This window comes from Streptomyces sp. NBC_00016, from assembly GCF_045040885.1.
GTDB lineage: Bacteria > Actinomycetota > Actinomycetes > Streptomycetales > Streptomycetaceae > Streptomyces > Streptomyces coriariae.
Window position 1 is genome coordinate 2808027 of record NZ_CP108304.1, and the last position, 57671, is coordinate 2865697.

Genomic DNA, 57671 nt, shown 5'->3' on the forward strand with positions numbered 1-57671 from the left:
CCTGGCTCCCGGAGGACTGGGCGAGCGTCTCGTGGAACCAGCCCCCCAGAGAGCGCAGATCCTCGCTGTTGCCCCGCCTGGCCCGCTCCTGGCCCAGCCGGACGAGGCCGCGCAGCACCTTCAGATGGGCCTCGGTGCGCCGCTGGGCGGCCCGGGAGGCACCGAGCGGCTCCAGGAGCATGCGCATCTCCAGCAGGTCCGCGGCCTCCTGCTCGGTCGGCTCCGCGACGCACGCGCCCGCGTGCCGCCGTGTGACGACGAAACCCTCGGCCTCCAGCGTGCGCAGCGCCTCTCGGACGGGGACGCGGGAAACGCCGTAGCGGCGAGCGAGAAGTTCCTCGGTGAGGCGGCTGCCGCGCTCGTAGACACCCGCGACGATGTCGTCCCGAATGGCCGTGCACACCGAGTGCGCCGGAATACGCATGACGGACCTCCGCCTTAATCCCCGTGAAACGTCGACGATTGACGTGTGTTCCGTGACTCTATTGCAATGGGCGGGGATTTCCGATGGCGGGCCGGAATCCAGGGATATTTTTTGGACAGCAGGACCTCGAAAACGGCGAAAGCCCCGGCCGGGAGGGCCGGGGCAAGACGATCTGTCGCCGTGGGTCGTCAGACGTTCACGCCGTGCGTGCGGAGGTAGGCGACCGGATCGATGTCCGAGCCGTACTCCGCGGTGGTACGGGCCTCGAAGTGCAGATGCGCGCCGGTGACGTTGCCGGTGGCGCCGGACAGGGCGATCCGCTGGCCCGGGGTGACCTGCTGGCCCACCGACACCTCGATGGACGACAGGTGACCGTACTGGGTGTACGTCCCGTCGTTCATCTTGATGACGATCTGGTTGCCGTACGACCCGCCCCAGCCGGCCTCGACGACGGTGCCCAGGCCGACCGCGTGCACGGTGGTGCCGCTGGCCGCGTGGAAGTCGATGCCGGTGTGGCTGCCGGAGGACCACAGGGAGCTGCTGGCCTGGTAGCTGGTCGACACGTAGGAGCCGGTGATCGGCGAGACGAAGGTGTTGAGGCGCTTGCGCTCGGCCTCGCGGGCGGCACGCACGCGTGCCTCGCGCTCCTCCACGGCCTTCTTGGCTGCGGCCTGCCGGGCGGCCTCCTCGAAGGCCGCGTGCTTCTGCACGGCGACCTGGTCGTCGATCTGCTCGACGACGGACTCGCCGGCGGTGACCACGGGGATCAGCCCGGTCTGCTCGGGGGTGGGCTCGGCGGCGAAGGCCGGGGTGGAAGCGACGGTGGCCATGACACCGGTGGTGGTGAGCGCCGCGATGCCCGCCGCGCGGACGCTGGTGCGCTGCATCCGGCTGGGCCGACGGTGCTTCCCGGTGGCGCAGGTGAACGCCATGAAGTTGGGGGTGTCCTTTCCTTCCCTCTCGCCTACCGGGTTAGCTGACGGGTTCGGAGCAGGAAGGTCTCCTACGGACCCCCTCGCGTTCACGCGCGGGCGTCCGATTCACCCCAGGGACTTCACAAGTGGGTCCCCGGCTCCCCTGGCTCGCGCCGTACGGGGACTCGGCGATGACTGTCCGGTGCCGCGGCTGCGGCGCACTGCCTGACGAACAGCCCGGATGACGCTAAGCGGCGCGGGTTTCAATCCTCAAACGGATCCCGGTTTTTGTAGCGCATCCCACAGGGCAGACGGGCAACCTCCGCCTCAATTCGGACATACGGAGGCCCTGGTGACGCTTTCGTCGACCAGGGCCCCCACACGCGCGTGCCGTTGCCGGGAACTACTCCGCGGACACGACCTTCACCTCGCCGATGCCGAGGGCCTCGACCGGCTCCTTGATCTGGGCCGCGTCACCGACGAGGACGGTCACCAGCCGGTCCACCGGGAAGGCGTTCACGGCCGCCGCGGTGGCCTCCACCGTGCCGGTCGCGGCGAGCTGCTGGTACAGCGTGGCCTGGAAGTCGTCGGGCAGGTGCTGCTCGACCTGGTCCGCCAGCGTGCCGGCGACGGCCGCGGCGGTCTCGAACTTCAGCGGCGCCACACCGACCAGGTTCTGCACGGCGACGTCGCGCTCGGCGTCGGTCAGCCCCTCGGCGGCGAGGGTGCGCAGCACCTTCCACAGGTCGTCCAGAGCGGGGCCGGTGTTCGGGGTGTCGACGGAGCCGCTGATGGCGAGCATCGCGGCGCCCGAGCCGTCCGGGGCGGACCGCAGGACCTGACCGAACGCGCGGACACCGTAGGTGTAGCCCTTCTCCTCGCGCAGGACACGGTCCAGCCGGGAGGTGAGGGTGCCACCGAGGCAGTACGTGCCGAGCACCTGCGCGGGCCACACACGGTCGTGCCGGTCGGCGCCGATCCGGCCGATCAGCAACTGCGTCTGGACGGCGCCCGGACGGTCCACGATGACGACCCGGCCGGCGTCGTCGGCGGTCACCGGCGGCACGGGCCGCGGCTCGGCCGAGGAGCCCGTCCAGGCACCCAGGGTGTCGCCGAGGAGCGCCGCCAGGTCGACACCGGTGAGGTCGCCGACGACCACCGCGGTGGCCGTGGCGGGACGGACGTGCTTGTCGTAGAAGGCGCGTACGGCGGCGGAGTCGATCTTCTCGACCGTCTCCGCGGTGCCCTGGCGCGGCCGCGACATCCGCGCGGTGGCCGGGAACAGCTCCTTGGAGAGCTCCTTGGCGGCGCGCCGGGAGGGGTTGGCCAGCTCGTGCGGGATCTCGTCCAGGCGGTTGCGGACGAGGCGCTCGACCTCGCTGTCGGCGAACGCGGGGGCCCTGAGGGCGTCGGCGAGCAGACCGAGGCCCTTGGGCAGGCGCGAGGCCGGCACTTCGAGGCTCAGCCGGACGCCGGGGTGATCCGCGTGCGCGTCCAGGGTGGCGCCGCAGCGCTCCAGCTCGGCGGCGAACTCCTCGGCGGAGTGCTTGTCGGTGCCCTCGGAGAAGGCCCGCGCCATGATCGTGCCGACGCCGTCGAGGCCGGCCGGTTCGGCGTCCAGGGGTGCGTCGAGGAGGATCTCCACGGCGACGACCTGCTGGCCGGGACGGTGGCAGTGCAGCACGGTCAGGCCGTTGGCCAGCGCGGTGCGCTCGGGCGCCGGGAACGCCCACGGCTTGGCCTCGCCCGCCCGGGGCTGGGGGTGGAAGTCCATCGTGGCGAGCTCGGTCACCGGGCCGCCTCCTCGTTCTCGTCGTTCTCGTCCTGGTCGGCGGGGGCTTCGGCGGCGGTCGGCTCGTAGACGAGCACCGCGCGGTTGTCGGGGCGCAGGCGGGCCTTGGCGATCTCCTGCACCTCCTCCGGCGTCACCTCCAGCACGCGCTGGACGGCGTTGAGGGCGAGCTGCGGGTCGCCGAACAGGACGGCGAACCGGCACAGTTCGTCGGCGCGGCCGGCGACCGTGCTGAGCCGGTCCAGCCACTCGCGCTCCAACTGCGCCTGAGCGCGCTCCATTTCCTCGGCCGTGGGGCCCTCCTCGGCGAACCGGGCGAGCTCCTCGTCGATGGCGGCCTCGATGACGGGCACCTCGACGTCACCGGACGTCTTCACGTCCAGCCAGCCCAGGGAGGGTGCTCCGGCGAGCCGCAGCAGGCCGAAGCCGGCCGCGACGGCCGTACGGTCGCGGCGCACCAGCCGGTTGTAGAGGCGGGAGGACTCGCCGCCGCCGAGGACGGTGAGCGCCAGGTCGACGGCGTCGCACGCACGCGTGCCGTCCTCGGGCAGCCGGTAGGCGGCCATCAGCGCGCGGGCCGGCACCTCCTCCTCGACGATCTCGCGCAGCTGCTCGCCGATGACGTCGGGCAGCCCGCCGTCACGGGGCGCGGGCTTGCCGTCGTGGCCGGGGATGGAGCCGAAGTACTTCTCGACCCAGGCGAGGGTCTGCTCCGGGTCGATGTCACCGACCACGGAAAGGACCGCGTTGTTGGGCGCGTAGTACGTGCGGAAGAACGCGCGTGCGTCCTCCAGGGTCGCCGCGTCCAGGTCGGCCATCGAGCCGATCGGCGTGTGGTGGTACGGGTGGCCGTCCGGGTAGGCGAGAGCGGTCAGCTTCTCGAAGGCCGTGCCGTAGGGGACGTTGTCGTAGCGCTGACGGCGCTCGTTCTTGACGACGTCGCGCTGGTTCTCCATCGACTCGTCGTCCAGCGCGGTGAGCAGCGAGCCCATGCGGTCGGCCTCCAGCCAGAGGGCGAGCTCCAGCTGGTGGGTGGGCATGGTCTCGAAGTAGTTCGTGCGCTCGAAGCTGGTGGTGCCGTTGAGCGAGCCGCCGGCCCCCTGGACCAGCTCGAAGTGTCCGTTGCCCTTGACCTGGCCGGAACCCTGGAACATCAGGTGCTCGAAAAGGTGAGCAAGACCCGTACGCCCCTTGACTTCGTGGCGTGAACCGACGTCGTACCAGAGGCACACCGCCGCGACGGGGGTCAGGTGGTCCTCCGAGAGCACCACGCGCAGGCCGTTGGCCAGACGGTGCTCGGTCGCTGTCAGGCCCCCGGAGCCTGCCTGGGCTGTGGCCGTGTGACCCATGGGCATGTACGTCCCTTCCGATCGCGGACGCGGTCGTCGAAACCGCGGTTTTCCTGCCGGTCCTGCCACTGTATGCAAGCGTGCGGACGGTCCGCGAAGTTCCCGGACGACATACGCCGAGAGCGAGATCGCGTAGCCTGCGGGCAGCCGTGGAGGAGATGCCTCTGCGTTCGGGCCGGACGGCCGACGCCGGGTCCTCGCCCGCGCTGTCAGTGCCACGGTCCACAATGGTCCGCGTCAGATCCCGTATCACGCCCCAGCAAGGAGCCGGCAGCGATGGCCCGCCGCAGCACGAAGACCCCGCCGCCCGACGAGTCGTTCGAGGAGCGGATCCTCGACATCGACGTCGTCGACGAGATGCAGGGCTCCTTCCTCGAGTACGCGTACTCGGTCATCTACTCCCGCGCCCTGCCGGACGCCCGTGACGGCCTCAAGCCGGTGCACCGCCGCATCGTCTACCAGATGAACGAGATGGGCCTGCGCCCGGAGCGCGGCTATGTGAAGTGCGCCCGGGTCGTCGGCGAGGTCATGGGCAAGCTGCACCCGCACGGCGACGCGTCGATCTACGACGCCCTGGTGCGGATGGCCCAGCCCTTCTCCATGCGGGTGCCGCTGATCGACGGCCACGGCAACTTCGGCTCGCTGGGCAACGACGACCCGCCGGCCGCCATGCGGTACACCGAGTGCCGCCAGGCCCAGGCGACGAGCCTGATGACCGAGTCGATCGACGAGGACACGGTCGACTTCTCGCCCAACTACGACGGCCAGGAGCAGGAGCCGGTGGCGCTGCCCGCCGCCTTCCCGAACCTGCTGGTCAACGGCGCGTCCGGGATCGCGGTCGGCATGGCCACCAACATGCCGCCGCACAACCTGGGCGAGGTCATCGCGGCCGCCCGCCATCTGATCCGCTATCCCGGCGCGGATCTGGACGCCCTGATGAAGTACGTTCCGGGCCCCGACCTGCCCACCGGCGGCCGGATCGTCGGCCTCTCCGGCATCCGGGACGCCTACGAGAACGGCCGCGGCACGTTCAAGATCCGTGCCACGGTGTCGGTGGAGACCGTCACGGCCCGCCGCAAGGGCCTGGTCATCACCGAACTGCCCTTCACCGTCGGGCCCGAGAAGGTCATCGCCAAGATCAAGGACCTGGTCGGCTCGAAGAAGATCCAGGGCATCGCCGACGTCAAGGACCTCACCGACCGCGCGCACGGTCTGCGCCTGGTCATCGAGATCAAGAACGGCTTCGTGCCGGAGGCCGTCCTGGAGCAGCTGTACAAGCTGACCCCGATGGAGGAGTCCTTCGGCATCAACAACGTGGCGCTGGTCGACGGCCAGCCGCTCACGCTGGGCCTCAAGGAGCTGCTGGAGGTCTACCTCGACCACCGCTTCACCGTGGTGCGCCGCCGCAGCGAGTTCCGCCGCAGCAAGCGGCGCGACCGGCTGCACCTGGTGGAGGGCCTGCTGACGGCGCTCGTCGACATCGACGAGGTCATCCGGCTGATCCGCTCCAGCGACAACAGCGCGGAGGCGAAGCAGCGCCTGATGGAGCGCTTCTCGCTGTCGGAGATCCAGACCCAGTACATCCTGGACACCCCGCTGCGCCGGCTCACCAAGTACGACCGCATCGAGCTGGAGGCGGAGAAGGAGAAGCTCAACGAGGAGATCGCCGAGCTGACCCGGATCCTGGACTCGGACGCGGAGCTGCGCAAGCTGGTCTCGGCCGAACTGGCCTCGGTGGCGAAGAAGTTCGGCACCGAGCGCCGTACGGTCCTGCTGGAGTCGTCGGGTACCACGGCCACCGCCGTGCCCCTCCAGGTCGCGGACGACCCGTGCCGTGTCCTGCTGTCCTCCACCGGCCTGCTGGCCCGCACGGCGAACGGCGAGCCCTTCACGGAGAACGCCGAGGACGCCGAGGACGGGGACGGGGACGGCAAGCGCACCAAGCACGATGTGATCATCTCGGCGGTGTCGGCCACCGCGCGCGGGGAGATCGGCGCCGTCACCTCCTCGGGCCGCCTGCTGCGGATCAACGTCGTCGACCTGCCACAGCTCCCGGACACGGCCTCGGCGCCGAACCTCTCGGGCGGCGCCCCGCTGGCGGAGTTCGTCTCCCTGGAGGGCGACGAGACGGTGATCTGTCTGACCACGCTCGACGAGTCGTCCCCGGGGCTGGCCATCGGCACGGAACAGGGCGTCGTCAAGCGGGTCGTGCCCGACTACCCGACCAACAAGGACGAGCTGGAGGTCATCACCCTGCGGGACGGCGACCGGATCGTCGGTGCCGTCGAACTGCGTACCGGCGAGGAGGACCTGGTCTTCATCGCCGACGACGCCCAGCTGCTGCGCTACCAGGCCTCGCAGGTGCGTCCGCAGGGCCGCGCGGCGGGCGGTATGGCGGGCATCAAGCTCACCGAGGGCGCGAAGGTCATCTCGTTCACGGCCGTGGACCCCGCGGTGGACGCGGTGGTCTTCACGATCGCGGGCTCGCGCGGAACCCTGGACGACTCCGTCCAGACGACCGCCAAGCTCACCCCGTTCGACCAGTACCCGCGCAAGGGCCGTGCCACGGGCGGTGTGCGCTGCCAGCGGTTCCTGAAGGGCGAGGACTGCCTGTCCCTGGCCTGGGCGGGTCCCGTCCCTGCCAAGGCGGCGCAGAAGAACGGCCTGCCGGCCGAGTTGCCGGAGATGGACCCGCGCCGTGACGGCTCGGGCGTGTCGCTGACGAAGACGGTCTCGGTGGTGGCCGGGCCGGTCTAGGCCTCGGCCTCCTGGAAGGCCTCGTCGTCAGGGGCCTGTACGTAGCGCAGGACGCCCCACATGCCGTGCTCGTCGGCGTGTGGGGCGTCGTCCTTGCACGCCTCGAGTTCCTTGCCGAGGGCGGAGGCGTCGATGCCGGATCCGATGAGGACGAGCTGGGTCAGGCGGGCGTCGGCGGCCGGCCAGGGCTCCGGGTAGAAGCGGAGGAAGCGCCCGACGGCGTGCACGGCGTACCGGTTGACCGGGTCGTGCGGACCGAAGTCGACATACCCCTTGATGCGGTACAGCCCCTCGGGCCTGCTGTCGAGGAACTCCATCAACCGGCGGGGGCCGAGGGGTACTTCGGAGGTGAAGGAGAGGCTGTCGTAGGAGCCGTGGAGGTGGTCGGCGTGATCGTCCCCGGAGTGGTCGTGCAGGTCGTCGAAGGAGAGCTGCCCGACACGCTCCCCGCCCGGCCGGCAGTCGAAGAGGAACTCGGGGTCGACACGGCCGTAGGTGGCGGGGACGACGGCGGCCCGGTCGGTGAGCGAGCGGACGAGCCCGAGGACCCGGTCGGCGTCGGGCGCGCGGTCGAGCTTGTTCACCACGACGAGGTCGGCGAGGGCGAGATGCCGGTCGATCCCGGGATGCTTCGTCCGGGTCTCGTCGAACTCGGCGGCGTCGACGACTTCGACGAGCCCGCCGTAGACGATGCCGGGATGCTCACTGGCCAGCACCATCCGCACGAGTTCCTCGGGCTCGGCGAGACCGCTGGCCTCGATGACGATGACATCGATGCCGGCGGCCGGCCCGGCGAGCCGTTCGAGGTACACGTCGAGTTCGCCGGCGTCGACGGCGCAGCACAGACAGCCGTTGCCGAGGGAGACGGTGGAGTCGCCGAGCGCACCGGCCACGGCCATGGCGTCGATCTCGATGGCGCCGAAGTCGTTCACGATCGCACCGATGCGGCTGCCGCCGCTGCGGTGCAGGAGATGGTTGAGCAGGGTCGTCTTGCCGGAACCGAGGAATCCGGCGAGTACGACGACCGGGATCTGCTGCGGACTGCGGCTCTGCGACACGTGCGACCTTTCCGAAACCTACGCGTGCACCGGCGCGCGGCCCGGGCGCGCGTACGAGGATTGAATGCCGACCCAGGATACGAGCCGTGGGAATCACCGCGAAGTGAACGATTGTTAGCAGCGCCCGCGGGGCAGACCCTGGGCAAGGCGCCCTGGCGTGCGACCCTCGCTTCCCTCCGTGCGCCTCCCCTCCGCCTCCCCCGCCGATCAGAGCCGCTCGGCACTCTGGGAGACGGCAAGCGCCGCCCACCGCTCGCCGGTCCCCGTCACGTCCACCCGCACCCCGACGACCGGCGCACGGCCGCTCGATCGGGGGTTTTTGACATGACCACACAGAGGTTTGGGGTCCGCGGACTCGGTGCAGTCGCAGCGGCGGCGGCCGGCATGGCCGCAGGTGCCCTCGTCACCATGGCGGCACAACGCCATGCGCTGGAGACACTGCGGGTACGGCTGGAACACCTGGAACGCACCGCCCACTCCCAGCAGCACACCAATCTGGCCAACCAGCAGCGCCTGCACTGGGAATTGCTGAGCAAAGCCATCGACGACCCCGAACTGGCGGAAGTGCTCGACCTCTTCGAGGCACCCGTTTCCACCAAGCAGCGGCGCCAGTACCTCTACGCCAACGCTCTCTACACGAACGTGCTGTTTTATTACCGGATAGGCAACATCTCCCGCGAGGAGTTCTTCGGGTACATTCGAGGCATTCTTCAGAACCCTGTGGTACGGGAGTACTGGTACGCGACGAGACACCAGCGGGCGACCATTGCCGACGGTTCGGACGAAGCAGAACTCGGCCGTATGGTGGACGAACTCCTGACGCAACTCGAGGAGTCGGACGCCGACGAATGGTGGGTGGTGGGCGAGCCGCCGAGCCCGTGAACTTCCACCGGCCCTCGGCGCACTCCGGCAGCCGAGGGCTCACGCCCCGGGGCTCGCACCCCCTCCTGCGGAATCACACCCTCGGCCCATTACGAAAAGGTCAAGTCGAAAGTTAGGTGGGGCGTCAGGGAGTTGACTCACGCTTGATCGCGTAGAGGACCCCACCAGATCGTCGCCTACGCCGCCGGATGACGAGCGACCCCACAGGGCCCGTCTTGCACCGCGCAGTCGTCGTGCGCAAACCAACGGACCCAAGGAAGCAACAGTGAGTCAGATCATCCGTCGGATCGGTGCATCTCCGCGCGCTCGGGGAAGCGCGAGCGGAGCCAATTGCCCCGATATTTTCGAACTTGCCGATGGTAATTTCGCCGTTATCGGCACGGATGCCACGGATTCACTGGACCCGGATCTCCCGTCCGATGCCTCACGCGGCGACCACGAGAGAATTGTCGTCATCACCCGCGAGACCCTGATGCGCGCGAAGGCCGATATTCCGGACCTTTAGGCTCTTTCGAGAGTTCGAGAGGATGGCCCGGCCGGCCCGCCCGCGATGCCGGGCCTTCCTCGCGTACGGGTGCCCTCGGGGCGCGTTCAGGCCACCGCGGGCACCTCGACCGGCGCCCCCGGGCCCACATACCGCGCGACCGGACGGATGATCTTCGAGTCCGCCGCCTGCTCCAGGATGTTGGCGCTCCAGCCCACCACCCGCGCCGCCGCGAACGTCGGGGTGAACATCTCGCGGGGCAGCCCGCAGAGCTCCATGACCACGCCTGCATAGAACTCCACGTTCGTGTGCAGCTCCCGGCCGGGCTTCAGCTCGGCGAGGATCGCCTCGACGTGCCGCTCCACCTCGACGGCGAACTCGACGCGCTGGCCTCCGAATCGCCGGGCGATCTCGCGGAGCATGCGCGAACGCGGGTCCTCCGTGCGGTAGACGGCGTGGCCGAAGCCCATGATGCGCTCGCCCGCGAGGACCCGCTCGCGGATCCAGGGATCGATGCGATCGGGAGTGCCGATCGCGTCCAGAGTGTCCAGGGCCCGGCTGGGCGCGCCGCCGTGCAGCGGCCCCGACAGGGCGCCCACCGCCCCCACGAGGCACGCCGCCACATCCGCGCCGGTCGAGGCGATGACCCTGGCCGTGAAGGTTGATGCGTTGAAGCCGTGATCAATGGTCGAGATCAAGTATTGCTCGATCGCCCGGGCCCGCTCCGGATCGGGCTCGACTCCGGTCACCATGTAGAGGTAGTTCGCCGCGTACGGCAGGTCCTCGCGCGGCTCGACGGGAGCGAGGCCGCGCCCCAGCCGGTACAGCGCGGTGAGCAGCGTGGGTACGGCCGCGGCCGCGACGATCGTGTCCTCCCGGCGCCGGTCCGCGTCGACGTCGTACACGGGCCAAAAGCCCTTCGCCGCGCCCAGCAACGACAGGGCCGTCCGCATCCCGGCCAGCGGATTCGCATCCGCACCGGCCGCTGCCGCCAGGGCGGGCAGGGCGGCGGCCACCCCCTCGGGGAGGCCCCGCAGTGCCGCGGTCTCGGCGGCGAAGGCGGCGCTCCGTCGCGCGTCCGGCAGTTCGCCGTGGACCAGGAGGTGCCAGACGTCCTCGAAGCGACGGGTGCGCGCGAGGTCCACGGCCGAGTACTGGCGGTAGTGGTAGAAGCCTTCGCGACCTCTGACGTCGCCGACCTCCGTGTCGGCGACGACGACACCCGCGAGTCCTCGCGGCACGTCCATGGTTGAGGCTGATGACAGGTTGACGGACATGTTTCCTCCCTGAACTTGATTCGACTGTCCATGCTTGACTCGATCTCTGTCAATATTGATTGAATCAATGCATGTGTCTTGTGGATACGGTGACCCCCATGCGCGATCACGAACCCGGACCCGGCCACCCCGAACGACGGCTGAGCACCAAGGAGGCCGCCGAACTGCTCGGCGTGAAACCCGAGACCGTGTACGCGTACGTCAGTCGTGGCCAGCTGAGCAGCCGGCGCACGCCCGGGGGCCGCGGCAGCACCTTCGACGCCAAGGAGGTCGAGGCGCTCGCGCGGCGCAACAAGCGGGAGAGCAGCGGGAGTCCGGGCTCCGGGGCGGAACTGTCCGTACGTACGCGCGTCACCTTCATCGACCAGGACCGCTACTACTTCCGGGGCGTCGACGCGGTCGAACTGGCCTCCCGGCACTCCTACGAAGAGGTCGCGGAGTGGCTGTGGACCGGTCGGCTGCGGCCCGGCGTCACCTTCACCGCACCCGAGGCATCCGTCGAGGCCGCCCGACGCGTCGTCGAGGCGCTGCCCGAACACACCGGGCCCACCGACCGGTTGCGGGTCGCCGCCGTCGCCGCCGCGGCCGCGGACCCGCTGCGGTTCGACCTGTCCGAGGACGCCGTGCTCGGCACCGCCCGCATCCTGATCCCCACCCTCGTCGCCGCCCTGCCCCCGAAGCTGCCCACGCGCCGTGACGAAGGCCCGCTCGCCCTGCGCCTGTGGTGCCGACTCAGCGGACGGCCCGCCGAGAAGGCGCAGCTGCACGTCCTCGACACGGCGCTCGGCCTGCTCGTCGACCACGACCTGGCCGCCTCGACGCTCGCGGTGCGCGTCGCCGCCTCGGCCCGTGCGCACGCCTACGCGGCCGTCTCCGCCGGGCTCGGAGTGCTCGAGGGGCCCCTGCACGGCGCGGCCGGGGGCCTGGCGCACCGCATGCTGCTCGAGGTGCTGGACGTCGGCAGTGCCGCCCCGGTGATCGCCGAGGAGCTGCGCGCGGGCCGCCGCATTCCGGGTCTCGGTCACCGGCTCTACCCCGGCGAGGACCCCCGCGCGCGTGCCCTGTTCGCGCTCCTGGAGGAGATTCCCGCTGCCGGGCCGGCTCTCGCCGCGGCCCGGGACATCGTGGCCACGACCGCGCGCCACGCGCCGCTGCACGCCAACGTGGACCTGGCGCTCGCCGTGCTCACCGCGTCCTGCGGAATGGAGTCCTCGGCCAGCGAGACGATCTTCGCCGTCGCCCGGACGGCGGGCTGGATCGCCCACGCCCTGGAGGAGTACGGCGAACGTCCCCTGCGGATGCGCCCGAGCGGACACTACGTGGGGCCGAAGCCGCCCCAGCCTCTGCCCCAGCCGCTACAGGAGTAGGAAAAGCGCGGAAGCCGTCGCGAGCGGGCCCGCGTCACCGTTCCGGGCGCCACCCCGCTCGGGCGGCCGGTACCGCTGCGACCAGGGACGACGCTCGGGCAGGGCAGGCTGCCCCGTCCCTCGCCGCACGCGCACGCGTATCCGCACGGCCGAGCACATGCCCCGGCCGGAAGTCGCGCTCCGGCAAGTCAGGTTAGGCTCACCTCTGTGAGTACGTGCGCGACCGTCTCGCGGGATCTCGACGAGCCCATTTCCGGAACCGCGGCCACGGCAACGACCTGGCTCCTCCTGGAACAGCCCGGACCCTGGGGTGCCAAAGCGCTGGTGTCGAGCCACCTGGACCCGGCCCTGGGCCGCGCCCTGGATGCCGCCGCGCGGGACACGGGCGTACGCGTCGCGCTCATCCGGCGCCCCGGGCGCCACGCGGACTTCGGCGCACCTCCCCTGCGGCAGGTCTACGCGGCCCACACCGTCCCCGGAAGCGTGTGGCTGCGCAGCGCCACCACCCACGACCCGCGGCAGCTGCTGGACCTCGACTTCGCCGCGCTCGGCAGGGGCGACCACCGCACCTTCGACACCGCGCTGCGGGGCGGGCCCCACACGGGCGACCCGCTCGCCCTCGTCTGCACCAACGGCAAGCGTGACCGCTGCTGCGCGCTCCTCGGCCGTCCGCTGGCCGCCGAGCTCGCCGCTTCGGGCGTGCGGGGCGCCTGGGAGGTCACCCATCTGGGGGGTCATCGCTTCTCCCCCACCCTGCTCGTCCTGCCGTACGGGTACGCGTACGGCCGCGCCGAGGCCCACGCCGTCAAGGAGGTCCTGCACGGCGTCCAGGACGGGCGGATCGTCGTGGACGGGTGCCGCGGGTGTTCGGCCTGGGAGCGGCCCGGCCAGGCGGCGGAACTGGCGGTGCGCTCGGCGACCGGAGAGGACGCGGCGGAGGCGCTCAGTGTCGTCCGGACCACGGGCGGCGCGCCGCGCTGGGAGGTGACCGTCGCGCACCGGGACGGACGCCACTGGCAGGTCGTCGTCGACCAGGGCGCTTCACTGCCGGCCCGGCCGGAGAGCTGCGGCGCCTCGGTCCTCGGTTCACCTGCACGGATGGACGTGGTGGCGGTACGCGAGCTGGCCGGAACGGCCCTGGTGGGCTGACACACCTCCGCAGACCGTGCGGCCGCACCCCGCGCGGGCACGGAGGAATCGTTTCCTCTTGAGTCGGTCAAGAGATCCACACCACCCAGCCCTACGGCTGCGCCGGTCCACCCACGTACCGTCTTGGGTATGAGCCCCACTCCCCCCGCCCGCCGCCTGCGCCTCGGAATGCCGCGGCGCATGTTCTCGCAGGTCCTGCTCATGCAGCTGACGATCGCCGCGGGAGTCGTGGTGCTCGCGACCGGGCTGTTCCTCGCTCCGCTCAGCGATCAGCTGGACGACCAGGCGATGCGCCGTGCCCTCGCCATCGCGCAGACCACCGCGGCCGTGCCGCAGATCGCCGAGGACCTCCGGAGCACGCAGCCGTCGGTCGACGGACCGGTGCAGCGTGAGGCCGAGCGGATCCGCAAGGCCAGCGGCGCGGAGTACGTCGTGGTGATGGACCTGAACGGCACCCGCTGGTCGCACGCCGACCCCAGGCAGGTCGGCGGCCATGTGTCGACGGACCCGAGCCAGGCCCTGGCGGGCCAGGACGTCATGGAGATCGACAGCGGCACCCTGGGCCGCTCGGCCCGGGGCAAGGTGCCCCTGCGCGACGGCGACGACAAGATCATCGGCGCGGTCTCGGTCGGTATCGAGTACGACAGCGTGCGCGCCCGTCTGATCCATGCGATCCCCGGACTGTTCGCCTATGCGGGCGGGGCCCTCGCCGTGGGCGCGCTGGCCGCCTGGCTGATCTCCAGGCGGGTCCAGCGACAGACCCGCGACCTGGCCTTCTCGGACATCTCGGCGCTGCTCGCCGAGCGTGAGGCGATGCTGCACGGCATCCGGGAAGGCGTCGTCGCCCTGGACCGCGCCGGCCGCGTCCGGCTGCTCAACGACGAGGCCCAGCGCCTCCTCGGCATCGGGGAGGAGGTCGTGGGCGCTTCGCCCGACGAGGCGCTCGGCGACGGACGTACGGCCGATGTCCTGGCGGGCCGGGTGACCGGTAAGGACCTGATCGCCGTCCGCGGGCAGCGCGTCCTGGTCGTCAACCGCATGCCCACCGACGACGGCGGGGCCGTTGCCACCCTGCGCGACCGCACCGAGCTGGAGCAGCTCGGGCGCGAACTCGACTCGACGCACGGCCTCATCGACGCGCTGCGCGCCCAGGACCACGAGCACGCCAACCGCATGCACACGCTGCTGGGGCTGCTCGAACTGGAGATGTACGACGACGCGGTGGACTTCGTCGGGGAGGTGGTCGGCGATCACCGGGCGACCGCGGAACAGGTGACCGAGAAGATCGAGGACCCGCTGCTCGCCGCCCTGCTGGTCGGCAAGGCGACCGTCGCGGCCGAGCGCGGTGTCGCCCTGTGGGTCTCCGACCGCACGCGGCTGCCCGACCGCCTGATCGACCCGCGCGGGCTGGTCACGGTCGTGGGCAACCTCGTGGACAACGCGCTCGACGCCGTCGCGGGCAAGCCGCACGCGCGCGTGGAGGTCGAACTGCGCGCGGAGGGCCGTACCGCGGTCCTGCGGGTGCGCGACACCGGCCCCGGCATCCCGGCCGAGCAGCGCGAGTTGATCTTCACCGAGGGCTGGTCCACGAAGAAGCCCCCGGCGCACGGCAAGCGTGGGATCGGGCTCTCCCTGGTGCGCAGGCTCGCCGAGCGGCAGGGCGGCCACGCCTGTGTGGACGAAGCGGACGGTGGGGGCGCCGAGTTCACCGTCGTCCTGCCCGAGGCGCTCACCGAGCCCGGCCTGGAACCCGCGCTGGCGGCACCGGCGAAGAGCACTGCCGAGAAGGAGTCGCGATGATCGAGGTCCTGGTCGTGGACGACGACACCCGGGTCGCCCGGGTCAACGCCGCCTACGTCGAGAAGGTCCCGGGCTTCCACGTCGCCGGCGAGGCCCACAATGCGGCCGACGCGCTCCGTCAGCTGGAGCTGCTGCCCCGTCTGGACCTCGTCCTGCTGGACCACTACCTGCCCGACGAGACGGGTCTCGAGGTCGTCCAGGAGATGCGCCGGCGTGGCCACCAGACCGACGTGATCATGGTGACCGCCGCGCGGGACGTCACGACGGTGCAGGCGGCGATGCGCCAGGGTGCCCTTCAGTACCTGGTGAAGCCGTTCGCCTTCGCGGGTCTGCGCGCCAAGCTGGAGGCGTACGCCGAGCTGCGCCGGACGCTCGACGGCGGCGGGGAGGCCGAACAGGCCGATGTCGACCGCATCTTCGGCGCGCTGTCGGCCTCTTCGGAGCCCGGTCTGCCCAAGGGCCACTCCCCCACCACCGCCGAACTCGTACGCCAGTCCCTGATGAACGCCGAAGGGCCCCTGTCGGCCCAGGAGATCGCCGACCGGACCGGGGTGAGCCGCCAGACCGCCCAGCGCTACCTGAAGCTCCTGGAGCGCACGGGGCGGGCCCGGCTGACCCTGAAGTACGGCGACGCGGGCCGCCCGGAACACCGTTACGTGTGGGCGACCCGCGCCTGAAGGGCACGGTCCTCGGGGGCGGGGGAAGGAACCGTGCCCCTCCTGGGATACGGATCCCGGCCCGCCGCCTGCTCGACCGTCAGCCCACCGCCTTCTCGACGAACTCGGTCGTGTAGGTCTTGCTCAGGTCCACGTCGGCGTTCTGGATGTTGGGGTTGAAGGCCTTGAGGACCTTTTCGACGGTCTCGGGGCCGTTCTTGGGCATCACGCCGTCCTTGGTGAACATCGGCAGCGTGTTCTTGATGGCCACCGAGTACAGCAGTTTGTTCCCCTGGGAGTAGTCCGTCGGCATCTTCTCGGCGATCTCGGCCGCGCTGTGGGTGGACATCCACTTGAGCGTCTTGACGAATGCATTGGCCAACTTCTGGACGGTGTCCTTGTGACTGTTGACCCAGTCCGTCTGCATGTACAGGCTTGACGAGGGATACGGTCCGCCGAGCGCGTCCTCGGAGCCCTGCGGGGTGCGCATGTCGAGCAGGACCTTGCCGGCCTTCTTGTCGAGGATCGTCGCCACGGTCGGGTCGGTCGTCATACCGCCGTCGATGGCGCCCTGCTGGAGCGCGGCGATGAAGGTCGGCCCCGCGCCCACGGCGACCGGGGTGAACTCGCTGACCTTCACGCCGTTCTTGACCGCGAGGTACTTGGTGAGGAAGTCGGTCGAGGAGCCGAGACCCGTGACGCCGAGTTTCTTGCCCTTGAAGTCCTCGGGCGAGGTGATGTCACCCTCTGCCTCGGTGGAGACGATCTCCACCTCACCGGGTGCGTGCGAGAACTGCACGACGGACTCCACCTCCTTGCCCTTCACCTGCAGGTCGAGGGTGTGGTCGTAGAAGCCGACGGCTCCCTGCACCTGGCCCGAGACGAGCGCCGTCTCGGCCTGGACACCGGCCGGCTCGCTCAGCATCTCGACGTCCAGCCCCTCGGCGTCGAAGTAGCCCAGGCGCTGGGTGAGCATGGCGGGCAGGTAGATGACCTTGTCCAGGCCACCGACCATGATCTTGACCTTGGTGCCCTTGCCGTCTCCCTTGCCACCGGAGCCCGTGGACGCGGTGCTCGCCGCGTCGTTGGCACAGGCGGTGAGCGAGGAGAGGGCGAGCAGACCGGCGGCGGCCAGGGCCGTGTATCTGGCGGTTGTGCGCATGGCGGGTTCACGTCCTTGTGAGAGGGCGATGCGGGGGTGGGGCAGCAGTGAGGGAAGGGCGGGGAAGTGTCCGAGGAAGGTCCCGAGGGCCCGTTCGCGGGAACGGCTCATCGGTGGATCGTCGAACGAAGGGTCAGCTGTCGGAGCCCGACGGCTTCCACCGGAAGATGCGGCGCTCGGCGAAGGTCAGCAGCCCCTCCGCGACGAGTGCGACCACGGCGAGGATGACCATCGCGGCGTACACACCCGCCGCGTTGAACGTGCCCTGCGACTGCGCGACGAGCAGTCCGATCCCCTTGGTCGCGCCGATGTACTCACCGACGATGGCGCCGATCAGGGCGAAGCCGAAGCTCACATGGAGGCTGGTGAAGATCCAGGAGGTGGCGGACGGGACGACCACCTGGAGCGTCACCCTGCGGTCGCTCGCGCCGAGGATGCGGGCGTTGGCGACGAGGTTGCGGTCCACCTCGCGGGCGCCCTGGAAGGCGTTGAAGAAGACCGGGAAGAACACCAGGACGACGGCCGAGGCGACCTTGGAGGCCGGGCCGAGGCCGAACCAGATCACGAAGATCGGGGCCAGCACGATCCTGGGTATGGAGTTGAGCACCTTGATGTATGGACCAAGGATGTCGGCGAGGAAGGTGATCCGCCCCAGTGCGATACCGCACACGACACCGGCGACCACACCGATGACCCAGCCGAGCAGGGCCTCGTAGAGCGTGTACCAGATCTGCTCGCCCAGAGAACCGAGCGCGGTCCCGTGCGTCACCCAGGTCCAGATCTGGTCCCAGATCCTGGAAGGCATCGAGAAGTTGAAGGGATCGATGACCTTGGCCCGGGAGAACGCCTCCCACAGGGCGAGCACGGCCACCAGCAGCAGGACACGCGACGCCGTCACCACGGCCTTGCGTCTGCGAGCGGCACGCGCGCGTGAGCGGGCGCGGTCCGGCACCTTGGCCGTGTCGACGACCGGTGTGCTGAGGACTTCAGGCGACATGGGCGGCACCTCTCTCGCGGGTGATGCGGACCTCTTCGCCGAGGGACTCCCAGATCTCGCGGTAGATCTCGATGAACCGCGGCTCCAGCCGCACCGACTCGACCTTGCGCGGCCTCGGCAGGTCGATGTCGAAGACCTGCTTCACCGTGGCGGGGCCGGCGGTCATCACGACGACCTTGTCGGCCAGCGCGATGGACTCCTCCAGGTCGTGGGTGACGAAGACGACGGAAGCGCCCGTGCCCTCCCACAGCTCGAGGAGCTCGTCCGACATCAGTGCCCTGGTCTGCACGTCGAGCGCCGAGAACGGCTCGTCCATGAGGAGGATCTCGGGGTCGTTCACGAAGGTCGCGGCGAGGGCCACGCGCTTGCGCTGACCGCCGGAGAGCTGATGCGGGTAGCGGTCCTCGAAGGCGGAGAGCCCGACCCGGGCCAGCCACTCGCGCGCTTTCCGTTTCGCCTCCGCCTTGGGCACACCGCGAAAACGGGGCCCGGCCATGACGTTGGACAGGACCGTACGCCAGGGAAAGGTGGCGTCCTGCTGGAAGACGAAGCCGACCTTGTCACCGACGCCACGCACGGGCTGCCCGGCGACCATCACCTCGCCCTGGGTGGGCTCTTCCAGACCGCTGACCAGGGTCAGCGTGGTCGACTTGCCGCAGCCGGTCGGGCCGACGACGGCCACGAACTCGCCACGCCCGACCGTGAGGTCGAGTTCCCGCAGGGCGGTGTGCGGGGCCCCCGAGGGGGTCCTGAAGACCTTGCTCGCGCCCCGCAGCTCGATGGCGGGGCTGGTGTGTGCGCTCATGGCCGGGGACCGTAGAGGCGACCCGGGAAGCGGCATCAGCCTTCTGGGCGCATGCGCTTCTTTTGCTTGCAGTAGCCTGTTGTGCTCGTTTTGCTCGCGCTAGAACAGCGAAGCCGAAACACGGGCTCAACGCCCGCCTGGCCTTGACGGAGAGAGGCCCGATGATTGACGTCCTGGTGGTGGACGACGACTTCCGTGTCGCCGAGATCAACGCCAAGTACGTGGGAAAGGTTCCCGGCTTCCGGGTGGCCGCCCGCGCGCACAGTGCCGCCCAGGCGCTGGGAGCCATCGAGCGCGGAACCATCGACCTGGTGCTGCTCGACCACTACCTGCCGGACCAGACCGGCCTCCAGCTCATCCACCGCATGCGTGAGCAGGGTCATGGCACCGACGTCATCATGATCACGGCGGCCGGTGACGTCACGACGGTCCAGACCGCGATGCGCCTGGGCGCCCTGCACTACCTGGTCAAACCGTTCACCTTCGCCGCTCTGCGCACCCGCCTCGACTCGTACGCCGCCCTGCGCCGCACGGTGGACCGGGTCGGTGGGCACGGGATCGCCGGCCAGGAGCAGGTCGACCGGATCTTCGGCGCCCTGCGCACCGGACCGGCGCCGTCCTCGCCCGGCCTGCCGAGCGGCCACTCGGAACCGACCACGGACCTGATCTGCGACGTTCTGCACCGCGCGAACCACCCTCTGTCGGCCCACGAGGTCGCCGCGGAGACCGGCCTGAGCCGCTCCACCGCCCAGCGCTACCTCCGCCACCTGGAGCAGGCCGGACGCCTGCATCTGTCCCTCAAGTACGGCGACACGGGCCGCCCGGAGCACCGGTACGCCTGGGTGGCGCCGTAACGTGCGCCAGGATCCCGAAGCGGTACGGCGGTGAAGCGTCGCCCGTTACGCGGCTCCCGCCCCGGTCAGTGACCGCACCTCGGTCTCCGCGTGCTTGGCCTCGTCCGCGACCTCGGCCGAGGTGACCGTGCCGAGCCAGCCCGCCAGGAAGCCCAGCGGAATCGAGACCAGGCCGGGGTTCTGCAGCGGGAAGTACTGGAAGTCCACGGTCGGGAAGAGCGACTCGGGGCTGCCGGAGACCACCGGGGACAGCACGACGAGCGCCAGGGCCGGCACGAGTCCGCCGTACACCGCCCACACGGCGCCTCGCGTGGTGAAGCCCCGCCAGAACAGCGAGTACATCAGGACCGGCAGATTCGCGGACGCCGCGACGGCGAAGGCGAGCCCGACCAGGAAGGCGACGTTGAGGTCGCGGGCCAGCAGGCCGAGCGCGATCGCGACCACGCCGACGCCCACGGCGGCGACCCGCGCCACCGCGACCTCGCTGCGGGGTTTGGTCTGCCGACGGCGCAGGGAGGCGTACAGGTCGTGCGCCACCGACGCCGAGGAGGCGAGCGTGATTCCGGCGACGACGGCGAGGATCGTGGCGAAGGCGATGGCACCCACGACCGCGAACAGCACCGCTCCGCCGGTGGAGTCGGCGCCGCCGCCCAGGTCGAGTGCCAGAAGCGGAACCGCCGTGTTCCCCGCCGCGTTCGAGCCGCGCACCGCCTCCGGGCCGACGATCGCCGCCGCGCCGAAGCCGAGGACGATCGTCATCAGGTAGAAGCCGCCGATCAGCCCGATCGCCCAGACGACGGAGCGACGGGCGGCCTGCGCGGTCGGCACGGTGTAGAAGCGGGACAGGATGTGCGGCAGTCCCGCCGTGCCCAGCACCAGGGCGAGCCCCAGGCTCATGAAGTCGAAACGCGCGGTCCAGTCCCCGCCGTACTTCAGGCCGGGTGCCAGGAACGCGTCACCGTGCCCGCTGCGCGCGGCCGCCGTGCGCAGCAACTGGTCGAAGTCACCGTGGAAGCGCACCAGGACGAGGGCGGTGAGCGCGACGGTGCCGGCCAGCAGCAGAACCGCCTTGACGATCTGGATCCACGTCGTCGCCCGCATCCCTCCCAACGACACATAGATCACCATGAGCGCACCCACTCCGATGACGGCCCAGGACTGGGCCGCCTCGCCGGTGTTCCCGAGGAGCAGCGCGACCAGGCTGCCGGCGCCCACCATCTGGGCCACCAGATAGAGCACGGACACGGTGACCGAGGAGGTTCCCGCCGCGATCCGCACCGGCCGCTCGCTCATCCGCGCGGCGACCACGTCGGCGAGCGTGAACCGCCCGCAGTTGCGCACCAGTTCGGCGACCAGGAACAGCACCACCAGCCAGGCCACGAGGAAGCCGACCACATACAGCAGCCCGTCGTACCCGAACAGCGCGATGAGCCCGGTGACACCCAGGAAGGAGGCGGCGGACATGTAGTCACCCGCGATGGCAAAACCATTCTCCATCGGGGAGAACAGACGCCCGCCGACGTAGAACTCCTCCTCCGAACCGTGGCGGTTGCGGCTCACCCAGGTCGTGATCCCCAACGTGACCGCGACGAAGGTGCTGAACAGCAACAACGCCAGCGCCTGATGGTTGCCGGTCACGATGCACCGCCCTTTGCTCCCCGGGTCAGCTCCTGTGTGTCCCAGCGCAGTTCGAGCGCGGCACGGTCCCGGCGCAGCCGCGCGTGCCGGGCGTAGGCCCAGGTGAGCAGGAACGTGCTGAGGAACTGCCCCAGCCCGGCGAGCAGTGCCACGTTCACCGCGCCCGCCACCGGCCGCGCCATGAGTCCGGGCGCGGTCGTCGCGGTGACCACGTACGCCACGTACCAGACGAGGAACCCGGCGGCGGCGGGCACCACGAACCGCCGGTACCGGCTGCGTACCTCCTGGAAGGCCGCGCTGTGCTGCACCTCGAGGTAGATCTGAGCCGCCGCCGCGGTTCCGGTCTCCCGCCGACGTGCCGCGGGAACCTCCGGTCCTGGCGTGCTCATGATGGCCGACTCGCCCCAGCCCGAGGCGAGCGCGTCGTACCACGGGTCCTCGTAGCGCACATCCCCTGGCACCTCGGCGTACGCCTGGCCCTGGCTCTGATGATGCTCGTACGCGTGTGGTGTGGGGGCACCGCTATCGGGACCGTCCCCGTCGGCGCGGGCACGACCGTTGCTTGACTGCATGCCCAAGGATGGACAGAACGGGAAGATCCCCGACTATTGTTCCCCGAACACTTCACCCCATCAGGTGACCAACGAGCCGTTCACCCCGCGGGCGGCCGGACCAGCCCCTTCCCGTACGCGTAACGCACCGCCTGGGCCCGGTCCTTGAGTCCCGTCTTGGAGAACATGTTGTTGATGTGTGTCTTCACCGTCGCGGTGGACACGCTCAGCCTGCGCGCGATCTCCTGGTTGCTGAGCCCCTCGGCGATCAGCACCAGCACCTCCGCCTCGCGTGTGGTGAGCCCGTCGGGGACGACAGCGGGCGCAGCCGGTTCCGGTTCGGGCGCCGACAGGCGCTCCAGCAGCCTTCGCTGGACACTGGGCGACAGCCCCGCATCCCCGGACAGCACACTGTGCACGGCCCGTACGATCTCGTCCCCGCCCGCGTCCTTGGTGAGATACCCCCGTGCGCCTGCCTTCAGCGCCGGGAAGAGGGATTCGTCGTCCGCGTAGGTCGTGAGGACCACGACCTGTGTCCCGGGATACTCGGACCGGATGCGCCGGGTCGCCTCCACTCCGTCACAGCGAGGCATGCGCAGGTCCATCAGCACCACGTCGGGAGCGAGTTCGGCGACGAGCCGCACGGCCTCCTCCCCGTCTCCGGCGGCGCCCACGACCTCGACTCCCGGCAGCAGCCCGAGCAGCATCACGATGCCTTCCCGGACGACCGTCTGGTCGTCCGCGACCACCACCCTGGCGGGCTTCCTCGCCGCCTCCTCCGTCATACCGGCACCTTCAGCGTCACCACGAACCCTTCCTCGTCCGGCCCGGCAGCGAGCGAACCACCCAGCAGTTCGGCGCGCTCCCGCATACCCAGCAGACCGTACCCGCCGCCGGCCTCGGCGAGTTCGCCCGGCGAACCACCCGAGTCCCGCACGTCCAGGGTCACTTCCTGCCGGCCGTACTCCAGCCGGACACGGACCTTGGCACCCGGTGCGTGTTTGCGAGCGTTCGTCAAGGCTTCCTGAGCGACCCGGCGCACGGCCTGCGACGCCTCGACCGGCAGTGGTCTGCGTTCACCGCCCACGGTGACCTCGGCGCCGTCGGACGTGCGGACGAGATCCGTCAGGAAGTCCTCCAGCGGCGTCAGTTCACCGCGCAACGCGGAGAGCGACTGCCTGGTCTCCTCGAGGCCGTCGCGGGCCATCCCCCGTGCCGCCACCACGCGGTCGAGAATCTGCTCGCGGTCCGCGCCCCGCTCGATCAGCAGCCGGGCCGCCTCCAGGTGTACGAGCTGCGCCGAGAGACTGTGGGCCAGGACGTCGTGGATCTCCCGGGCGATACGGGCCCGCTCCGCGAGTGCGGCCGACTCGGCCTCGGCCGCGCGCGCGGCCCGCTCCTGGGTGAGCAGTCGCTGTGTGGTGCCTCTGGCTTCGGCGTCCAGACGCAGTGCGTATCCGGCGAGGGCCATGCCCGCGATGGCGGTGGCCGAGGTCATCCCCGAGTCGTCGTTGACCACGGCGAAGGCGGCGAACCCGACCGAGGCCGCCGGCAGCGCCGCGCCCAGAGGAAGTCGCTCGAGTGCCGCGATGGCGCATCCGCACCACAGGACCGCGGCCGGGGAGCGGAAGTCCGCGGCCTCGGCACCGGCCGCCAGCCCCAGGAGCAGGAGGAGAAGGGCCAAGGACGGCCACAGCCGGTGCTCGAGCGTGGTCCGGAACAAGGCCCACGCCAGGCCACCCGCCACAAGAACGCCGCCGACACCGGCGACCGCGACCCACCCCTGGATGCGGCTGTCGTGGAGGGCGCTCCACACCAGGGCGCCCACGACCAGCAGCCTTACGGCCCAGGCCAGCAGCCTCCTGGGGCGCGATACCCCTCTGGGGCCCAGCGCCTCCCGTGAGGGCCAGCGTGTCCAGACGTTGTCCGTCACACGCGCTCCTTCCACGGGGACCGGGGCACGGGGTCACCGTACGCCGTGGTGTACGCGGGAGCCTGGTCCAGAGACCGCACGCGCCAGATCAGGATCCCGGAGCGGACCAGCAAGGTGGCCGCGAGTCCCAGCATCAGGGCCGCACTGTCCTGGTGGATGCCCAACAGGGCGCCGACCCCGAAGAGGCCCAGCCGCAGACCGATGCCGGCTCCCCACACGGCCACGCTCGCTCTGGTGCTCTTGCTCCACACGGCGCCGTCCGGCTCCACCCAGATGCGGGTGGTCCAGGCCCAGGCGGCTCCCATGACCAGGGCGACGATCAGTTCGGCGCCGAGTACCAGGGCCGATTCGGTGTGGTGACGGGTGCCGAGCAGATCGGGTTCGCGCAGCGCCATGACGGCCAGGATTCCCGGCAGGAGCCACCATCGCCGGTCCGTGTCGATGCGGCTTGCGCGGAACTGCCGCGCGATCACGAGTGCGGCCACCGCCACGATCACCAGTGCGTTGACGAGCCCGGACATCACAGCCTCCGTGAGCGGGAAGGGGAGGCCGGCAACGAGCGCTGCCGACGCCTTCGACGCTACGGAAACGGGCCGGTCCGCAGATCGGAGCGGGGGTGGATCATGGGTGGATCTCCGGAAGCCGGGGTTCTCCACCCACGGGTGGAGAACCCTCAGCCGGACCTGCCCGACATCCGGCCTGAGGTGCACGAGCCCAGCCGGATCTTCCCGACAACCGACCGCCTGACATGCACGAGCCCAAGCCGGGCCTGACTGAGAACCGAACGGACCTGTACGAGATCCGGCCGGATCCACCTGCGACCCGGCCGGACCGAACGCGGCGCCTACGCGTCGATACGGGACCGGTCCAGCGTCGCCGCCGAGCTGGAGATGAACTCCTTGCGCGGCGCCACGTCATTACCCATGAGCAGATCGAACACCTGCTCGGCCGCCTCCAGGTCGGAGAGGTTGATGCGGCGCAGGGTGCGGTGGCGCGGGTCCATCGTCGTCTCGGCCAGCTGGTCGGCGTCCATCTCACCGAGACCCTTGTAGCGCTGGATGGAGTCCTTGTACCGGACGTTCTTGCTCTGGAACTCCATCAGCGTGTCGCGCAGCTCACGGTCCGAGTACGTGTACACGTACTTGTCCTGGCCCTTCTTGGGCTGGATGAGCTCGATGCGGTGCAGGGGCGGGACCGCGGCGAAGACCCGCCCGGCCTCGACCATGGGCCGCATGTAGCGGTGGAACAGCGTCAGGAGCAGCGTCCGGATGTGGGAGCCGTCCACATCGGCGTCGGTCATCATGATGATCTTGCCGTAGCGGGCCGCGTCGATGTCGAAGGTGCGCCCGGAGCCCGCTCCTATGACCTGGATGATCGCGCCGCACTCGGCGTTCTTGAGCATGTCGGTGACGGACGACTTCTGGACGTTGAGGATCTTGCCCCGGATCGGCAGCAGTGCCTGGAACTCGGAGTTCCGGGCGAGCTTGGCCGTACCGAGCGCGGAGTCTCCCTCGACGATGAACAGCTCGCTGCGCTCGACGTCGTCGCTGCGGCAGTCGGCGAGCTTGGCGGGCAGGGACGAGGACTCCAGAGCCGTCTTGCGGCGCTGCGCGTCCTTGTGCTGCCGGGCCGCGATACGCGTGCGTGCGGCGGCGACCGCCTTCTCCATGACGACCCGCGCCTGAGCTGCGGCATCGCGCTTGGCGGAGGTCAGGAAGGCCTTGAGTTCCCTGGCGATCACGGTGTTCACGATGCGCCGGGCCGCCGAGGTGCCGAGGACCTCCTTGGTCTGGCCCTCGAACTGGGGCTCGGCGAGACGCACCGTGACGACGGCGGTCAGGCCCTCCAGAGCGTCGTCCTTCACGATGTCGTCCTCGGCGACGCGCAGCAGCTTCTTGGCGCGCAGCACCTCGTTCATCGTCTTGGCGACCGCCTGCTCGAAGCCCGCGACATGAGTGCCGCCCTTGGGCGTGGCGATGATGTTGACGAACGACTTGAGGTTCACGTCATAGCCCGTGCCCCAGCGCAGCGCCACGTCGACGCCGAGCTCACGGGTGACCTCCGTCGGAGTCATCTGCCCGTGCTCGTCCAGGACCGGGACCGTCTCCTTGAAGGTGCCCTGTCCGGTGAAGCGGAGGACGTCGCAGACGGGCTTGTCGGTGGCCAGGTACTCGCAGAACTCGCTGATGCCACCGTCGAAGCGGAAGGACTCCTCGCCCTTGCTGCCGCCCTCGCCGAGGCCGTACTCGTCGCGGACGACGATGGTCAGGCCGGGCACCAGGAAGGCCGTCTGGCGGGCGCGCTGATGGAGGTTCTCGAGGGAGAGCTTGGCGTCCTTGAGGAAGATCTGGCGGTCGGCCCAGTAGCGCACGCGCGTGCCGGTCCGGTTCTTGGCGACCCTCTTGATCTTCCGCAGGCCGCCCGTCTCGAACTTTGAGTCGGGGCCGTCCGCGGCGAAGGCGCCCGGAACACCGCGCCGGAAGCTGATCGCGTGGGTGTGGCCGCCTCGGTCCACCTCGACGTCGAGGCGGGCGGACAGGGCGTTGACCACGGAGGCGCCGACGCCGTGCAGACCGCCGGAGGCGGCGTAGGAGCCGCCGCCGAACTTGCCGCCGGCGTGCAGCTTGGTCATGACGACCTCGACGCCGGACAGACCCGTCTTGGGCTCGACGTCGACCGGGATGCCACGGCCGTTGTCACGGACCTCGACCGAGGCGTCGTCGTGGAGGATCACCTCGATGTGGTCGCAATAGCCGCCCAGGGCCTCGTCGACGGAGTTGTCGATGATTTCCCACAGGCAGTGCATCAGACCACGGCTGTCGGTCGAGCCGATGTACATACCCGGGCGCTTCCGCACGGCCTCGAGCCCCTCGAGGACGAGCAGGTGCCGCGCGGTGTAGTTGGAACCGTCCCGGTCTGCTCCTGCCAGCAGCGCTGTGGACGGCACGGACGTTTCGGCGGTCACGCGGTTCGCTCCTCGCTGAATTTCACTTGGGGCCCTTCTGGGTAAGGGCGCGGCTTGGGTTGCCGCCAAGAGGGTACCGAGGCCTGGTAGAGCCGTTGTAACGCCACCCTCGTCTGAAACGCAGACTAGTCCAGCGTCGCATACTTGTTCGATCCCTCGATTGAGTGAAGTACATATCACGTTCCCTTCGGGGCATGAACCATTTAGGCTCCGGGCACGTCCTCATGAACAAACCGGCAACCCAGCCGGGAGGATCGAACCATGACCGACAGCGCGAAACCGTAAGCACTACAGACCACGCAATACGGCACATTCGCCGCCAAACCGGCAGCAGACGGCCACCTCGGAAAGATTTTTTCGAGGACAAGCCACGAGCGGGAACGTTTTGGGGCTGGTTGGATGTTGACCCTGGTACGACAGCTCGTCGAGCTAGAGAAGAGGCGACGTGACTACTGTTCTGACCCCCGCGAGCCCGCTGACAGCCGCGGACCGCTGCGACCGATGCGGCGCCCAGGCGTACGTACGCGTCGTGCTGCTCAGCGGCGGAGAACTGCTCTTCTGCGCCCACCACGGCCGCAAGTTCGAGCCGGAACTCAAGAAGATCGCCGCTGAGATACAGGACGAGACAGAGCGGCTGACGACCGTTCCGGCCTCTACCCCGGAAGAAGAGCGCTGATCTGCGCGTCCACGACGAGCCATGACCGGCACAGGCCGGTATACGGGCGGCCGCCCCTGCTTCAGGGACGGCCGCCCGCTCTCGTGACCCGAAGACCGGCCACGAGGGAGGCGGGGCTCGCTCAGACGCTCTCAGGGAGCCTTGTGGGGCCCCCGAGCGCCCGCGACCAGCCGAGCGTCTTCACGGCGTCGGACACCCGCGTGTAGACACCGGGATTTCCCGGCCGCCCACAGCCGCTGCCCCATGACACGAGCCCGATGAGTCGGCCCTGTGCGACCAGCGGCCCGCCGCTGTCCCCCTGGCAGGCATCCCGGCCGCCCCGCTCCTCCCCGGCGCACACCATGCTCCGCGCGTCGTAGGTGCCGTCCGAGGTACCCGGGTAGGCCCGCTCGCAGGACGCGTCGGACAGCACATGCACACGAGCCGCTCGCAGACTGTGGGCGTACGCACCGAAGCCGGTGCTGTCGCCCCAGCCGTAGACCACGGCCTCCGTGCCGGCCTCGTACGCCGGATCACCCTCGGCGGCCATGGGGATGACCGCCGCCGCCGGAAGCGGCTGGGCAAGGGTCAGTACGGCGAAGTCGCCGGCGTTGCTGACACCGTCGTAGCCCGGATTCACCCAGACGCTGCGCACGGAGACCTCCTGCCCGGTGTCCCTGTACAGGTCTGTGCGGCCCGCGACGACCTTCAGGTCGGCCAGCTGCCCCGGCGGTGCTCCCAGGACGTCCTCGCCCATGCAGTGGGCCGCCGTGAGCACGGTGGAGGGGCCGACCGCCACGCCTCCGCAGAACTGCCCGGAGCGCATACCTCCGAACCGGTCACGGCTGGACAGCGCGACCGTCCACGGGCTCTGGGAGACATCGACCGGGAAGCCGCCCACGACCACGCCGTCGGAGGCCGCCGGGGCGGCGGAGCCCAAGGGTATGGCCACCGCCGCGGCCGCCAGGATCAACGGCCGGGACAAGGCCCGGACAAGGGGACGACGCATGCGCGCTCCTCACTCTGGAGTGACTGATGGACACCCAGAGTCATCCAGCGCGCGGCAGCCCGCACCCCCGCGCCGACGCCGAAGGCCCGGCCCCCTCACGGGAGACCGGGCCTTCGGCGTCGTACGGCTACGACCTAGTCGAGGTAGTCGCGCAGCACCTGCGAACGGGACGGGTGGCGCAGCTTGGACATGGTCTTGGACTCGATCTGGCGGATGCGCTCGCGCGTCACGCCGTACACCTTGCCGATCTCGTCGAGGGTCTTCGGCTGACCGTCGGTGAGACCGAACCGCATGGAGACGACGCCCGCCTCGCGCTCGGACAGGGTGTCGAGGACGGAGTGCAGCTGCTCCTGGAGGAGCGTGAAGCTGACCGCGTCGGCCGGGACCACGGCCTCGGAGTCCTCGATGAGGTCACCGAACTCGCTGTCACCGTCCTCACCCAGCGGGGTGTGCAGCGAGATGGGCTCACGGCCGTACTTCTGGACCTCGATGACCTTCTCCGGGGTCATGTCGAGTTCCTTGGCCAGCTCCTCCGGGGTGGGCTCGCGGCCCAGGTCCTGGAGCATCTGGCGCTGCACGCGCGCGAGCTTGTTGATGACCTCGACCATGTGCACCGGGATACGGATGGTGCGGGCCTGGTCGGCCATGGCGCGGGTGATCGCCTGACGGATCCACCAGGTGGCGTACGTGGAGAACTTGTAGCCCTTGGTGTAGTCGAACTTCTCGACCGCGCGGATCAGACCGAGGTTGCCCTCCTGGATGAGGTCCAGGAAGAGCATGCCGCGGCCGGTGTAACGCTTGGCCAGGGAGACCACCAGACGGAGGTTGGCCTCCAGGAGGTGGTTCTTGGCGCGCCGGCCGTCCTCGGCGATGATCTCCAGCTCGCGCTTGAGCTTCGGGGCGAGCTTGTCGGCGTTGGCCAGCTTGTCCTCGGCGAACAGACCGGCCTCGATGCGCTTGGCGAGCTCGACCTCCTGCTCGGCGTTGAGCAGCGGGACCTTGCCGATCTGCTTGAGGTAGTCCTTCACCGGGTCGGCGGTGGCACCGGCCACGGCGACCTGCTGGGCGGGCGCGTCGTCCTCGTCGTCGTCGGAGAGGACGAAACCCTTGTTCTCGGTCCCCTCCTCTTCCTCTTCGCCGGGCTTGGCATCCTCGAGGACCTCGTCCTCGGCAACCTCGGCGTCGTCCTTGCCCGCGGTCTTCTTGGCCGCCGTCTTCTTGGCGACGGTCTTCTTCGCGACCGCCTTCTTGGCGGTCGTCTTCTTGGCAGCCGCCTTCTTGGCGGGGGCGGCTTCGTCTGCGGAATCGTCCACAGCAGGAGCGGCCGGGGTGGCCGGAGCGGCCGTGGCGGTGGCCTTCCTCGTGGTCACCGCCTTCGCCGCGACCGTCTTGGTGGCGGTGCGCTTGGCCGGACTCTTCGCTGCGACGCTCTTTCGGGTGCGCTTGGGCTCCGCGGCACTGACCATCAGCGTCACACCCTCTTCCTCGAGGATCTGGTTGAGGCTGCGCAGTACGTTCTTCCACTGAGTGGCCGGAATCTGGTCAGCTTCGAAGGCCCGACGCACATCGTCGCCGGCGATCTGCCCCTCAGCCTTTCCCCGCTCAATGAGCGCCATGACAGAGACGGACTCGGCGATCTCAGGCGGGAGCGTACGGGATGTGCTGGCCGACACGAACAACCTCTCGGAACGTTGGAAAACGGCTTCCGGCCCCGTCCGTGACGGACAGGAGCCGACCACCGGCCTGGGGGTGGGCCGACGGCGCGGGCGGGGGCCGGGAGGATTCACAGCGCCTTGAACGGCGTCCGTATTCCCTCCGCGGCGGTCACCTCTTAGGTCATCGCGTTGTTTCCACAAGCGTTACGCCCAATCTTCGTGGCCCGAGTCACACCCCGTAAGCGTTCAAAAACGGTCAGACGCGGGCAGATGAGGTCACCCGTCGAGCCTACCGGTACCGCCAGGGCCGGTTCCGCCACATCGACCGTCGGACCCCGCAGGCCCCGTGACGGGTTCTGCGGGGTCCGAGGGAGAGTACGGATGGAGCGGCCGAGGACGACGCGGGAGGGGGAGGCGCCCCTGACCGTCCCCCGCGCGGTGCGGTCAGTGTTCGCGCGGCGCCGGCACGACGCGCTCCACCTCGGGATGAACGGTGAGCAGCGCTCGCATGGCCGTCTCGGCGGCGGCGCCGTCGCCCGCCGCGAGGGCGTCGACGATCCGGCCGTGGTGCCCCAGCGACGCGTCGTTCGGCCGGTCACAGCCCGTGACCGGGCCGCCGGAGACCTGAAGGGCGGACGACACGATCCCGGAAAGGTGTTCCAGCATGCGGTTGCCCGCGACCTGGATGAGCAGCGAGTGGAACTCGGCGTCGGCCCGGGAGTAGGTGAGCGCGTCGCCCTGCCCCATGGCGTGCGCCATGATCTCGACCATGTCGGACATGCGCTGCTGGATGTCGGCGCGCCCGTGCCCTGCGGCGAGGCGCGCGGCAAGGGGCTCGATCGTCCAGCGCAGCTCATTCAGCTCCCGCCGCTGATCATCGCGCTGGGGGCCGAACGCCCGCCACTCGATGATGTCCGGGTCGAGAAGGTTCCAGTCGCTCACGGGACGCACGCGCGTGCCGACGTTCGGCCGGGCACTGACCAGGCCTTTGGCCTCCAGGACACGCAGCGACTCGCGGACGACGGTGCGGGACACCTCGAACCGCTGACCGATCTCCTCGGGCACCAGCGGTCGGTCGGCGCCCAGGTCGCCCGAGACGATCATCTGACCGAGCTGCTGGACGAGCTGGCCGTGCAGTCCGCGTCCGCGGCTGCCCGCGGCGCGGCGGCCCACGCGGCCCAGCTCAGGTTCCGCGGACTCCCATACGGGGGCTCCGACGCGTTCGGCCACGGGGGCCTCACCGAAGGGATAGCGGTCGAGTTCGCCCGGGCCGGCCAGACCGGAGTCGGTGGAGCGGGCGGCGGTCATCATGGTGTGCGCAAGGGTACTCACGGATCCTTTGTCGGCGCTGCTCCCAACTCCCTTGAGGTCTTTGGTGAAAAGCACACGAAAGGGTGATCGCTCACCCCGTCGCAATTGACGCCTTATCGGAAAGAAATGGGCTTTCTTCGGGGAGTTGCGCACACGCCGGGATCGGATCGGCCCGGAGGGTGGTCATCGGGCTCTGTTGCGCAGGGTCGTGAGCAGGTACGCGCACAGCAGAGCCGTCAGCGACAACGTCATTGCGCCACCGACCGGTTGGGCAATCACACGTGCCGCGGCGGCCAGATAGCGCTCTCCACCGAAGGGCCACTGCACCAGGAGCAGCTCGCGCAGCCGCATCGAGAATCCGGCCGCCGTCCGCACGGACGCGCTCTCCACGGCCTTCTGTACGACGGGCAGGACGACGACGGGCATGGCGACCACCGCCGCCATCCCGGCCGTGGTGGAGCGGAAGACACCGGCTGCCAGCACACCGGTCCAGGCGCAGCCGACCACGAGGCCGATCCAACTCGCGCTCAGCGAAAGCCAGTCCCCGGGAACCTGTGCGACCTCCCGTCCGTAGACGAGATAGAGCGCTTCGGCGTCGCAGCCCACCGTGAGAAAGGCCAGCATCAGCGCGGTGAGAGCGGCGACGAGGAGCTTGGCGGTGAGCACCCCCAGCCTTCGGGGCACGGTGCCGCGGTCCGCGGCCAGGGCGGGGTGGCGGAATTCGTCTCCGAAGGCCAGCGCGCCGAGCAGTCCCGCGCCGAGCGCCGCAGGCGGCAGCGGAAGCTCCGTGGGCCACGCGGCCAGCAGCCGTGCCTGCGCGGTGTGACCCGCGCGGGCCAGGAGCAGGGCGGTGAGGGCGGAGACGATCAGCACGGCGGCACCGGTGGTGAATCCGGTGCCGATCCCGGTGGCTCGACGAAGTTCGTAGCGGAGCGGACGCAGGGGGCTGGGGGCCGAGCGGACGGAGATGGGAGGCGGCAGGGCGGGCAGGGTGTGGACATCGCGAGACACGAAGGGGCGGACGGGGCGCTGGGCCGAGGACACGACGGACGCGGCCGAGGAACGGGAGGCGGCGGGGTGGGCACCCGCGGCGGCACCGTCGGCGGTGCCGGCTTCTCCGGGCCGCCGGAGTTCGTCGACGATCGCGCCTGCGGAGACGGCCGGTCCACTCGCGCCGCGCCTGTCGGGGACGGTCGGAGACACCGTCGCGTCCGGGGCGTCCGGGGCGTCCGCGGCTCGGACTACGGCGACGGACGCCGCGACAGCGGACGGCGAGCCGCCGTCGGAAGCCGGGATGCCGTCGCGAGGCACCGCGTCGACCGGCCGGTACGGCGCCGGGGGCGGCAGCGGGGCATCGTCGGGGCCGCACGGCGCGTCGGCGGTTCCCGTGCGCCGGGAATCGCCGACGCGCCGTGCGTCTTCCGGGACCTCCGCACGTTCCGTGCCCGGCTCGAAGGAGGCGGCGAGGGTGACCGGTTCCGCGTCCGTGGGGCCCCGGCCTGCTTGCGCCGAGGAGCCCGGCCTCGCCTCGGGGTGCGCCCCCTGCTGGTCCTCCGCCCCTGCTCCCGGCCCCATGTCGCCTGTCTCGTCGGCGAGTTGGTGGACCAGGATGTCGTGCCGGAATGCCGTCTCGCCGACCTGCGCACAGCTACTGCCGTACACCGAGAGCCGGTTGCCGTCCTCCTGCACGACCTCGACGGAGCGTTGCGCGGCTCGCGCCTCCCTGGCGAGCAGGGCTGCCAGGCGGGCGGCATGCGGGCTGCGGACGGCCACCCGGGGTCGCAGCCGGGTGCGGGCGAAGTCGGTGGCCTCCTGGTCGGCGACCAGTGTGCCCCGCTCCAGGGTGATGACCCGGTCGGCGGTGCGGGCGGCCTCCTTGGGATCGGCCGTGGTCGTCAGGACGGTACCGCCCTGGTCCGCGTGGGCGCGCAGCATGCCGTACAGCCAGCGGTTCTCGCGCCCGGAAAGCCCGTCGGCCGGATCGTCGAGGACGAGGGTGTGCGGGTCCGCGAGAAGAGCGCAGGCCAGGCCCAGCCGCCGGTCCACGCCGCGGGACAGGGTGCCCAGGCGTTCGTCGCGCAGACTGACCAGGCCGACCACCTCGAGCACTTCGTCGGCCCGCCGCACCGGAACCCCGGCGGCCGCGCACAACATGCGCAGGTGGCCCCGGACCGTGCGGGCCGGGTGCCCCGGCACATCGCCGAGGAGGACGCCGACCTCGCGCGAGGGGTGGGCGATGCGGTGCAGCGGACGGCCCCGGAAGTAGGCGAGCCCGCGGCCCTGTTGGAGTTCGAGCATCAGTCTCAGCGCCGTGGTCTTGCCCGCGCCCGGCGCTCCGAGCAGCACGGTGACGCGGCCCGCGCGCGCCTCGAAGGAGACGTCGTCGACGGCGGGCGGAAGCGCCTTGCGGGAGTTGCTGGTCAGTCCGAAGGCCTGGATCACCCGTAGCAAGATAGCGCGGTATATCCCTTTTTTCCGTTCACCGCACGGTGGCACCGTGCGGACGTTGCCCAGCCTCGACCGACCGTCCCGAACCCCTCCCGCGCCTGTGGGCCGGCACGGTGGGCCTGCGTCACACCTCGGGACGCAGCATCGGCGGATTGAGCAAGGTGGCGCCGCCCGCCCGGAACAGCTGGGCCGGGCGGCCGCCCTGCCGGGTGGTGGTGCCACCGGTGGGCACCAGGAAGCCGGGGGTGCCGGTCACCTTGCGGTGGAAGTTCCGCGGGTCGAGGGCCACGCCCCACACCGCCTCGTAGACCCGGCGGAGCTCGCCGACCGTGAATTCGGTGGGGCAGAACGCGGTCGCCAGGGACGAGTACTCGATCTTGGAACGGGCCCGCTCCACGCCGTCCGCGAGGATCTGGGCGTGGTCGAAGGCAAGGGGTGCGACCGGTTCCCCGTCCCGCCCGTAACCGCCGTGCTGAAGCAGTTCCTCGACCGGCGCCCAACGCGCGTTGCTGGCGTCTCCGCCCGCTCGCGGCGCCGGCAGGTCCGGTGCGAGCGCCAGGTGCGCGACGCTGACGACGCGCATCCTGGGGTCACGCTTGGGGTCGCCGTACGTGGCGAGCTGCTCCAAGTGGGCACCGTTGTCGTACGCCGGGGCCGAGGGGTCGTGGGCACGGAGTCCCGTCTCCTCGGCCAGTTCGCGCGCCGCGGCCTGGGTGAGGTCCTCGTCGGCCCGTACGAAGCCGCCCGGGAGCGCCCACCACCCCTGGAACGGCGCCTCACCCCTGCGCACCGCCAGCGCGCACAGGGCATGGCGGCGCACGGTCAGCACGACCAGGTCCACGGTGACGGCGAAGGGCGGAAAGGCTGACGGGTCGTAGGGCATGCGGCGATCATAGTCGTCTTCCTGACGATAAACACTCCCTTCGTCGGCCGCTTGTATGGCTGATCCACTTCGGTACCGCACGGCCGTCGTCATCCACCCGGGCCGGTGTCCGGAGCTGCGTCGTACGAGGTCACACTCCCAATTGGAGGCCGTCGGCCGCTTCCTCCACCATGGCGAGACCGAGCCGACTGACCCGTACGGAGAAGGGGGCGCCGGCGACCCGCAGCCCGGTCAGGCCGATCTCCCCCAGGGGCGCGCCGCGCAGGGGGCGCAGCGTGACGGTTCCGGCCGGGGCGTCGGGCCGGACGCCGGCCAGGGTGGTCAGCAACAGGACACCTGCCGCCGCCGCGGTGGCCGCGGGACGACAGGCGGCCGGATGGGGAAGCGGGGCTGTCCCGTCACCGCGTCGCTCCCCCGCGTACATCTCCGGGAGGCGGTGCCCGAAGGCCTCGGCCGCCGTCAGTACGCCTCGCAGCAGCTCGGCGCCCTCCTTCTCGTAGCCCGCGACGGCCAGCCCGGCGACGGCGATCGCCGTTTCGTGGACCCGGACGGCACCGCTGCGGTGGCCGAAGGGGTTGTAGCCGATCTCCTTCGCGCCGAGACCGCGGAGCCCCCAGCCGGAGTTCATGACGGGGCTGGCGAGCAGCCGGGCCAGTTGTTCGGTCTGCACCCGGTCCAGCAGCCCGGGAGCGTGGGCGCCGCCGCCCAGCAACCCGGTGTCGAGCAGGTGGACGGCCGTCGCGCAGAGGTGGGGCAGCGGCCGCCCGTCCGGGGTACGGGCGGCCGCGGGCCGGCCGCCTCCGGGGTCGTCGATCCAGAAGTCCCGCCGGAAGGTGGCGCGCAGCTTCCGGGCCCACTCCCGGAGCCAGTCCCCGCCCGGTCTGCCGCAGGCGTCGAGCAGGTCGGCGCCGAGCAGCGCGGCCCGGTGGGCGTGGGCCTGTGTCTCGCAGCGGACGGGACCACCGGGCTGGGGATCGCTCAGGTAGGGCCCCTCGCCGACCGTGGTGCGCAGCCAGGTCAGGCAGCGCTCGGCCGCCGGGAGCAGTTCCTCCGTCTCGGGGTCGGGCAGGCCCCATCGGCGCGCCTCCGCGAGGAGCACCGGGAAGAGCAGCGTGGCCTCGGTGCCCGTGCATCCCGGCGGAAGGTGCGCGCCCGCGTCGCGACGGGGGCCGGGGATCATGCCGCACCGTGGCCCCGGAGCCGTGATCTGTGTACGGGCCAGGGTGCGCAGCGTGCCGGCGGCGAGGCGGGTCCCGAGGGGCAGTGTCATGCGGGCCGCGGCAAGCGCGTCCGCCGGTGCCAGGCCGCAGCGCCACGGCGCCCCTGCCGCGAGGTGGGTGTCCGCGGGATGCGCGGGGTCTCGCACCAACAGGGCCTGAAGATCCGCGACGCTCGTCGCCAGGAGCGCCCGGACGCGTGGATCGTCGCCCGTCGCCTGCGCCGTGGCCAACGGGCTCGTGGCCGCACGCCCCACGGCTCGGACCGGTCCCGCACCGTCCAGGCGGACCCTCAACTCCACACGGACGGTTCCGCCGGGAGGCACCTCGAAGTCCCAGCGCAGCAGTCCCGCTGAGGCGATCGCGTCGGCCGGGGGCGGGTCTGCCGTGACGCTCGAGGCCCCGGCGGCACAGGACCACCGCAGGCCGGAATCGTGGACGGTGGCGGCGAGTTCGGGCCCCACGGTCCCTGACGCGATCGCCCCCAGGTCGGCCAGATCGGTGCCGAGCGCCACCTCGACTGGGAGGCGCAGGGGTCGGGCGGTGGCACTGTGCAGCGTGATCAGTTCCGTGCCGTCCGCGGAGCGGGTCCGCTCGACGACGATGTCCGGGTCCGGACCGCCGTGTGGTGTGACACGGAGCGTGCCGACGAATCGGGCCCGGTCGGCCGAGGTCATCCGGGCCTGGACCGCCAGCGGTTCACGTCCCGCCACTCGCACCTGGCAACGGGACAGGATGCGCCGGCCCGCCCGGTAGAACCCCTCCAGCCCATGTCCCGTCAGCTGCCCCTGATCCGTCGAGATGGCGAGGCCCGGCAGGGCGACGCAGATCATCGCCGTGTGGGCGGGAGGCAGGCCGACCGAGCGAGGAGGGGCCGGCGTCCCCGGCGGAGGTCCGGCGCCTCTGGACGAGGGCGACGGCGGGCGACGCGATGTGCCGGCCGACGGGAGGGCGGACGTGCCACGGACGCCCGGTCCGGTGGACAGGCGCGGGCCTCCCGCCGGCCCGATGGGCGGAGGGAGTGGTGAGGTGCGCCGGCCCTCGCCGGGAAGTCCGGCCCGTTGCGGACCCGGCCCGTCCGCGAGCGGTGGGTCGGTGCCCGCGCCGGGGAACGGCGTCGAGGTGTCGTAGCTGGAGCGTTCGTCGGCGGCTGAGGGCGGAGTCGGCTGATGCATGCGGTGACTTCTTCTGCTCTCTGTGCGCCTCGGGCATGGTCGAGGCCGGGTGGACGGCTCCGGCAGGGCGGGTGCGCTGCGGCGGCCCGCCCCGTGCAGGCGTTCCGCCACTCAGGTGAACGGGGCGGGACTCCCCCAGGTCACGCCCCTGGGCCGCAGGCCCCACCGAATGGCCGCCGGATCCGGACAGGCGGGGCCGGCTTCGGAGCCTGCTGATCCGACTTCAAGGCCAGGCCAGGGCTGCTTGGGCGGGGTGTCCGGCCACAGGCGTTCACCGGGCAGGGCAGTCCGTTGACCCGGCCTCGGTCGTCGCCGGCCCGCCCACGCGGCAGCACCGCCCTTCACCGCGGCGGCAGAACGGGCGTCACCCCTGCCCCGTCGTGTCGTCGCTGTCGGACCGCAGGCCTTCCGACCCTTCCGGGCGGTTTTCGCGATGCCGCGTGGAGGCCTTCCCCACAGGGCGGGTTCGGGATCCTCCTCGGCTCGGCGCGGCAGGGCGCGTGGCGTGCGGCCTCGGTGTGTGAGCGCGAAGCTCGTGCGCTCCCGGCGTGCGGGGCTCCGGTTCCTGGCCGCCTTCCGCTCCGGCCGCAGCCTGTGCGTGGACCGCGCCGACACCGGTGGGGCGGACACGGCGACGCCTGCGAGCAGTCGTGGGGGCGGGTACGGGCACAGATTCTGACGCGCACGTGGCTGGAGCGTGCGGGAGTGCGCCGGAGGTGCGGCCCTTCACTTCGCCGGGCCGGTCCTCGTGCTCGGCTTCGCCGGGCCGGTCCTCGTGGTCGGCTTCGCCGGGCCGGTCCTCGTGCTGTGCTTCGCCGGAGCCGTCCGCGTCATTCGGCTCGCTGGAGCGGTCTTCCTCGCCGGAGCGGCCGCCCGACTCGGGGCAGCCTTCCTCACCGGGGCGATTCTCCGCGTCTGGACACCGTAGGACGGTGGGCGCCTCTCCCCGCTCTGTTCCGCCCCGGCCTGCGGGGAACCCCGTCCCGCCGGGGTCCTGTGGGCCTTCGGAGCCCTCGGAGTCTTCGGAGCCCTCGGCCACAGCAGTCTCGCCAGGCGTCTCCACTGTCGTGGGCAGCCCGCGTCCCTCGCGCTCGGCGCGCAGACAGCGTCGTACCGACTCGGGGTCGAGGCCCTCGTTGCAGGCCTGGTGCAGAAGGCGGGCGAACAGATAGTCCGGGTCCGCGCCCAGTGCCATGGCGAGGGCCTCCCTTGCCTCGAGTTCGTCGCCGGTGGACCAGGCGACCCAGCCCGCGAGGGTGAGGGGCGCCGCGGCGTGCTCGCCGTACGGTCCGACGCAGCGCCGTGCCAGGGCCCGCCAGAGACGCAGGGCGGGGGCCGCCTCGTCGCCCTCCATCCACCCCGCGGCCCGGTCACGCGTCACCCGGTCCTGGAGGCCGAGAATCAAAGCTGCGGCCTCGTCGAATCCGAGCAGTTCGTCGTCTCGGCGGTCCGCCAGGAGAGCACCCGGCACGACAGGCGCCTCGGCGAGGCGGCGCACAACCCGCCCGGCCAGGTCCAGCGTCTCCTCGGCCACCGCCGCGCGACTCTCCTCGTCGAGGATCCTCGGGACGAGCGCCATGCCTGCGGTGTCCAGGGCGATCTCCTGCTCCAGTGCGGCACCGGTCTCCAGGGGCAGCAGTCGGGCACGCAACTCGCGCAGGGTGCCCCGGACCTGGATGCCCGCGTAGGTCGCGGCCGCGGCCAGCACGGAGGTGCCGGGCAGGCCCATCGCCACCCCTTCGACCGGACAGCAGCCCTTGCCGCCGCAGCAGTACGACCAGAAACGGCCGTCGGCGATACAGAGCGCCTCGATCACGGGGACGTCGAGACGGCCGCACTCGAGACGCAGTCGGTGGGCCAGCGGTTGGAGCCGTTCCATGACCTGACGGCCCGTCTCCCCCTTCCCCGGCTCCTGGCAGAGGTAGGCGACCATGCTCGCGGGACGGGTGCCCCGGCGTTCGCTGCCCTTCACGAGCCCTTGCGTCAACTGCTGGGCGACGGCTCCCCAGTCGTCCGGGTTCGCGGGAATGCCGAGCCGCGCCCGGCCGCCGAACCGGCCTCGTCCGCCGCGGTCGTGCAGGGCGACCAGGACGATGCTGTCCTCCGGTCGGTACCCGAGCAGGTAGGGGAGGGCGTCGGCCAGCTCCGCCGGAGTCCGCAGGGTGACCTGGTGGTCGGCGGGGCTTGCGCCGTACCCGATGTCTCCCTCGAACACCGTGTGGCCGGCACAGGCCGGGTGCTCACGTCCGTCCCGTCCGGTGATGTCGCCGTTTTCGGAGGATCCAGTGGTTTCGCTGTGATTCGTCATGCGCCGACGATCTCGCGGATCATGAGGTTCCGCTTGACCTGTGGATAAGTCCGATCAGGGGCACGTCAGACATCCGGAGCGGAAGGGCCGCGGCACGGCCGGGCAGCGCCCTGCCCCCTCCCGTCACCGGCCGGATTGTCAGCGCCGTCCTGTTGTATGGGGGCATGGAGCACACGAACAACGCGGATCTCCGGGCCGACGCCGACACCGTCCTCGCCCGCCTCGTCGGCGACGCCACGGGCGTGGCCCGGCTGCGCGAGGACCAGTGGCGGGCGATCGAGGCGCTGGTCGCGGACCGGCGCCGGGCCCTGGTGGTGCAGCGGACCGGGTGGGGCAAGTCCGCCGTCTATTTCGTGGCGACCTCGCTGCTCCGAGCCCGCGGTTCCGGCCCCACCGTGATCGTCTCTCCGCTGCTCGCCCTGATGCGCAACCAGGTCGACGCCGCGGCCCGGGCCGGTATCCACGCACGGACCATCAACTCCTCGAACACCGAGGAGTGGGCCACCGTGCAGGCCGAGATCGCCGCCGGCGAGGTCGACGTCCTGCTGGTCAGTCCGGAGCGGCTCAACAACCCTGATTTCCGTGACGAGGTGCTGCCCGCGCTGGCCGCCGCGACCGGACTGCTCGTGGTCGACGAGGCCCACTGCATCTCCGACTGGGGCCACGACTTCCGCCCGGACTACCGCAGGCTGCGGACCATGCTCACCGATCTCCCGCCGGGCGTACCGGTGCTCGCGACCACCGCGACCGCCAATGCGCGCGTGACGTCCGATGTCGCCGAACAGCTCGGCACCGGCGGCACCTCGGACGCCCTGGTGCTGCGCGGCCCGCTGGACCGCGAGAGCCTCAGCCTGAACGTGCTGCGGCTGCCCGACGCCGCACACCGGATGGCGTGGCTCGCCGATCACTTCGACGACCTGCCCGGCTCCGGAATCGTCTACACGCTCACCGTCGCCGCCGCGGAGGAGGTCACCGCCTTCCTCCGCCAGCGCGGCCACATCGTCGCCTCGTACACCGGACGCACGGAGAACGCCGACCGGCAGCAGGCCGAGGAGGACCTGCTGGCCAACAAGGTCAAGGCACTGGTCGCCACCTCCGCGCTCGGCATGGGCTTCGACAAGCCCGACCTCGGATTCGTCGTGCACCTGGGCTCGCCCTCCTCCCCCATCGCCTACTACCAGCAGGTGGGCCGCGCCGGTCGCGGTGTGGAGCACGCGGAGGTGCTCCTGCTGCCGGGGAAGGAGGACGAGGCGATCTGGGAGTACTTCGCGTCGCTGGCCTTCCCGTCGGAGGAACTGGTGCGCCGCACCCTGGATGTCCTCGCGCGCGCGGAGCGGCCTGTGTCGCTGCCCGCTCTGGAGCCCTTGGTGGAGCTGCGCCGCTCCCGCCTGGAGACCATGCTCAAGGTCCTCGACGTGGACGGGGCGGTCAAGCGGGTCAAGGGCGGCTGGCTCGCGACCGGGCAGCCGTGGAGGTACGAGACCGAGCGGTACGAGTGGGTCGCCCGGCAGCGCAAGGCCGAGCAGGAGGCGATGCGGCAGTACGCGTCGACGACGGACTGCCGGATGGAGTTCCTGCAGCGTCAGCTCGATGACGAAGGCGCCAAGCCCTGCGGCCGCTGCGACAACTGCGCGGGGGCACGTTACACCGCCGAGACGTCCACGGCCGCGCTGGACGCCGCGCGAGTGGACCTGGGCCGCGCGGGCGTCGAGGTGGAGCCCCGCCGGATGTGGCCGACCGGCCTCCCGACGATCGGCGTGGAGCTCAAGGGGCGCATTCCGGCCGGTGAACAGGCTTCGACCGGGCGTGCGTTGGGGCGCCTCTCCGACATCGGCTGGGGCAACCGGCTGCGCCCGATGTTCACTGCCCAGGCTTCCGACGAGCCGGTTCCGGACGATGTGGCGAGGGCCGTGGTGGGGGTGCTGGCCGACTGGGCGAAGGGACCCGGCGGCTGGGCCTCCGCGGTGGCCGACGCCTCACCGCGCCCGGTCGGCGTGGTCACCATCGCCTCCCGCACCCGACCGCGGTTGATCCACTCTCTGGGTGCGCGCATCGCCGAAGTCGGCCGACTGCCGCTCCTGGGCTCGGTGGAGTACACCACTGACGCCTCGCCGATCTCCCGGAGCAACAGCGCCCAACGCCTCAAGGCGCTCCACGGCATGCTGGAGGTGCCGCCCGCACTCGCCGCCGCGCTCGCCGAGGCCTCAGGGCCCGTTCTGCTCGTCGACGACTACACCGAGACGGGCTGGACCCTCGCGGTCGCGGCCCGGATGCTGCGTCGCGCGGGCGCGCAGGGGGTGTTGCCCCTGGTACTGGCCGTGCAAGGCTGACCACGGGTTGCGACCGGCGAAGCCCGTCCCGAGCGCCCCCGACCGCCTGCCGGTGAGGTCTCGGCATCGGCGTGCCGATGTGGTTGTCTGTCGAATCCGCCGCCACGGAGGCACTCACAGACCGTGAGCTGTCGGCTCACGTGTCCTTCCGAGAATCACTGGGTAAGGATATAAGTCACTCATCGTCACATAACGGTCGGTGGCCCCAATTGCTCGTTGCCGCATCCCAGTTCGCCAGGAAGAATTGAGTTCCGCTCCCCGCACGGCTCGCCCGTAGTCCGGTTGGGCTTTGCTGCGGCGTGCGCTCCCCCGAATCCGACCCGCCCGCTGTGTGGGCCGTAGCCGAAGGGAGGATCGTGACCTTCGGATTCGCTCCGTCCTCGGCGGCATCGCTGTCGACGTCCACGTCCGCCACCTCCGCCACCCGCTTGCTCGAACCCGCCGAGTGGGCAGCGGCCGGCATCCCGCTGCTGCGCAACCCACGGGAGGTCGTCAGCGGACTGCACTCGCGGCACCGGCCACGGCCGGCCACCGCGATCGTGGCGGTGCTCGACCCGGACGAACGGGTGCGGGCCAGCGCCTCGTTCACCCGGCGCCAGGCATCGTCCGACGGCTGGATGTTCCGCAACGCCCTGCTCGCCCAGCTGCGCCGGGTCATCCCGCACGACCTGCGGCTGCGCACGCCCGTACGCACCGCCGTGCTGCTCTACTGCCGGGACGGCGACGCGCGCTGGACGGAAGAGGACGGGGCGTGGATGTGGGGTCTGCGTGACGCCTGCACGTTGCACGGGTTGCGCTGTGGGGCGTACATCACTCTCACCCGGGACGGGTGGCAGGTCCTCGGCGAGGGCCGCGGAGGCCGTCGGCCCCACGCCGATTCGACTCCGGAACCCTTCGCCCTGTCCGAGGCCCCACCGCCGCTGCCCCGAACCGGCGGCGCCGCCTCGGAGGTACTCCGTCGCGCGGCAGCCCGCTGAGAGGCGGCCGGGCGGCCAACAGAGCCCGCAAGCACGTCGGCCCCCGGGAGGCGCAAACCTCCCGGGGGCCCACCTGCATCGTCGCGCGGCGAGACCTGGGCCGTCCGACACGCACAAGGCCGTGCCGACGGCACACACACCACAGAGGCGCCGCACAAGCGGCGCCTCTGTGACCCCGGCGCCTGACGGCCTACCGGAGCCGGCTCAGACGCCCGCGCCCAGCGCGGCGTTGATCTGCTGCGGATCGCCACAGACGATCAGCAGGCCGGCCGCCCGAGCGCGGGCCAGCGGCAGAACGGTGGCGGCCACGGTGTCGGGTCCGCCGTTGACGGCGACCACGACGACGGGACGCGCGCCCGCCCGGTCCAGCACTGCGGCATCGGCGTAGAAGACGTCGTCTCCCGCGTCGTGCTGCGCCCAGTAGGGCGCCTCGCCGAAGGACAGTTCATGGGTGGCCCAGGGGTGCTGCTCGCCGGTGGTGACCACCAGCACTTCCCCCGGAGTGCGACCCGAGTCCAGGAGGAGGTCCACGGCCTCCTCGGCGGCGTCCAGCGCCCCCTCGGCCGAGGCCGGGATCAACTGGACCTGAGGAGTCACCGAAGCGGGCGCGGCGACGGCAGGGGCGGCCGGGGCCGAGGGCCCGGGCTTGGCGGCCGTGTCACGCGGCGCGCGTTGCGCCGGTGGCGTGGGCCGGACGGGTCCGGGACGACCGGGACGCGACGGAGCCGCGGGACGGGGTCCGGGTACGGGTCGAGGGGTCGGCGCTGTGCGGCCACTGGCCGGAGTGGCGCGGGGACCCTGGGCACTCTCGTGAATCTGAGGCTCCTGGGGAATGAGAGGCATGAGCTGTTATTTATCAAACGTTGGCGCTGCAAGCGCCAGCGGGTGGCACATCAGTGCGATCGGAATCGTCAGAAGTCGAAGCCGAGTTGACCTTCGACTCCCGGAACGCTCCCGTTCGCCCAGGTACGGGCCTTCTTGAGGTGCCGCCACTGGGGCAGCGCATCAAGATACGCCCACGACAACCGGTGGAACGGAGTGGGTCCCCGCTCCTCCAGTGCGGCCTTGTGCACGGGCGACGGATACCCGGCATTGTCCACAAAACCGAAGTCTGCATGGTCGATACCCAGTTCGGCCATCATTTTGTCGCGCTGGACCTTGGCGATCACCGAGGCCGCCGCGACCGCCACACAGGACTGGTCGCCCTTGATCACCGTACGGACCCGCCACGGGGCGCCGAGGTAGTCGTGCTTCCCGTCGAGGATCACCGCGTCCGGGCGGATCGGGAGGGCATCCAGGGCCCGCCCGGCGGCGAGCCGGAGCGCGGCGGTCATCCCCAGGTCGTCGATCTCCTCCGGGGAGGCGTGACCCAAGGCGTGCGAGGTCACCCACGTCAGCAGCTCCTGCGAGAGCTCGTTACGCCGCTTGACGGTGAGGAGCTTGGAATCGGTGAGGCCTACGGGGGGTCGACGGAGTCCGGTGACGGCCGCGCAGACGGTGACGGGTCCGGCCCAGGCACCGCGGCCCACCTCGTCGACACCGGCAATGACCTTCGCTCCGGTCGTGGCGCGGAGGGAGCGCTCGACGGTGTGAGTGGGTGGTTCGTACGGCATGGCGCCCTTAGATTACGCCGCCGGGATCCCGCCGCGACACCCCGGTCGGCACCGGGCCCCCGCCGACCGGTCACAAGGCCGCCGAATCCGCGCTCAGGGCCGGTCCGGCCGCAGCAGCGGCAGCATGAGCCGGTCGACCATCTCGTCGAGCTCGCGATCATCCCATTCGCATCCGCACATCTTCGATCGATACATCATCATGGCCGGAATGACATCGAAGACATAGCCGTTCGCCGCGTCGGGCCGCACCTCTCCTCTCTCGATTCCGCGGTTGACGACCTCGTGTAGCAATTTCACGGTCGGCTCCACCACTCCGTCGATGATCAAGGTGTGGAAGCGTTCGGCCTGCATCGGATCGCATTCGTGAATGATCGAACGCAACGCGAAGCCGGGGCGGGAGAACATCGCGTCACGCGCGTCACGGCACAGCGCCATCAGATCCGCGCGCACGCTGCCCAGATCGGGTACGGCGTCCAGCCGAGGCAGCCCGGCCCGCAGAGCGTCCGCGACGAGGGCCTCCTTGGACGGCCAGCGGCGATAGACGGCAGCCTTGCCGGTCTGGGCACCGGCCGCCACCCCTTCCATCGTGAGGCCGTTCCAGCCGACGGTGCCCAACTGCTCCAGCGTGGCATCGAGAATCGCACGTTCGAGCACGGCGCCGCGCCGGCGGGGAGAGGACGCCCGAGCGGGGGCGGCCGTCCAGCGCGAAGTATCCATCCAGGTGTCTCCAGCGAGCAGAGGAAGCGGGGATCAGGGGAGAGCGGGGATCAAGGGGGTGGAGCGAGGCTCCGCGCGACCGCGACGGGGGACACGCCGAGAGGCGACGCCGCGAGTGAACGCTTGCGTTCACTACGAGGGACTCACTACCGTTGTCGGGCCAGTGAACGCCATCGTTCACTAATGCTCTTGTGGGGGACTCATAGTGACAACCTCTCAGCTGACTCAGAACCAGAAACCGGGGGCGGCCCGTCGGGAGGGACATCCCGGCATCGCACTCACCGTGATCGCGGCCTGCCAACTCATGGTGGTACTCGACGCGACGATTGTGAATATCGCGCTTCCGCACATTCAAGACTCGCTCAAGTTCAGCACCACCGATCTCACCTGGGTGGTCAGCGCTTACACGCTCACCTTCGGCGGCCTGCTGCTGCTCGGCGCCAGAGCGGGTGACATCCTCGGCCGGCGACGAGTGTTCATGGCCGGCATCCTTCTCTTCACCTTCGCCTCGCTCCTGGGCGGACTGGCGCAGGAACCCTGGCAGTTGCTCGCCGCACGCGCCCTCCAGGGCGTGGGAGGCGCGATCGCGTCGCCCACCTCGCTGGCGCTCATCACCACCACGTTCCCCGAGGGACCGGAGCGGAACCGGGCCTTCGGTGTCTTCGCCGCGGTCTCCGCGGGCGGCGGCGCCATCGGCCTGCTCGCGGGCGGCATGCTCACCGAGTGGCTCGACTGGCGCTGGGTGCTGTTCGTCAACGTGCCCATCGGCGTGCTCATCGCCTTCCTCACTCCGCTCTACATCAGCGAGTCCGAACGTCACCCCGGCCGCTTCGACATAGCCGGCGCGCTGACCTCGACGCTCGGCATGGTCTCCCTGGTCTACGCGTTCATCCGCTCGGCGGAGGAAGGCTGGCGGGACGGTCTGACCGTCGGCGCCTTCGCGGTCGCACTGGTCCTGCTGGTCGCCTTCGTGTTCACGGAGTCGCGGGCCAAGGAGCCGATCACTCCGCTGAAGATGTTCGCCGACCGCAACCGCTCCGGTACGTACGTGATCATGCTGAGCCTCGCTGCGGCCATGTTCGGCATGTTCTTCTACATCGTGCTCTTCGTGCAGAACGTGCTGGGCTACAGCCCGATCAAGGCGGGTCTCGCCTTCCTCCCCGTCACGGTCGCCATCGCCGCGGGCGCGGGTCTGTCGCAGCGCTTCCTGCCCACCGTCGGCCCCAAGCCGTTCATGCTCGTCGGTTCCGCGCTGGTGGCGGTCGGCCTCGTCTGGCAGGCCTTCATCAGTCCCGACAGCACCTACGTCGGCGGAGTGCTCGGGCCGATGGTGGTCTTCGCCTTCGGCATGGGACTGAACTTCGTGACGGTGACGGTCACCGCCGTCTCGGGTGTCGCCCCGCACGAAGCGGGCGCCGCGTCCGGTCTGCTCAACGCCACGCAGCAGGTGGGAGGTTCGCTCGGCCTGTCCATCCTGACGACCGTCTTCGGTACGGCCAGCAAGGACGAGGCGGAGAAGCAGCTGCCGAAGTTCCTCGCGGACGGAACCCCGGAGCAGAAGGCCGAGTTCGCCAAGACGCACCAGTTGCCCGCTCCCTGGGGGCATGACGTACTCGCCCACGGGATCTCGACGGCCTTCGTCCCGGCCGCCGCGATGGCCGTACTCGCTCTGGTGACGGCCTGGTTCGTCATCCGTGTCCAGAAGAGCGACCTGGATGCGCTGTCCGGCACGGCGGGCCCCGTGGCCGGCTGACGGACCAGCACTGTCGGCCGACCCGGGAGTGCCCACGCCTGTCCCGACGAAGGCGCGTCCACCGCTTCCGGGTCGGCCCGCGCGGCCTCTCGATACCGACACCATGATCGTCAACAGTTCGAACCGCACGCGCACCCCCCATGTCGTCCCACGGTCACCCGCCCACCTGCACGCACAGGTCGCACAGCGGATGTCCGAAGAACGCGTGGACAGTCACGCAGAGTTCCCATCGAACACCGAGAGTTCTCAACGGCTGCCGCGCCGCCTCGCCCAGCGCGACGACGCGGGCGCACGGTGAGCCGACCGCCGACCGCCGACAAACGTCAGGCGTCAGGCGTCAGGCGTTGTCTTCAGGCTTCTGGCACCACGTGGCGCACCGGCATCCACCCCGGCAGCGCTTCCACCTGCCGTGTCCACGCCTCCGGAGGCGTCCCCGCCTCGCCGGACGCGAGTATTCCGCCCACGATGGCGCAGGTCGTGTCGACATCGCCGCCGACCTGCGCGGTGGTCCAGAACGCCGTCTCGTAGTCACCGAGAGCGCGCGCCGCCGACCAGACCGCGAAGGGGACGGTGTCGTGGGCCGACGTCCGCCTCCCGCAGCCCAGCACTGCCGCGACGGTGGCCGCGTCGGCGTAGTCGAGCATGTCCCTGGCCCGCCGCAGACCGGCGCCGACGGCGCTCTTCGGAACGAGGGCGACGACGCCGTCCAGAAGCGCCTCGGCGCTGGGCGGCCCTCCCGGGGCGCCGACCAGCGCGGCGGCCGCGGCGACGGCCATGGCCCCGACGACGGCCTCCCGGTGCTGATGTGTGGGGTAGGCGGAGATCTCGGCCTGGTGGGTCGCCTGCTCGGGATCGTCCGCGTACCAGGCTCCCAGCGGGGCGACGCGCATGGCGGCGCCGTTGCCCCAGGATCCCTGCCCGTTGAACAGGGCGGCCGACAGCTCACGCCAGTCGGCACCTTCCCTGACCAGTCTCAGCAGCCGGTTGACCGCGGGACCGTACCCACGGTCGAAGTCGTGGTGCTGCGCGAAGGACTGCGCCAGTGCGTCCTGGTCGATGCGGTGGTGGGCGGCCAGGACGGCCACGACGGAGCAGGCCATCTCGGTGTCGTCGGTCCACTGCCAGGGGCCGGGCGGCAGCGCGCGGCGCTGGAGCAGCGGATAGTTCACCGGCACGAAGAACTGTGAGCCCAGCGCGTCACCCAGGGCGAGGCCGCGCAGGCTGGCCAGCGCGCGCTCCAGGCGCCGGTCGGGAGAGGAGTCAACGGTCATCGCTCTGCCACTCTATCCGGTGATCCCGTACGGTTCCGGATCTCGCCAGCGGTTGAAGGGCCGGTCGAGCGTGTACCTGTCGTCGTCCCCGAGAACGAGCATCCGCATCTCGGCGTTCCCCGGATTCGCGAGGGACTCGAATTCCGCGACCGTCCAGTGGAACCAGCGCATGCAGAACAGCCGCATCGCGAGGCCGTGGGTCACGATGAGCACGTTTGGCGGATGGTCGGGGGCCTCGAAGCTGCGGAAGAGGCTCTCCAGGAAGCCGCCGACGCGGTCGTAGACGTCGGCGCCGCTCTCGCCCTGGGCGAAGCGGTAGAAGAAGTGCCCGTAGGCGTCCCGGTAGGTCTTCTGCAACCGTACGTCGTCGCGGTCCTGCCAGTTTCCCCAGTCCTGCTCGCGCAGCCGGGGCTCTTCGCGTACCCGTATGAGCTCGGGGTCCAGGTGGAAGGCCCGGAGGGTCTCATGCGTACGCCGGTAGGGGGAGACGTACACGCTGACCCGCTCGTGGCCGAACACCTCCCGCAGGGTCTTTCCCGTCTCCTCCGCCTGTTGCCAGCCTCGCTCGGTCAGAGCCAGTGCGTGGTCGGGTTCACGCTCGTAGACGGTGTCATCAACATTGCCCGTTGACTCCCCGTGCCGGACAAGGACGATGCGCCGTGGTCGTGCCATGCCAAAACCCTAGATCGGGTGACGGCCGACTGAGCACTCGTACGGCCTTCATACAGCGTAGGTCACACAAATCCCGCAACAGAAAGCGCATACAGCACCCGACCGACGCGTCCGCCGCGTCCGCCGCGGCGTCCGTCAGTGAGTGCGATTTTCAAACCGTCCAGGTCGACTCGAGTTCGACGATGTCACCGGTGAGGGCGGATATGTCCGCCTCCGTCTGGGCGCGCAGCGCGAGCCGCTCCACGCGTTCGGTTCGGTACTTTCCGTGTTCGGCCGCCGAGCGCCACATCGAGAGCACCATGAACTCGTGCCCGGGCGCCTCGGCGAACAGCCCCCGGATCATGCCGGGCGAGCCGGCCATGGCGGGATTCCACACCTTCTCCTGCATGAGGGTGAAGTGCTCGGCGCGTTCCTCGTGGACCCGGCAGAGGGCCACCCGCAGCAGGTCGGAGTCGGTGAAGCGCGGCTCGAAGCCCGTCTTCACGTCGAAGCGGTAGTCGAACAGCCGTACCTGGGCGTCCTTGAAGGTGCCCGACTGAGCCGCCGCCAGCCGGTCATGGGAACGCGCCATGAAGGAGTCGTAGAAGGCGCGGCTCTCCCAGAACGCGAAGACATGCGCGACGGAGGGCCGCCCCCTGCTCCAGCCCCCGCCCTGCCCCCGGAACCCCGGCTCCCCCAGAAGCCCCGCCCACTTTCGCTGTCCCCGTTCGAAACCGCGGCGGTCCACCACGGTGCAGCGAATCCACTTGACCAGCACCGCGCCATCGTACGGCCAGTGGGCGTGGCGTTGGTCACTCTCGTTCACAGAGCGACGCTGCGACGGCGCACACGCGCGTGGCAGGATGGGCAACCGGCCCTGGGAGTCGGCGGGTTCAGGGCGATATCAGACGGGGAAACGGGGAGGGGAATCCGGTGAGCGGCCTCAACAAGGGAATCCGCAAGGTCGAGATGGCGCTGAAGTGGGACCCGAGTCCGACGGGTCAGCCACCCACCGACCTCGACATCGTGGCCGCGACCTACCTGGAGAGCGATCCGCATGGTGCCCCTGCCTATGTGGTGCACTTCGACAGTCGCTCCCCCGACGGAACGATCTACCTCAACCGGGACAGCAAGGACGGCAAGGGCTTCGGCTGGGACGAGGTGATGACGCTGGAGCTCGACCGCCTGGACGCACGCTACGCGCGCGTGGTCGTCGGTGTCGTCATACAACAGAACCCGGAGCACCGGACGTTCGTCGGTGTGCTCAACCCCGCCTTCCGGATACGGGAGGGCTACACCGTCCTGGACGAGGACGACTTCGCCGGCGTCCTCGGCGCGACCGCGGCGACGGTCGGGGAGTTCCTGCGCGAGTCGTCCGACGGATGGTCGTTCCACTCCGGCGTCCAGGGCTTCGAGGACGATCCGGCGACGTTCACGAGGACCATGGGCCAGGTGCGCCACTCCTGAAGGCGCCAAGGACGCCACCGACGCCTCACGGACGGTGGAGCCTCCGCAAAAACACCGAGGGCGGTGGAGCCGGGAACCGGCTCCACCGCCCTTTGTCAGGTCATCGCGACCTGACCGGCACGGCAGGGATCAGCTGCAACCGCTGGTCGACCCGCAACCCTCGCAGATGTAGCAGGAACCTGCCCGCTGCATCTTCGTACCGCAGGAGAAGCACAGCGGGGCGTCGGCCTGGATGCCCAGTTGCATCTCCACCAGCTCGGCGCTGGTGTGAGCCTGCTTCGGGGCGGGCTCGATCACCTCGACGTCGACCTTGGGAGTGGCCACGGCCTTCAGGTCCGTCTGACGCGGAGCGGACTGCGCGAGCCCCTCGACGTCCACGTTCTCCTCCTCGAAGGTCGGCTCGTACGAACCGGTCTCCAGGTGGCGCTGACGCTCCTCGGCGGAGTGGATGCCGAGCGCGGAACGCGTCTCGAAGGGCAGGAAGTCGAGCGCCAGGCGGCGGAAGATGTAGTCGACGATCGACTGCGCCATCCGCACGTCCGGGTCGTCGGTCATGCCGGCCGGCTCGAAGCGCATGTTGGTGAACTTCGAGACGTACGTCTCCAGCGGCACGCCGTACTGGAGACCGACGGAGACCGCGATGGAGAAGGCGTCCATCATCCCGGCGAGGGTCGAACCCTGCTTGGACATCTTCAGGAAGACCTCGCCGAGACCGTCGTCCGGGTAGGAGTTGGCGGTCATGTAGCCCTCGGCGCCACCGACCGTGAAGGAGGTCGTGATGCCGGGCCGGCCCTTGGGCAGACGCTTGCGGACCGGGCGGTACTCGATGACCTTCTCGACCGCGGTGCGGATCGTCTCCTCGGCCTTCTCGGTGATCTCGGTCTTCTCCTTCTCCTTGGTCTTCGCGGAGAGGGGCTGACCGACCTTGCAGTTGTCGCGGTAGATCGCGAGCGCCTTGACGCCGAGCTTCCAGGCCTCGAAGTAGATCTCCTCGACCTCCTCGACGGTCGCCGTCTCCGGCATGTTGACCGTCTTGGAGATGGCACCGGAGATCCAGGGCTGGATCGCGGCCATCATGCGGACGTGACCCATCGGGGAGATGGCACGCTCGCCCATGGCGCAGTCGAACACCTCGTAGTGCTCCGGCTTGAGGCTGGGGGCGTCGATCACGTTGCCGTTGTCGGCGATGTGGGCGACGATCGCCTCGATCTGCTCCTCCTGGTAACCCAGGCGGCGCAGGGCCTGCGGGACGGTGCCGTTGACGATCTGCATCGAGCCGCCGCCGACCAGCTTCTTGAACTTGACCAGGGCGAGGTCGGGCTCGACGCCGGTGGTGTCGCAGGACATCGCCAGACCGATGGTGCCGGTCGGGGCGAGCACGGACGCCTGGGAGTTACGGAAACCGTTCTTCTCACCGAGCCGCAGCACGTCCTGCCAGGCCTCCGTGGCGGCGGCCCAGACCGGGGAGTCCAGGTCGTCCGTGCGGACGGCCGTCGCGTTGGCGTCGGAGTGCTGCTTCATGACGCGGTTGTGGGCGTCGGCGTTGCGGGCGTAGCCGTCGTACGTGCCGACGACCGAGGCGAGCTCGGCCGAGCGGCGGTAGGCCGTGCCCGTCATCAGGGAGGTGATGGCGCCGGCCAGTGTGCGGCCGCCGTCGGAGTCGTACGCGTGACCGGTGGCCATCAGCAGGGCGCCGAGGTTCGCGTAGCCGATGCCGAGCTGGCGGAACGCGCGCGTGTTCTCGCCGATCTTCTCGGTCGGGAAGTCCGCGAAGCAGATGGAGATGTCCATCGCGGTGATGACGAGCTCGACGACCTTCTGGAAGCGGTCGGCCTCGAAGGACTGGTTGCCCTTGCCGTCGTCCTTGAGGAACTTCATCAGGTTCAGCGAGGCGAGGTTGCAGGACGTGTTGTCCAGGTGCATGTACTCGCTGCACGGGTTCGACGCGGTGATCCGGCCGGACTCGGGGCAGGTGTGCCAGTTGTTGATCACACCGTCGTACTGGATGCCCGGGTCGGCACAGGCCCACGCGGCCTCGGCGAGCTTGCGGAACAGCGCCTTGGCGTCGACCTTCTCGATGATCTCGCCGGTCATACGGGCGCGGAGGCCGAACTCGGTGCCGTTCTCGACGGCCGTCATGAACTCGTCGTTCACGCGGACGCTGTTGTTGGCGTTCTGGTACTGGACGGACGTGATGTCGTCGCCGCCCAGGTCCATGTCGAAGCCCGCGTCACGCAGGGCGCGGATCTTCTCCTCCTCCTTCACCTTGGTGGCGATGAAGTCCTCGACGTCCGGGTGGTCCACGTCGAGGACGACCATCTTGGCCGCGCGACGGGTGGCGCCACCGGACTTGATGGTGCCGGCGGAGGCGTCGGCACCACGCATGAAGGAGACGGGGCCTGAGGCGTTGCCGCCGGAGGAGAGGAGCTCCTTGGAGGAGCGGATGCGCGAGAGGTTCAGGCCGGCGCCGGAGCCGCCCTTGAAGATCATGCCCTCTTCCTTGTACCAGTCGAGGATCGACTCCATGGAGTCGTCGACGGCCAGGATGAAGCAGGCGGAGACCTGCTGGGGCTGCGGCGTGCCGACGTTGAACCAGACAGGGCTGTTGAAGCTGAAGATCTGGTGCAGGAGGGCGTACGCCAGCTCGTGCTCGAAGATCTCGGCGTCGGCGGGCGAGGAGAAGTACCTGTGGTCCTCACCGGCCTTCCGGTACGTCTTCACGATGCGGTCGATCAGCTGCCTGAGGCCGGTCTCGCGCTGCGGGGTGCCGACGGCACCACGGAAGTACTTGCTGGTGACGATGTTGACCGCGTTCACCGACCAGAAGTCGGGGAACTCGACGCCACGCTGCTCGAAATTGACCGAGCCGTCGCGCCAGTTGGTCATGACGACGTCACGACGCTCCCAGGCCACCTCGTCGTAAGGGTGCACGCCGGGGGTCGTGTGGATGCGCTCGATACGCAGGCCCTTGGTGGTCTTGGTGCCCTTGGCTCGGGAACCTCGTGCCGGACCGCTCGCCGTCTCTGTCATGCCGCCTCCCTCTACGGGCGAAAACGCCCTAAAATGCCACGTTTGTTCCCGTGACACGGTGTTCTGTCTTGTGCTGTGGGCACCCACTCGCTATCACCCACAGCAGGTCTTGGTCCGCCGCCGCCCGGCCGTCCCCGGACTCGAAACCCCGGTTCCGGCCCTTCGGTCAGTCGGCGGCGTGGGCGGGCTCGGGGACCTGCACGGTCCCTCCGGGCCCGCCGTCGTCTTCCCGGCTCCCCACTACAGTCCCTGCATCGCCCTCGCGGTCGTCGTCGTCCGCGTCGGGGCGTGCCGTCTGGTTCCTGAGTTCCACGATGGCGGCCTCGAAGTCCTCGAGCGAGTCGAACGCCCGGTAGACGGAGGCGAATCGCAGATAGGCGACGAGGTCGAGCTCCTGCAACGGGCCGAGTATGGCCAGCCCCACGTCATGGGTGGTCAACTCGGCGCTTCCGGTGGCCCGGACCGCCTCCTCGACCCGCTGGCCGAGCTGAGCCAGCGCGTCCTCGGTGACAGGCCGCCCCTGACATGCCTTGCGCACGCCGTTGATGACCTTGATACGACTGAAGGGCTCGGTGACTCCGGACCGCTTCACCACCATGAGCGAGCACGTCTCCACGGTCGTGAAACGACGGGAGCAGTCAGGGCACTGGCGGCGCCTGCGGATCGACGTGCCGTCATCCGTCGTACGGCTGTCGACGACACGGCTGTCGGGGTGCCTACAGAAGGGGCAGTGCATGAACTCCAACCCTCCTCACAGCAGACTCAATGGCCTCGCCGGACCTCACGGGCCCCTCGAAGCAGCCCCAAGCATAGGCGATCCACGAGCATCCGAAGACACCAGGGACCACAACTTCTGGGCCGCTGGTGCAATCCAACCACTACATATGGGGGCTTGGCCCATACATCCAGGCTGCGACGCGTGTCGCGTCCGACGCCTTCACCCCTCGCGATCCCGCCGTCACACCCAGCACCCGAAAACCACCCGTGCACGCGTGCGTGCACCCGTATCGGCGCGCCGGATACGGCGATACCGTGGGCGCCGCAGGGAGGAGAGGTGGGACTCTCGCGCAGAGCGGGGCCAATTCCCGGTCTGCGGGGCGCCGGATGGCAGACTGAGGCCACACCTCACAAGGTCATCCGTCTCGGCGGTGAAGAGTACAACAATGAGCCCTTTTGTCCGCCGGGCGGCATGTTAGCCATACACCCAGACACATGATCAAGTCAGGCTATCCACGCTTTTTCACTCGAACGTGTGTTTGGCGCAACCTTTCGAAAGCAACTACCGTTGTCCAGCAGGGAGACAATCGAGAGGGGCCGACGTGACCACCACCGCAGACAGTGCCACCATCACTGCCCAGGACCGCTCCCAGGGCCGACTCGAGCCGGTGCATGCGATGAACGAAGCCATGAATCCCGAGGGACACAAGCGCTCTCTGCCTGGGCGACCTCCAGGCATCCGCGCCGACAGCTCGGGGCTCACCGACCGGCAGCGCCGAGTGATCGAGGTCATCAGGGACTCCGTACAGCGGCGCGGCTACCCGCCGTCCATGCGGGAGATCGGTCAGGCGGTCGGCCTGTCCAGCACGTCCTCGGTCGCCCACCAGCTGATGGCACTGGAGCGGAAGGGCTTCCTGCGCCGCGACCCGCACCGGCCGCGCGCCTACGAGGTGCGAGGTTCCGACCAGGCCAGCTCCGTGCAACCCACGGACACCGCCGGCAAGCCCGCCGCGTCGTACGTCCCGCTGGTCGGACGCATCGCCGCCGGTGGCCCGATCCTCGCCGAGGAGTCGGTCGAAGACGTCTTCCCCCTCCCGCGGCAGTTGGTGGGTGACGGCGAGCTGTTCGTCCTGAAGGTCGTGGGTGACTCGATGATCGAGGCCGCGATCTGCGACGGCGACTGGGTCACCGTCCGCCGTCAGCCCGTCGCCGAGAACGGCGACATCGTGGCGGCGATGCTGGACGGCGAAGCAACCGTCAAGCGCTTCAAGCGCGAGGACGGCCATGTGTGGCTCCTCCCGCACAACGCGGCCTACGAGCCGATCCCGGGTGACGACGCGACCATCCTCGGCAAGGTGGTGGCCGTACTCCGCCGCGTCTGAGTACGGCGGTGGACGGGACGCCTCCGTCCGCCCCCTGAAACTGGGCCCCGGGATCCCTGCGCCGGTTCCGGGGCCCTGTGCTGTGCCCGATCAGCTCAGCCGTGAACCTGATCAGCCGTGAAGGAGGGGCCGTCCCGGAGCGGGACGGCCCCTCCTTCACTGTGCCTCCGCCTGCTTGGCCACCGCGTCGATCGCCGCGAGGGACCTGCGGACCTGATTGCGGTCCGTCGTGTACCAGAAGTCCGGCAGGGACGCCTTCAGGTAGCTCCCGTAGCGGGCCGTCGCCAGCCGCTGGTCCAGTACGGCGACCACACCACGGTCCCCCGACGCCCGCACGAGTCGTCCCGCACCCTGGGCCATCAGCAGCGCCGCATGGGTGGCCGCGACCGCCATGAAGCCGTTGCCGCCGGAATCCTCCACCGCTTTCTGGCGGGCGCTCATCAGGGGATCGTCCGGGCGCGGGAACGGGATCTTGTCCATGACGACCAGCTGGCAGCTGGGACCGGGGACGTCGACGCCCTGCCAGAGCGACAGTGTGCCGAAGAGGCAGGTCTGCGGATCCGCCGCGAAGTTCTTGATCAGCTCACCGAGCGTCTCCTCGCCCTGGAGGAGGATCGGGAACTCGGGGACACGCGTGCGCAGTTCCTCGGCGGCGAGCTGCGCGGCCCGCATCGAGGAGAACAGGCCGAGCGTGCGCCCGCCGGCCGCCTGGATCAGCTCGGTCAGTTCATCGAGCATGTCGCCGCGGTCGCCGTCCCGCGCGGGACGCGACAGGTGTTTGGCCACGTAGAGGATGCCCTGCTTGGGGTAGTCGAAGGGCGACCCCACGTCGATGCCCTTCCACTGCGGGATGTCCTCACCCTCGGTGCCCTCCGGCGCCAGTCCCATCGAGGCGCCCACACCGTTGAAGTCCCCGCCCAGTTTCAGGGTCGCCGAGGCCAGGGTCACGGAGCGGTCGGCGAAGAGCTTCTCCCGCAGCAGGCCCGACACGGACATGGGCGCGACGCGCACGGAGGCGCCGAAACGGTCGTGCCGCTCGTACCAGACGACGTCGTACTCGGAGCCGTTGACGATCCGCTCCGCCACGTCGTGCACGCTCTCCACGGACGCCAGGGCCTGCTTGCGGACCGCGTCCTCGTCCTGGACGGACTTGTCGCGGGTCGCGCCGATTCCCGAGATGACGGTCCGCGCGGCGTCGCGCAGTGCCATGAGGGCATACCCGAGGTCCTCCGGGACCTCCTCCAGGCGGCCGGGCAGCGCCAGTTCCATGAGCCGCTCGAAGCCCTCGGCGGCGGTCTGCAGCTGGTCGGCCGCCTTCTCGTTGACCAGCTTCGCCGCCCGGCGTACGGCCCGGTTGACCTGGCCGGGAGTGAGCTCGCCGGTGGCCACACCGGTGACCCGCGAGACCAGCTCGTGCGCCTCGTCGACGATCAGCACCTCGTGCTGCGGAAGGACCGGCGCACCCTCGATGGCGTCGATGGCCAGCAGCGCGTGGTTGGTGACGACGACCTCGGCGAGCTTGGCGCGCTCGCGGGCCATCTCCGCGAAGCACTCGGCCCCGTAGGCGCACTTCGTGGCTCCGAGGCACTCCCGGGAGGACACCGACACCTGCGCCCAGGCCCGGTCCGAGACACCCGGCGTGAGGTCGTCCCGGTCACCGGACTCGGTCTCGTCCGACCAGTCCCGCAGCCGGAGCAGGTCCTGGCCCAGCTTGCTGGTGGGTGCGGCCGCCTCGAACTGGTCGAAGAGGCCCTCCTCCTCGTCCTGCGGGACGCCTTCATGGAGTCGGTGCAGGCACAGGTAGTTCGATCTGCCCTTGAGCATCGCGAACTCCGGGCGACGGCGCAGCAACGGGTGCAGCGCGTCGACCGTACGCGGCAGGTCCCGCTCCACGAGCTGACGCTGGAGGGCCAGCGTGGCGGTCGCGACCACGACGCGCTCCCCGTGCGCGAGTGCGGGCACGAGGTAGCCGAGCGACTTACCGGTACCGGTACCGGCCTGGACCAGCAGATGGGATCCGTCGTCGATCGCCTCGGCGACGGCTTCGGCCATGGTCACCTGGCCGGGGCGCTCCGTGCCGCCGACAGCGGTGACGGCAGCGTGCAGGAGTTCGGGGAGTGAGGGCTTCGTCATAGCGCGACCACCCTACGGCGCGGCACTGACAAACGTGTGGTCAAGGCGGACGGGAGGGGAGGGATCAAGACGGTGGGTTTCTCGGTGGGGGTGGGGAAGCCGGGCTTCGGCGGGGGCGGGAACCGATATGCCGCCACGGGCGTTCCAGATGTGAC

At 70.3% G+C, this 57671-nt stretch carries 45 protein-coding genes and 1 riboswitch (1 of these 46 only partly in view); of the genes, 14 read left to right on the forward strand and 31 right to left on the reverse strand.

From position 1 onward, the window contains the following. The 4 genes from OG933_RS12300 to OG933_RS12315 all read right to left on the reverse strand — a co-directional run. On the reverse strand, positions 1–424 hold the 5' portion of the coding sequence (locus tag OG933_RS12300; RefSeq protein WP_054243641.1) for a GntR family transcriptional regulator. The gene continues 272 nt to the left of window position 1, outside the view; only the first 424 of its 696 coding nucleotides appear in the window; the start codon lies at positions 422–424; the stop codon falls past the left edge of the window. Positions 425–612: 188 nt separating this feature from the next. Beyond that, on the reverse strand, positions 613–1356 hold the full coding sequence (locus OG933_RS12305) for a M23 family metallopeptidase (protein ID WP_020125115.1): 744 nt from the start codon (positions 1354–1356) through the stop codon (positions 613–615). Positions 1357–1370: 14 nt separating this feature from the next. After that, positions 1371–1539, reverse strand: a riboswitch (cyclic di-AMP (ydaO/yuaA leader). 202 nt (positions 1540–1741) lie between these two features. After that, positions 1742–3130 carry a M16 family metallopeptidase gene (locus OG933_RS12310; RefSeq protein WP_405627073.1) on the reverse strand — a complete coding sequence of 463 codons (1389 nt, stop codon included), beginning with the start codon at positions 3128–3130 and terminating at the stop codon, positions 1742–1744. Continuing rightward, positions 3127–4485: a pitrilysin family protein gene (locus OG933_RS12315; RefSeq protein ID WP_362527749.1), complete on the reverse strand. Its 1359-nt coding sequence runs from the start codon at positions 4483–4485 to the stop codon at positions 3127–3129. Before OG933_RS12315 ends, OG933_RS12310 begins: the two co-directional genes overlap by 4 nt. A gap of 270 nt (positions 4486–4755) precedes the next feature. Between OG933_RS12315 and OG933_RS12320 the strand changes: the two genes are divergently transcribed. After that, positions 4756–7236, forward strand: a complete 2481-nt coding sequence (locus OG933_RS12320) for a DNA topoisomerase IV subunit A (protein WP_362527751.1) — start codon at positions 4756–4758, stop codon at positions 7234–7236. Here OG933_RS12320 and OG933_RS12325 read toward each other — a convergent pair. Continuing rightward, the gene (locus OG933_RS12325) at positions 7233–8294 is read right to left on the reverse strand and encodes a GTP-binding protein (protein WP_362527753.1); all 1062 of its coding nucleotides are present in this window, start codon (positions 8292–8294) and stop codon (positions 7233–7235) included. The two genes, OG933_RS12320 and OG933_RS12325, sit on opposite strands and share 4 nt — an antisense overlap. A gap of 324 nt (positions 8295–8618) precedes the next feature. Between OG933_RS12325 and OG933_RS12330 the strand changes: the two genes are divergently transcribed. Both OG933_RS12330 and OG933_RS12335 read left to right on the forward strand, forming a co-directional pair. After that, positions 8619–9176 carry a DUF6082 family protein gene (locus OG933_RS12330; RefSeq protein WP_362527755.1) on the forward strand — a complete coding sequence of 186 codons (558 nt, stop codon included), beginning with the start codon at positions 8619–8621 and terminating at the stop codon, positions 9174–9176. A gap of 265 nt (positions 9177–9441) precedes the next feature. Beyond that, positions 9442–9681, forward strand: coding sequence for a hypothetical protein (locus OG933_RS12335; protein WP_362527757.1), 240 nt, complete (start codon positions 9442–9444; stop codon positions 9679–9681). 86 nt (positions 9682–9767) lie between these two features. On the opposite strand, the gene OG933_RS12340 is transcribed toward OG933_RS12335, so the two are convergent. Next, positions 9768–10937, reverse strand: a complete 1170-nt coding sequence (locus OG933_RS12340; RefSeq protein ID WP_405627075.1) for a citrate synthase/methylcitrate synthase — start codon at positions 10935–10937, stop codon at positions 9768–9770. A gap of 98 nt (positions 10938–11035) precedes the next feature. Between OG933_RS12340 and OG933_RS12345 the strand changes: the two genes are divergently transcribed. From OG933_RS12345 to OG933_RS12360, 4 genes are all read left to right on the forward strand, one after another. Next, complete coding sequence (locus tag OG933_RS12345) at positions 11036–12304, forward strand: citrate/2-methylcitrate synthase (RefSeq protein ID WP_405627076.1); 1269 nt, start codon at positions 11036–11038, stop codon at positions 12302–12304. 207 nt (positions 12305–12511) lie between these two features. Continuing rightward, on the forward strand, positions 12512–13453 hold the full coding sequence (locus tag OG933_RS12350) for a sucrase ferredoxin (RefSeq protein WP_405627078.1): 942 nt from the start codon (positions 12512–12514) through the stop codon (positions 13451–13453). 129 nt (positions 13454–13582) lie between these two features. Next, positions 13583–15253 carry a sensor histidine kinase gene (locus OG933_RS12355; protein ID WP_362527765.1) on the forward strand — a complete coding sequence of 557 codons (1671 nt, stop codon included), beginning with the start codon at positions 13583–13585 and terminating at the stop codon, positions 15251–15253. Continuing rightward, positions 15250–15930, forward strand: a complete 681-nt coding sequence (locus OG933_RS12360; RefSeq protein ID WP_405627079.1) for a response regulator — start codon at positions 15250–15252, stop codon at positions 15928–15930. Before OG933_RS12355 ends, OG933_RS12360 begins: the two co-directional genes overlap by 4 nt. A 79-nt stretch (positions 15931–16009) precedes the next feature. Here the strand turns inward: OG933_RS12360 and OG933_RS12365 are convergent, their stop codons facing one another. The 3 genes from OG933_RS12365 to OG933_RS12375 form a co-directional block, all read right to left on the reverse strand. Continuing rightward, positions 16010–17071, reverse strand: a complete 1062-nt coding sequence (locus OG933_RS12365) for an ABC transporter substrate-binding protein (protein ID WP_267021731.1) — start codon at positions 17069–17071, stop codon at positions 16010–16012. A gap of 133 nt (positions 17072–17204) precedes the next feature. Further along, positions 17205–18068 (reverse strand): ABC transporter permease, encoded by an 864-nt coding sequence (locus tag OG933_RS12370; RefSeq protein ID WP_362527770.1) that lies wholly within the window; start codon positions 18066–18068, stop codon positions 17205–17207. Further along, positions 18058–18873, reverse strand: coding sequence for an ABC transporter ATP-binding protein (locus OG933_RS12375; protein ID WP_054243654.1), 816 nt, complete (start codon positions 18871–18873; stop codon positions 18058–18060). The genes OG933_RS12370 and OG933_RS12375 overlap by 11 nt, the downstream gene beginning before the upstream one ends. A gap of 161 nt (positions 18874–19034) precedes the next feature. Here OG933_RS12375 and OG933_RS12380 point away from each other — a divergent pair, with 161 nt between their 5' ends. Further along, entirely contained in the window at positions 19035–19727 is a 693-nt protein-coding gene (locus OG933_RS12380) for a response regulator (RefSeq protein ID WP_405627081.1), read from the forward strand. A 45-nt stretch (positions 19728–19772) separates the two neighbouring features. Here OG933_RS12380 and OG933_RS12385 read toward each other — a convergent pair whose 3' ends face one another. The 6 genes from OG933_RS12385 to OG933_RS12410 form a co-directional block, all read right to left on the reverse strand. Continuing rightward, positions 19773–21365, reverse strand: coding sequence for a cation acetate symporter (locus OG933_RS12385; protein ID WP_362527774.1), 1593 nt, complete (start codon positions 21363–21365; stop codon positions 19773–19775). Next, entirely contained in the window at positions 21362–21937 is a 576-nt protein-coding gene (locus tag OG933_RS12390; RefSeq protein WP_405627082.1) for a DUF485 domain-containing protein, read from the reverse strand. Before OG933_RS12390 ends, OG933_RS12385 begins: the two co-directional genes overlap by 4 nt. 80 nt (positions 21938–22017) lie before the next feature. Continuing rightward, positions 22018–22701 (reverse strand): response regulator transcription factor, encoded by a 684-nt coding sequence (locus OG933_RS12395; protein WP_142266530.1) that lies wholly within the window; start codon positions 22699–22701, stop codon positions 22018–22020. Beyond that, positions 22698–23849 (reverse strand): histidine kinase, encoded by a 1152-nt coding sequence (locus tag OG933_RS12400; protein WP_362527777.1) that lies wholly within the window; start codon positions 23847–23849, stop codon positions 22698–22700. The genes OG933_RS12395 and OG933_RS12400 overlap by 4 nt, the downstream gene beginning before the upstream one ends. Next, the gene (locus tag OG933_RS12405; protein ID WP_362527779.1) at positions 23846–24370 is read right to left on the reverse strand and encodes a DUF1453 domain-containing protein; all 525 of its coding nucleotides are present in this window, start codon (positions 24368–24370) and stop codon (positions 23846–23848) included. Before OG933_RS12405 ends, OG933_RS12400 begins: the two co-directional genes overlap by 4 nt. A 323-nt stretch (positions 24371–24693) precedes the next feature. Then, positions 24694–26814: a DNA topoisomerase IV subunit B gene (locus tag OG933_RS12410; protein WP_362527781.1), complete on the reverse strand. Its 2121-nt coding sequence runs from the start codon at positions 26812–26814 to the stop codon at positions 24694–24696. A 445-nt stretch (positions 26815–27259) separates the two neighbouring features. Here OG933_RS12410 and OG933_RS12415 point away from each other — a divergent pair, with 445 nt between their 5' ends. Continuing rightward, positions 27260–27490, forward strand: a complete 231-nt coding sequence (locus tag OG933_RS12415) for a hypothetical protein (RefSeq protein WP_020125094.1) — start codon at positions 27260–27262, stop codon at positions 27488–27490. Positions 27491–27611: 121 nt separating this feature from the next. On the opposite strand, the gene OG933_RS12420 is transcribed toward OG933_RS12415, so the two are convergent. The 7 genes from OG933_RS12420 to OG933_RS12450 all read right to left on the reverse strand — a co-directional run bounded on the left by OG933_RS12420 (position 27612) and on the right by OG933_RS12450 (position 39475). Next, on the reverse strand, positions 27612–28478 hold the full coding sequence (locus OG933_RS12420; protein ID WP_405627085.1) for a serine protease: 867 nt from the start codon (positions 28476–28478) through the stop codon (positions 27612–27614). A 134-nt stretch (positions 28479–28612) separates the two neighbouring features. Continuing rightward, positions 28613–30151 (reverse strand): RNA polymerase sigma factor, encoded by a 1539-nt coding sequence (locus tag OG933_RS12425; protein ID WP_028806035.1) that lies wholly within the window; start codon positions 30149–30151, stop codon positions 28613–28615. Positions 30152–30577: 426 nt separating this feature from the next. Continuing rightward, the gene (locus tag OG933_RS12430) at positions 30578–31465 is read right to left on the reverse strand and encodes a FadR/GntR family transcriptional regulator (protein WP_171399932.1); all 888 of its coding nucleotides are present in this window, start codon (positions 31463–31465) and stop codon (positions 30578–30580) included. Positions 31466–31627: 162 nt separating this feature from the next. Beyond that, positions 31628–33886, reverse strand: coding sequence for an ATP-binding cassette domain-containing protein (locus tag OG933_RS12435; RefSeq protein ID WP_405627087.1), 2259 nt, complete (start codon positions 33884–33886; stop codon positions 31628–31630). Positions 33887–34016: 130 nt separating this feature from the next. Further along, positions 34017–34775 carry an NUDIX hydrolase gene (locus tag OG933_RS12440; protein ID WP_362527789.1) on the reverse strand — a complete coding sequence of 253 codons (759 nt, stop codon included), beginning with the start codon at positions 34773–34775 and terminating at the stop codon, positions 34017–34019. Positions 34776–34905: 130 nt separating this feature from the next. Continuing rightward, positions 34906–36825 (reverse strand): glycogen debranching N-terminal domain-containing protein, encoded by a 1920-nt coding sequence (locus OG933_RS12445; RefSeq protein ID WP_405627089.1) that lies wholly within the window; start codon positions 36823–36825, stop codon positions 34906–34908. A 706-nt stretch (positions 36826–37531) separates the two neighbouring features. Next, positions 37532–39475, reverse strand: coding sequence for a DUF4192 family protein (locus OG933_RS12450; protein ID WP_405627091.1), 1944 nt, complete (start codon positions 39473–39475; stop codon positions 37532–37534). A gap of 164 nt (positions 39476–39639) precedes the next feature. On the opposite strand from OG933_RS12450, the gene OG933_RS12455 reads away from it, so the two are divergent. Both OG933_RS12455 and OG933_RS12460 read left to right on the forward strand, forming a co-directional pair. Continuing rightward, a complete protein-coding gene (locus OG933_RS12455; RefSeq protein WP_405627092.1) occupies positions 39640–41805 on the forward strand; it encodes a RecQ family ATP-dependent DNA helicase in 2166 nt (721 codons plus the stop codon). A 356-nt stretch (positions 41806–42161) separates the two neighbouring features. Further along, positions 42162–42782 carry a hypothetical protein gene (locus OG933_RS12460; protein ID WP_020125086.1) on the forward strand — a complete coding sequence of 207 codons (621 nt, stop codon included), beginning with the start codon at positions 42162–42164 and terminating at the stop codon, positions 42780–42782. A 204-nt stretch (positions 42783–42986) separates the two neighbouring features. On the opposite strand, the gene OG933_RS12465 is transcribed toward OG933_RS12460, so the two are convergent. The 3 genes from OG933_RS12465 to OG933_RS12475 form a co-directional block, all read right to left on the reverse strand. Then, positions 42987–43625, reverse strand: coding sequence for a hypothetical protein (locus OG933_RS12465; RefSeq protein ID WP_362527796.1), 639 nt, complete (start codon positions 43623–43625; stop codon positions 42987–42989). A 68-nt stretch (positions 43626–43693) separates the two neighbouring features. Continuing rightward, positions 43694–44395 carry a ribonuclease HII gene (locus OG933_RS12470; protein WP_405627094.1) on the reverse strand — a complete coding sequence of 234 codons (702 nt, stop codon included), beginning with the start codon at positions 44393–44395 and terminating at the stop codon, positions 43694–43696. A 93-nt stretch (positions 44396–44488) separates the two neighbouring features. Beyond that, a complete protein-coding gene (locus OG933_RS12475) occupies positions 44489–45112 on the reverse strand; it encodes a TetR/AcrR family transcriptional regulator (RefSeq protein WP_405627095.1) in 624 nt (207 codons plus the stop codon). Between the two features lie 205 nt (positions 45113–45317). Between OG933_RS12475 and OG933_RS12480 the strand changes: the two genes are divergently transcribed. Next, entirely contained in the window at positions 45318–46865 is a 1548-nt protein-coding gene (locus tag OG933_RS12480) for an MFS transporter (protein ID WP_362527805.1), read from the forward strand. Positions 46866–47215: 350 nt separating this feature from the next. Here the strand turns inward: OG933_RS12480 and OG933_RS12485 are convergent, their stop codons facing one another. From OG933_RS12485 to OG933_RS12495, 3 genes are all read right to left on the reverse strand, one after another. Continuing rightward, positions 47216–48136, reverse strand: a complete 921-nt coding sequence (locus OG933_RS12485; protein WP_362527807.1) for an ADP-ribosylglycohydrolase family protein — start codon at positions 48134–48136, stop codon at positions 47216–47218. Between the two features lie 12 nt (positions 48137–48148). Then, positions 48149–48808: a histidine phosphatase family protein gene (locus tag OG933_RS12490; protein WP_054243670.1), complete on the reverse strand. Its 660-nt coding sequence runs from the start codon at positions 48806–48808 to the stop codon at positions 48149–48151. A 151-nt stretch (positions 48809–48959) separates the two neighbouring features. Further along, positions 48960–49565, reverse strand: a complete 606-nt coding sequence (locus tag OG933_RS12495; RefSeq protein ID WP_020125079.1) for a YdbC family protein — start codon at positions 49563–49565, stop codon at positions 48960–48962. Between the two features lie 155 nt (positions 49566–49720). Here OG933_RS12495 and OG933_RS12500 point away from each other — a divergent pair, with 155 nt between their 5' ends. Beyond that, entirely contained in the window at positions 49721–50254 is a 534-nt protein-coding gene (locus tag OG933_RS12500; RefSeq protein WP_054243672.1) for a TerD family protein, read from the forward strand. 129 nt (positions 50255–50383) lie between these two features. Here OG933_RS12500 and OG933_RS12505 read toward each other — a convergent pair whose 3' ends face one another. Next, positions 50384–53284 carry a vitamin B12-dependent ribonucleotide reductase gene (locus OG933_RS12505; RefSeq protein WP_362527813.1) on the reverse strand — a complete coding sequence of 967 codons (2901 nt, stop codon included), beginning with the start codon at positions 53282–53284 and terminating at the stop codon, positions 50384–50386. 166 nt (positions 53285–53450) lie between these two features. Continuing rightward, positions 53451–54020: a transcriptional regulator NrdR gene (nrdR, locus tag OG933_RS12510; RefSeq protein ID WP_362527816.1), complete on the reverse strand. Its 570-nt coding sequence runs from the start codon at positions 54018–54020 to the stop codon at positions 53451–53453. Between the two features lie 583 nt (positions 54021–54603). Here nrdR and lexA point away from each other — a divergent pair. Further along, positions 54604–55383 (forward strand): transcriptional repressor LexA, encoded by a 780-nt coding sequence (gene lexA / locus OG933_RS12515; protein WP_028806029.1) that lies wholly within the window; start codon positions 54604–54606, stop codon positions 55381–55383. Between the two features lie 156 nt (positions 55384–55539). Here the strand turns inward: lexA and OG933_RS12520 are convergent, their stop codons facing one another. Continuing rightward, the gene (locus tag OG933_RS12520) at positions 55540–57516 is read right to left on the reverse strand and encodes an ATP-dependent DNA helicase (protein ID WP_054243674.1); all 1977 of its coding nucleotides are present in this window, start codon (positions 57514–57516) and stop codon (positions 55540–55542) included. Between the last annotated feature and the right edge of the window lie 155 nt (positions 57517–57671).

What these genes read in the sequence shown, in the direction of transcription:
- OG933_RS12305 (WP_020125115.1), bottom strand. Translation starts at nt 1,356, where the DNA reads ATGGCGTTCACCTGCGCCACCGGGAAGCACCGTCGGCCCAGCCGGATG.
- OG933_RS12315 (WP_362527749.1), bottom strand. Translation starts at nt 4,485, where the DNA reads ATGCCCATGGGTCACACGGCCACAGCCCAGGCAGGCTCCGGGGGCCTG.
- OG933_RS12320 (WP_362527751.1), top strand. Translation starts at nt 4,756, where the DNA reads ATGGCCCGCCGCAGCACGAAGACCCCGCCGCCCGACGAGTCGTTCGAG.
- OG933_RS12330 (WP_362527755.1), top strand. Translation starts at nt 8,619, where the DNA reads ATGACCACACAGAGGTTTGGGGTCCGCGGACTCGGTGCAGTCGCAGCG.
- OG933_RS12340 (WP_405627075.1), bottom strand. Translation starts at nt 10,937, where the DNA reads ATGTCCGTCAACCTGTCATCAGCCTCAACCATGGACGTGCCGCGAGGA.
- OG933_RS12345 (WP_405627076.1), top strand. Translation starts at nt 11,036, where the DNA reads ATGCGCGATCACGAACCCGGACCCGGCCACCCCGAACGACGGCTGAGC.
- OG933_RS12355 (WP_362527765.1), top strand. Translation starts at nt 13,583, where the DNA reads ATGAGCCCCACTCCCCCCGCCCGCCGCCTGCGCCTCGGAATGCCGCGG.
- OG933_RS12360 (WP_405627079.1), top strand. Translation starts at nt 15,250, where the DNA reads ATGATCGAGGTCCTGGTCGTGGACGACGACACCCGGGTCGCCCGGGTC.
- OG933_RS12365 (WP_267021731.1), bottom strand. Translation starts at nt 17,071, where the DNA reads ATGCGCACAACCGCCAGATACACGGCCCTGGCCGCCGCCGGTCTGCTC.
- OG933_RS12370 (WP_362527770.1), bottom strand. Translation starts at nt 18,068, where the DNA reads ATGTCGCCTGAAGTCCTCAGCACACCGGTCGTCGACACGGCCAAGGTG.
- OG933_RS12375 (WP_054243654.1), bottom strand. Translation starts at nt 18,873, where the DNA reads ATGAGCGCACACACCAGCCCCGCCATCGAGCTGCGGGGCGCGAGCAAG.
- OG933_RS12380 (WP_405627081.1), top strand. Translation starts at nt 19,035, where the DNA reads ATGATTGACGTCCTGGTGGTGGACGACGACTTCCGTGTCGCCGAGATC.
- OG933_RS12390 (WP_405627082.1), bottom strand. Translation starts at nt 21,937, where the DNA reads ATGCAGTCAAGCAACGGTCGTGCCCGCGCCGACGGGGACGGTCCCGAT.
- OG933_RS12395 (WP_142266530.1), bottom strand. Translation starts at nt 22,701, where the DNA reads ATGACGGAGGAGGCGGCGAGGAAGCCCGCCAGGGTGGTGGTCGCGGAC.
- OG933_RS12405 (WP_362527779.1), bottom strand. Translation starts at nt 24,370, where the DNA reads ATGTCCGGGCTCGTCAACGCACTGGTGATCGTGGCGGTGGCCGCACTC.
- OG933_RS12420 (WP_405627085.1), bottom strand. Translation starts at nt 28,478, where the DNA reads ATGCGTCGTCCCCTTGTCCGGGCCTTGTCCCGGCCGTTGATCCTGGCG.
- OG933_RS12440 (WP_362527789.1), bottom strand. Translation starts at nt 34,775, where the DNA reads ATGCCCTACGACCCGTCAGCCTTTCCGCCCTTCGCCGTCACCGTGGAC.
- OG933_RS12445 (WP_405627089.1), bottom strand. Translation starts at nt 36,825, where the DNA reads ATGATCTGCGTCGCCCTGCCGGGCCTCGCCATCTCGACGGATCAGGGG.
- OG933_RS12450 (WP_405627091.1), bottom strand. Translation starts at nt 39,475, where the DNA reads ATGACGAATCACAGCGAAACCACTGGATCCTCCGAAAACGGCGACATC.
- OG933_RS12455 (WP_405627092.1), top strand. Translation starts at nt 39,640, where the DNA reads ATGGAGCACACGAACAACGCGGATCTCCGGGCCGACGCCGACACCGTC.
- OG933_RS12465 (WP_362527796.1), bottom strand. Translation starts at nt 43,625, where the DNA reads ATGCCTCTCATTCCCCAGGAGCCTCAGATTCACGAGAGTGCCCAGGGT.
- OG933_RS12470 (WP_405627094.1), bottom strand. Translation starts at nt 44,395, where the DNA reads ATGCCGTACGAACCACCCACTCACACCGTCGAGCGCTCCCTCCGCGCC.
- OG933_RS12475 (WP_405627095.1), bottom strand. Translation starts at nt 45,112, where the DNA reads ATGGATACTTCGCGCTGGACGGCCGCCCCCGCTCGGGCGTCCTCTCCC.
- OG933_RS12485 (WP_362527807.1), bottom strand. Translation starts at nt 48,136, where the DNA reads ATGACCGTTGACTCCTCTCCCGACCGGCGCCTGGAGCGCGCGCTGGCC.
- OG933_RS12490 (WP_054243670.1), bottom strand. Translation starts at nt 48,808, where the DNA reads ATGGCACGACCACGGCGCATCGTCCTTGTCCGGCACGGGGAGTCAACG.
- OG933_RS12505 (WP_362527813.1), bottom strand. Translation starts at nt 53,284, where the DNA reads ATGACAGAGACGGCGAGCGGTCCGGCACGAGGTTCCCGAGCCAAGGGC.
- nrdR (WP_362527816.1), bottom strand. Translation starts at nt 54,020, where the DNA reads ATGCACTGCCCCTTCTGTAGGCACCCCGACAGCCGTGTCGTCGACAGC.
- OG933_RS12520 (WP_054243674.1), bottom strand. Translation starts at nt 57,516, where the DNA reads ATGACGAAGCCCTCACTCCCCGAACTCCTGCACGCTGCCGTCACCGCT.